At 55.1% G+C, this 56289-nt stretch carries 50 protein-coding genes, 2 tRNA genes and 1 riboswitch (1 of these 53 only partly in view); of the genes, 24 read left to right on the top strand and 28 right to left on the bottom strand.

Annotation, left to right across the window (positions count from 1 at the left end):
* The 4 genes from J7380_RS11365 to J7380_RS11350 all read right to left on the bottom strand — a co-directional run.
* Nucleotides 1-2075: matrixin family metalloprotease (locus J7380_RS11365; RefSeq protein ID WP_209195852.1), on the bottom strand; the 2075-nt coding region annotated here is incomplete at its 3' end.
* A 301-nt stretch (nucleotides 2076-2376) separates the two neighbouring features.
* Nucleotides 2377-5070 carry a glycosyltransferase family A protein gene (locus tag J7380_RS11360; protein WP_209195851.1) on the bottom strand — a complete coding sequence of 898 codons (2694 nt, stop codon included), beginning with the start codon at nucleotides 5068-5070 and terminating at the stop codon, nucleotides 2377-2379.
* 49 nt (nucleotides 5071-5119) lie between these two features.
* The gene (locus J7380_RS11355; RefSeq protein WP_209195850.1) at nucleotides 5120-6343 is read right to left on the bottom strand and encodes an FkbM family methyltransferase; all 1224 of its coding nucleotides are present in this window, start codon (nucleotides 6341-6343) and stop codon (nucleotides 5120-5122) included.
* 143 nt (nucleotides 6344-6486) lie between these two features.
* The gene (locus J7380_RS11350) at nucleotides 6487-8280 is read right to left on the bottom strand and encodes an ABC transporter ATP-binding protein (protein ID WP_209195849.1); all 1794 of its coding nucleotides are present in this window, start codon (nucleotides 8278-8280) and stop codon (nucleotides 6487-6489) included.
* Nucleotides 8281-8716: 436 nt separating this feature from the next.
* On the opposite strand from J7380_RS11350, the gene J7380_RS11345 reads away from it, so the two are divergent.
* Genes J7380_RS11345 through glf form a run of 3 tightly spaced genes read left to right on the top strand, consistent with a single transcriptional unit; the run spans nucleotide 8717 to nucleotide 11562 of the window.
* Nucleotides 8717-9517 carry a glycosyltransferase family 25 protein gene (locus J7380_RS11345; RefSeq protein WP_209195848.1) on the top strand — a complete coding sequence of 267 codons (801 nt, stop codon included), beginning with the start codon at nucleotides 8717-8719 and terminating at the stop codon, nucleotides 9515-9517.
* Entirely contained in the window at nucleotides 9514-10404 is an 891-nt protein-coding gene (locus tag J7380_RS11340) for a hypothetical protein (RefSeq protein WP_209195847.1), read from the top strand. The genes J7380_RS11345 and J7380_RS11340 overlap by 4 nt, the downstream gene beginning before the upstream one ends.
* Nucleotides 10405-11562 carry a UDP-galactopyranose mutase gene (gene glf / locus J7380_RS11335; RefSeq protein ID WP_209195846.1) on the top strand — a complete coding sequence of 386 codons (1158 nt, stop codon included), beginning with the start codon at nucleotides 10405-10407 and terminating at the stop codon, nucleotides 11560-11562. It begins immediately after the preceding gene.
* 2 nt (nucleotides 11563-11564) lie between these two features.
* Here glf and arsB read toward each other — a convergent pair whose 3' ends face one another.
* Genes arsB through J7380_RS11315 form a run of 4 tightly spaced genes read right to left on the bottom strand, consistent with a single transcriptional unit; the run spans nucleotide 11565 to nucleotide 15674 of the window.
* On the bottom strand, nucleotides 11565-12587 hold the full coding sequence (gene arsB, locus J7380_RS11330; RefSeq protein WP_209195845.1) for an ACR3 family arsenite efflux transporter: 1023 nt from the start codon (nucleotides 12585-12587) through the stop codon (nucleotides 11565-11567).
* Nucleotides 12584-13849, bottom strand: a complete 1266-nt coding sequence (gene arsJ, locus J7380_RS11325; protein ID WP_209195844.1) for an organoarsenical effux MFS transporter ArsJ — start codon at nucleotides 13847-13849, stop codon at nucleotides 12584-12586. The genes arsB and arsJ overlap by 4 nt, the downstream gene beginning before the upstream one ends.
* A complete protein-coding gene (locus J7380_RS11320) occupies nucleotides 13846-14844 on the bottom strand; it encodes an ArsJ-associated glyceraldehyde-3-phosphate dehydrogenase (protein ID WP_209195843.1) in 999 nt (332 codons plus the stop codon). The genes arsJ and J7380_RS11320 overlap by 4 nt, the downstream gene beginning before the upstream one ends.
* Nucleotides 14841-15674 carry a helix-turn-helix domain-containing protein gene (locus J7380_RS11315; RefSeq protein ID WP_209195842.1) on the bottom strand — a complete coding sequence of 278 codons (834 nt, stop codon included), beginning with the start codon at nucleotides 15672-15674 and terminating at the stop codon, nucleotides 14841-14843. Before J7380_RS11315 ends, J7380_RS11320 begins: the two co-directional genes overlap by 4 nt.
* A 164-nt stretch (nucleotides 15675-15838) precedes the next feature.
* On the opposite strand from J7380_RS11315, the gene J7380_RS11310 reads away from it, so the two are divergent.
* A tRNA-Thr gene (locus tag J7380_RS11310) sits at nucleotides 15839-15914 on the top strand.
* A 19-nt stretch (nucleotides 15915-15933) separates the two neighbouring features.
* Here the strand turns inward: J7380_RS11310 and dxs are convergent.
* The 6 genes from dxs to J7380_RS11280 form a co-directional block, all read right to left on the bottom strand.
* Complete coding sequence (gene dxs, locus J7380_RS11305) at nucleotides 15934-17862, bottom strand: 1-deoxy-D-xylulose-5-phosphate synthase (RefSeq protein WP_209195841.1); 1929 nt, start codon at nucleotides 17860-17862, stop codon at nucleotides 15934-15936.
* A gap of 16 nt (nucleotides 17863-17878) precedes the next feature.
* Nucleotides 17879-18745 carry a polyprenyl synthetase family protein gene (locus J7380_RS11300; protein ID WP_209195840.1) on the bottom strand — a complete coding sequence of 289 codons (867 nt, stop codon included), beginning with the start codon at nucleotides 18743-18745 and terminating at the stop codon, nucleotides 17879-17881.
* Nucleotides 18746-18988: an exodeoxyribonuclease VII small subunit gene (locus J7380_RS11295; protein ID WP_209195839.1), complete on the bottom strand. Its 243-nt coding sequence runs from the start codon at nucleotides 18986-18988 to the stop codon at nucleotides 18746-18748.
* A complete protein-coding gene (locus J7380_RS11290) occupies nucleotides 18985-19911 on the bottom strand; it encodes a histone deacetylase family protein (protein ID WP_209195838.1) in 927 nt (308 codons plus the stop codon). The genes J7380_RS11295 and J7380_RS11290 overlap by 4 nt, the downstream gene beginning before the upstream one ends.
* Before the next feature lie 69 nt (nucleotides 19912-19980).
* A complete protein-coding gene (locus J7380_RS11285) occupies nucleotides 19981-20682 on the bottom strand; it encodes a response regulator (RefSeq protein ID WP_209195837.1) in 702 nt (233 codons plus the stop codon).
* Nucleotides 20679-21191: a MarR family transcriptional regulator gene (locus tag J7380_RS11280; RefSeq protein WP_170755434.1), complete on the bottom strand. Its 513-nt coding sequence runs from the start codon at nucleotides 21189-21191 to the stop codon at nucleotides 20679-20681. The genes J7380_RS11285 and J7380_RS11280 overlap by 4 nt, the downstream gene beginning before the upstream one ends.
* A 160-nt stretch (nucleotides 21192-21351) precedes the next feature.
* Here J7380_RS11280 and J7380_RS11275 point away from each other — a divergent pair, with 160 nt between their 5' ends.
* From J7380_RS11275 to J7380_RS11260, 4 genes are all read left to right on the top strand, one after another.
* A complete protein-coding gene (locus J7380_RS11275; RefSeq protein ID WP_209195836.1) occupies nucleotides 21352-22218 on the top strand; it encodes a branched-chain amino acid aminotransferase in 867 nt (288 codons plus the stop codon).
* 126 nt (nucleotides 22219-22344) lie between these two features.
* Complete coding sequence (locus J7380_RS11270; RefSeq protein ID WP_209195835.1) at nucleotides 22345-23295, top strand: AraC family transcriptional regulator; 951 nt, start codon at nucleotides 22345-22347, stop codon at nucleotides 23293-23295.
* A gap of 107 nt (nucleotides 23296-23402) precedes the next feature.
* Entirely contained in the window at nucleotides 23403-23768 is a 366-nt protein-coding gene (locus J7380_RS11265; RefSeq protein WP_209195834.1) for a hypothetical protein, read from the top strand.
* 133 nt (nucleotides 23769-23901) lie between these two features.
* Complete coding sequence (locus tag J7380_RS11260) at nucleotides 23902-25470, top strand: alkaline phosphatase (RefSeq protein ID WP_209195833.1); 1569 nt, start codon at nucleotides 23902-23904, stop codon at nucleotides 25468-25470.
* A gap of 53 nt (nucleotides 25471-25523) precedes the next feature.
* Here the strand turns inward: J7380_RS11260 and cobO are convergent, their stop codons facing one another.
* The 5 genes from cobO to J7380_RS11235 form a co-directional block, all read right to left on the bottom strand.
* Nucleotides 25524-26123, bottom strand: coding sequence for a cob(I)yrinic acid a,c-diamide adenosyltransferase (cobO, locus tag J7380_RS11255; RefSeq protein ID WP_209195832.1), 600 nt, complete (start codon nucleotides 26121-26123; stop codon nucleotides 25524-25526).
* A 58-nt stretch (nucleotides 26124-26181) separates the two neighbouring features.
* On the bottom strand, nucleotides 26182-27117 hold the full coding sequence (locus tag J7380_RS11250; RefSeq protein ID WP_209195831.1) for a DMT family transporter: 936 nt from the start codon (nucleotides 27115-27117) through the stop codon (nucleotides 26182-26184).
* 32 nt (nucleotides 27118-27149) lie between these two features.
* Nucleotides 27150-27824, bottom strand: coding sequence for an HD domain-containing protein (locus J7380_RS11245; RefSeq protein ID WP_209195830.1), 675 nt, complete (start codon nucleotides 27822-27824; stop codon nucleotides 27150-27152).
* Nucleotides 27808-28908: a chorismate synthase gene (gene aroC, locus J7380_RS11240; RefSeq protein WP_209195829.1), complete on the bottom strand. Its 1101-nt coding sequence runs from the start codon at nucleotides 28906-28908 to the stop codon at nucleotides 27808-27810. The genes J7380_RS11245 and aroC overlap by 17 nt, the downstream gene beginning before the upstream one ends.
* A gap of 124 nt (nucleotides 28909-29032) precedes the next feature.
* On the bottom strand, nucleotides 29033-29473 hold the full coding sequence (locus J7380_RS11235; protein WP_209195828.1) for a 6,7-dimethyl-8-ribityllumazine synthase: 441 nt from the start codon (nucleotides 29471-29473) through the stop codon (nucleotides 29033-29035).
* Nucleotides 29474-29542: 69 nt separating this feature from the next.
* Nucleotides 29543-29743: riboswitch (FMN riboswitch) on the bottom strand.
* Nucleotides 29744-29798: 55 nt separating this feature from the next.
* Here J7380_RS11235 and J7380_RS11230 point away from each other — a divergent pair.
* Nucleotides 29799-30413 (top strand): FMN-binding negative transcriptional regulator, encoded by a 615-nt coding sequence (locus tag J7380_RS11230; RefSeq protein WP_209195827.1) that lies wholly within the window; start codon nucleotides 29799-29801, stop codon nucleotides 30411-30413.
* 2 nt (nucleotides 30414-30415) lie between these two features.
* Here J7380_RS11230 and J7380_RS11225 read toward each other — a convergent pair whose 3' ends face one another.
* Both J7380_RS11225 and J7380_RS11220 read right to left on the bottom strand, forming a co-directional pair.
* Complete coding sequence (locus tag J7380_RS11225; RefSeq protein ID WP_209195826.1) at nucleotides 30416-30859, bottom strand: cytochrome C; 444 nt, start codon at nucleotides 30857-30859, stop codon at nucleotides 30416-30418.
* 104 nt (nucleotides 30860-30963) lie between these two features.
* A complete protein-coding gene (locus J7380_RS11220; RefSeq protein ID WP_209195825.1) occupies nucleotides 30964-31200 on the bottom strand; it encodes a hypothetical protein in 237 nt (78 codons plus the stop codon).
* Nucleotides 31201-31349: 149 nt separating this feature from the next.
* Between J7380_RS11220 and petA the strand changes: the two genes are divergently transcribed.
* Genes petA through J7380_RS11205 form a run of 3 tightly spaced genes read left to right on the top strand, consistent with a single transcriptional unit; the run spans nucleotide 31350 to nucleotide 34080 of the window.
* Nucleotides 31350-31934, top strand: a complete 585-nt coding sequence (gene petA / locus J7380_RS11215; protein ID WP_170355724.1) for a ubiquinol-cytochrome c reductase iron-sulfur subunit — start codon at nucleotides 31350-31352, stop codon at nucleotides 31932-31934.
* Nucleotides 31935-31945: 11 nt separating this feature from the next.
* Complete coding sequence (gene petB, locus J7380_RS11210; protein ID WP_209195824.1) at nucleotides 31946-33277, top strand: cytochrome b; 1332 nt, start codon at nucleotides 31946-31948, stop codon at nucleotides 33275-33277.
* Between the two features lie 17 nt (nucleotides 33278-33294).
* Nucleotides 33295-34080 (top strand): cytochrome c1, encoded by a 786-nt coding sequence (locus J7380_RS11205; RefSeq protein ID WP_170355726.1) that lies wholly within the window; start codon nucleotides 33295-33297, stop codon nucleotides 34078-34080.
* Nucleotides 34081-34283: 203 nt separating this feature from the next.
* Here the strand turns inward: J7380_RS11205 and mtaB are convergent, their stop codons facing one another.
* Together mtaB and dapF are read right to left on the bottom strand one after the other, a co-directional pair.
* Complete coding sequence (mtaB, locus tag J7380_RS11200) at nucleotides 34284-35540, bottom strand: tRNA (N(6)-L-threonylcarbamoyladenosine(37)-C(2))-methylthiotransferase MtaB (RefSeq protein ID WP_209195823.1); 1257 nt, start codon at nucleotides 35538-35540, stop codon at nucleotides 34284-34286.
* Entirely contained in the window at nucleotides 35537-36379 is an 843-nt protein-coding gene (gene dapF, locus J7380_RS11195) for a diaminopimelate epimerase (protein ID WP_209195822.1), read from the bottom strand. The genes mtaB and dapF overlap by 4 nt, the downstream gene beginning before the upstream one ends.
* A gap of 211 nt (nucleotides 36380-36590) precedes the next feature.
* On the opposite strand from dapF, the gene J7380_RS11190 reads away from it, so the two are divergent.
* The 6 genes from J7380_RS11190 (at nucleotide 36591) to rfbC (ending at nucleotide 42971) form a co-directional block, all read left to right on the top strand.
* Nucleotides 36591-36666: transfer RNA gene (locus J7380_RS11190), tRNA-Lys, on the top strand.
* A 486-nt stretch (nucleotides 36667-37152) separates the two neighbouring features.
* A complete protein-coding gene (locus J7380_RS11185) occupies nucleotides 37153-38292 on the top strand; it encodes a hypothetical protein (protein WP_209195821.1) in 1140 nt (379 codons plus the stop codon).
* A 331-nt stretch (nucleotides 38293-38623) separates the two neighbouring features.
* Complete coding sequence (locus J7380_RS11180) at nucleotides 38624-39928, top strand: NAD(P)-dependent oxidoreductase (RefSeq protein ID WP_209195820.1); 1305 nt, start codon at nucleotides 38624-38626, stop codon at nucleotides 39926-39928.
* A gap of 19 nt (nucleotides 39929-39947) precedes the next feature.
* The gene (locus J7380_RS11175; protein ID WP_209195819.1) at nucleotides 39948-41057 is read left to right on the top strand and encodes an NAD-dependent epimerase/dehydratase family protein; all 1110 of its coding nucleotides are present in this window, start codon (nucleotides 39948-39950) and stop codon (nucleotides 41055-41057) included.
* Complete coding sequence (locus J7380_RS11170) at nucleotides 41057-42406, top strand: UDP-glucose/GDP-mannose dehydrogenase family protein (RefSeq protein WP_209195818.1); 1350 nt, start codon at nucleotides 41057-41059, stop codon at nucleotides 42404-42406. The genes J7380_RS11175 and J7380_RS11170 overlap by 1 nt, the downstream gene beginning before the upstream one ends.
* Before the next feature lie 31 nt (nucleotides 42407-42437).
* The gene (gene rfbC, locus J7380_RS11165) at nucleotides 42438-42971 is read left to right on the top strand and encodes a dTDP-4-dehydrorhamnose 3,5-epimerase (RefSeq protein ID WP_209195817.1); all 534 of its coding nucleotides are present in this window, start codon (nucleotides 42438-42440) and stop codon (nucleotides 42969-42971) included.
* A gap of 248 nt (nucleotides 42972-43219) precedes the next feature.
* Here rfbC and J7380_RS20585 read toward each other — a convergent pair whose 3' ends face one another.
* The 3 genes from J7380_RS20585 to J7380_RS11150 form a co-directional block, all read right to left on the bottom strand.
* On the bottom strand, nucleotides 43220-44389 hold the full coding sequence (locus tag J7380_RS20585; RefSeq protein WP_209195816.1) for a glycosyltransferase: 1170 nt from the start codon (nucleotides 44387-44389) through the stop codon (nucleotides 43220-43222).
* Nucleotides 44390-44498: 109 nt separating this feature from the next.
* The gene (rfbF, locus tag J7380_RS11155; protein WP_170355784.1) at nucleotides 44499-45413 is read right to left on the bottom strand and encodes a glucose-1-phosphate cytidylyltransferase; all 915 of its coding nucleotides are present in this window, start codon (nucleotides 45411-45413) and stop codon (nucleotides 44499-44501) included.
* Nucleotides 45414-45598: 185 nt separating this feature from the next.
* Nucleotides 45599-46750 (bottom strand): O-antigen ligase family protein, encoded by a 1152-nt coding sequence (locus tag J7380_RS11150; protein WP_348539097.1) that lies wholly within the window; start codon nucleotides 46748-46750, stop codon nucleotides 45599-45601.
* 445 nt (nucleotides 46751-47195) lie between these two features.
* On the opposite strand from J7380_RS11150, the gene J7380_RS11145 reads away from it, so the two are divergent.
* A complete protein-coding gene (locus tag J7380_RS11145) occupies nucleotides 47196-48623 on the top strand; it encodes an oligosaccharide flippase family protein (protein WP_209195814.1) in 1428 nt (475 codons plus the stop codon).
* 296 nt (nucleotides 48624-48919) lie between these two features.
* Here J7380_RS11145 and J7380_RS11140 read toward each other — a convergent pair whose 3' ends face one another.
* Nucleotides 48920-49270 carry a hypothetical protein gene (locus tag J7380_RS11140; RefSeq protein ID WP_209195813.1) on the bottom strand — a complete coding sequence of 117 codons (351 nt, stop codon included), beginning with the start codon at nucleotides 49268-49270 and terminating at the stop codon, nucleotides 48920-48922.
* Between the two features lie 259 nt (nucleotides 49271-49529).
* Between J7380_RS11140 and J7380_RS11135 the strand changes: the two genes are divergently transcribed.
* Both J7380_RS11135 and J7380_RS11130 read left to right on the top strand, forming a co-directional pair.
* Nucleotides 49530-50234, top strand: coding sequence for a sugar transferase (locus J7380_RS11135; protein ID WP_209195812.1), 705 nt, complete (start codon nucleotides 49530-49532; stop codon nucleotides 50232-50234).
* A 42-nt stretch (nucleotides 50235-50276) separates the two neighbouring features.
* Nucleotides 50277-51581 carry a polysaccharide biosynthesis/export family protein gene (locus J7380_RS11130; RefSeq protein WP_209195811.1) on the top strand — a complete coding sequence of 435 codons (1305 nt, stop codon included), beginning with the start codon at nucleotides 50277-50279 and terminating at the stop codon, nucleotides 51579-51581.
* A 120-nt stretch (nucleotides 51582-51701) separates the two neighbouring features.
* Here J7380_RS11130 and J7380_RS11125 read toward each other — a convergent pair whose 3' ends face one another.
* Nucleotides 51702-53936 (bottom strand): AAA family ATPase, encoded by a 2235-nt coding sequence (locus tag J7380_RS11125; RefSeq protein WP_209195810.1) that lies wholly within the window; start codon nucleotides 53934-53936, stop codon nucleotides 51702-51704.
* Between the two features lie 284 nt (nucleotides 53937-54220).
* On the opposite strand from J7380_RS11125, the gene J7380_RS11120 reads away from it, so the two are divergent.
* The 3 genes from J7380_RS11120 to J7380_RS11110 form a co-directional block, all read left to right on the top strand.
* Nucleotides 54221-55003 carry a WecB/TagA/CpsF family glycosyltransferase gene (locus tag J7380_RS11120; protein ID WP_209195809.1) on the top strand — a complete coding sequence of 261 codons (783 nt, stop codon included), beginning with the start codon at nucleotides 54221-54223 and terminating at the stop codon, nucleotides 55001-55003.
* Nucleotides 55004-55076: 73 nt separating this feature from the next.
* Nucleotides 55077-55958 (top strand): sulfotransferase, encoded by an 882-nt coding sequence (locus J7380_RS11115; RefSeq protein WP_209195808.1) that lies wholly within the window; start codon nucleotides 55077-55079, stop codon nucleotides 55956-55958.
* A 37-nt stretch (nucleotides 55959-55995) separates the two neighbouring features.
* Nucleotides 55996-56289 carry the start of a glycosyltransferase family 2 protein gene (locus J7380_RS11110; RefSeq protein WP_209195807.1) on the top strand. It continues 672 nt past the right edge of the window, so only the first 294 of its 966 coding nucleotides appear in the window; its start codon is at nucleotides 55996-55998; its stop codon lies beyond the right edge, outside the window.

Here is a 56289-nt window from a genome sequence, read left to right as displayed (position 1 = left end):
ATTTCGGTGCTGCCGTTGATCAGGTACATGCCTTGGGTCGAGGATGACAGAGTCGTCGATCCATCGTCTTCGATCAGGGTGGTGAAATGACCAGTGGTTCCGTCGTTGTTGATATCCGCTCCGTAGAATACTTCTACATCGATCACGTTGCCCACAACGCTTCCGCCGATAAGCGCGCCCTGACCGTTCAGGATCCACTCATAGTAGTCACCGTTCACGTTCTGCCACAGAACGTTGTACCCACCGTTTGCTGCTTCGGCCTGGATGGCGCTCCAGCCCGAGATTGAATTGGGGCCGACGGGTGCCCCGTTTTGCAGGATTTCGGTGCTGCCGTTGATCAGGTACATGCCTTGGGTCGAGGATGACAGAGTCGTCGATCCATCGTCTTCGATCAGGGTGACCTTGTGGCCGATTGTGCCGTCATTGTTGAGGTCTGTGCCGTAGAAAACTTCGACATCAACTACGTTTGTAATGTCGCGCCCGCTGACTCTCTGGCCCTGATCGTTTAGCGCCCATTCGTGATAGGCGCCTCCTGTGTTTTGCCAGAGAAGACCAAAGCCGCCAAATTCATTCGCCTGCGTTTGAATCGCGCTCCATCCAGCGATCGAAAACGCGCCTACAATCGCACCATTGTTGGTCACTGCGATATTGCTGCTGCTACCCCCAACCAGATAAATCCCGTGTGCCGCGTGCTGCAGGGTGGTGCCGGTCGTTTCGATGTCAAAGATTTGCGTCGCTGCCGAAATCTGCGGCAATGTATATTGCTGGGCGCCCCAAGCGAACTCGAATCCTTCGACGTCGTTCATGACCGTAAATGAAGCGCGGGTCACTACATTGAAGATAGTGTAGGAGCTGCCATTGTTCAGGAACAGGTAGGTGTTTACAGCGCTGGCAAACCGGACGGTGTCCCAGCCTTCTCCGCCCTCGAATGACCCAGTATTGTTGACTACGATTGCAACGTCGTTATCTTCATTGCCATAGACAGTGTCTGCGCCACTGCCATTGGCAAGGTGAATGATATCCTGTCCAAAGCCACCGCGGATTGTATTGTTGTTGGTGCCGTCTGACACCGAGTAGATTGTGTCGTTTCCGCCGTTTCCGTTCAGAACATTCTGAGCGGTGTTCCCAATGATGATGTCGTTGCCCGATCCACCCGAGGCGTTTTCAATCACGACTCCGGCTGCGATGGTGAAACCACCGTCTACGCCCTGGACATATGAAACGGCACCACCCCCCATATTATCGTAGCCCAGCGTCGCCGGACGCAGGTCGATTGTGGCTGCTGCGCTGCCGGTGTGTCGGATCGTATCAATTCCGCCGGTGTCCCAGATTGCCTGATAACCGACGCCAGATGAATTGAACGACGCCAGATTGTAGCTGTTCGTGCCCGAGTTATAGGAGGTATTCGCGCCATACATTGCCTGCAGTGCCGCGATATCAAGAGCGCCCAAGCCAGTCGACCCTCCCCAGGCTGAATTGGCTGGCAGTATTCCGTTTACCTGTGTCCAGCCGTCGTTATAGGACATGACGGTAAAGATACCTTGGTTCAGGTTACCTGTACCAAAGGAGTTAAACGGTGACGTTACGCCGGACATGACGGTCGTCCCCAAGCCACCGTCATGCGGATGGCCCAGCCCAAGCGCATGGCCCAGTTCGTGCAACAGGGTTGTAAAAAAGAACCCTCCTGGATCCCCGTTTCCGCCAGGACCAGCCGTCCAGAAATCTGTATTGAATGCTCCCTCAGAGGGGCCGTTGAACGGTGTTACATGGTAGCCAAGGATATTGGGCGAGTCGAAGAAATTCGGGTTTGAGGATGGGGATATGACTTCGTAAATATCCGCGTCTCGCCAGTCGTTGACCTCGACAAACTGGATGTTTGCAACGGATTCAAAAACCGCCAGTGCGGCCCGGAAGTCATCTTTGTACGCGCTGGTCCAAGCTTGCGACCCCGCGTATTGGTCAAAGTTGTATGTAATTGTCGTGACCGTATTTGGGTTGCCGTCTCCATACGCCACATTTCCTTGAATGGCGCTGAGAGGAGAAGAGATATTTGGGGTCGGAATGGATACGGTCATATCAGGCCTCAAGAGCTTGTCGTTCAATAGTTCAACAAATTCACGCCAAAGTTGTCATTTTCAAGGCGGCAATCTCCCTTTGATACAAAGTCTGCGGGTGATCAAATCAATTCTTGCCGGTTTGGTTTATTCCGCCCCAATGTCGTGTCGCAAAGGCCACGAAAGCCCAACTCAAGTGGGAAAACGCGGCACCTTTTTGAATAGAAAGCAGGCTCTGCCGGATAGGGTCATCTCGGGCAGATAATATGCAAGCCTTGCGATAGGTTGCAGTAGACCAAAGGGTGTTGAGCCCTTTGGAAATTTATCTCACGTCGCCGTACCCGGGCAAGGTTTTTGCTGCTTTGCCGGTTAGGTACGCCCAGTAGAGCTTACGGATATCGCCCTTGGCGTCTTTGCGCTTGCGCCGGAACCAAAAGAGCAATTTGAGGTTCGACCAAATCTGGTGCGGGCCAAACAAGTCAAGAGCTGCCCATCGGCGATAGTCGTCGATAAACTCAGGGTCGATTTTCTCCAAACCCCAAAGATGAGTGTTTAGCTGAACACGCAGGTAGTTAACGTAAGTCCCGCGCTCTGCGGAGTTCAGGGCTATGTTGCGAACAGTTTCCAACAAAGGGAAGTGGATGAAAAGGCGGTCATCACTGATCGCAACGTCCTGGCCTTCGCGTTCCTGTCGGTAATTTAGAATTACCTTTGGGACATATGGTACGTTAACTATTTCGCTTAGCGCGTGAAACTGAAACGGCAGATCGTCAAATCGTCGGGCCTTTACCTCAAATTCGATCTGATGCGCGTCCAGAAATGCTTTCTTATAGAGCCGCCGCCATATTGTTGGGCGACCAAGAATACCGTTGGCACTACTTCGATAGTCAATGCCACCCGGGCCGGGCCAGCGGCTGTTGGATTCCAATGGCAGTTCGTGTTCGAAACGGTTGTTGGGATAAGCAAAGCGCCAATCACCTTCAACAACATCAGCGTTTGATAAAACGGTCAGGCGATACAAATCGTCCAGAGCACTTTGCTCCATCCAGTCGTCCGAGTCGACAAAAGTGACGTATTCGCCCTTTGCCTCGACCATGCCCTGCATCCGGGAAGACGCACAGCCGCCATTTTCCTTGTTGATGACCCTGACGGTCGGGTCGCGCTTTGCCCAAGCATTACAAATCTCAGGGGACCTGTCGGTAGCCCCGTCATTGACCAGCAAAATCTCACGATTCTGCAGCGTTTGATTACTTAACGATTCAACACATTCGTCAAGATACTCTTCGACGTTATAGACTGGAACGACGACACTGACTTCTGGCATTTCAGGCGGCCTTGACCTACCCGAAACCAGCAAGCCGCTTTGACCGCTCATGCAAAATGCAGAGCTGAATGACTGCATTGCCCGGTGCAAATCGACAGGGTCAATGTCCAAGTCACTAAATGTCCCGCAGACATATTCGGGTGCGGGTAACGAGGTGCCGCTTGACGTATTGAACGTCTCCAAAAAAGAAAGATCGTCCAGCGATCTGACATACAGAAAATTAATCCTTTTCCATCTGCCCAACTCAGGCGCTGCGGATGCCACTTCGTCGAATATGATCAAGTTCGCCACATTCGCGGTCCGGGCCTTGGCGGCAAGTGCATCTCGCCGTTGTTCATTGCGACAAACGAGTATGACGCGAGACTTTGGCCGGTCTTTGGCGAAACGAAGGGCACCATCTGTTCCGTCGGCGTCGATGAAAACCGCTGTACCGTCAACAGGTGTTGTCGCCCAGCCTATGCCCCAATCCCAAAACGCGTGTTTTGAAAATGTGTCAGTTGCAAGTTCAGGCGCGTTGAAACCAACTGTTCGGTACTGCGTCCATGGCAGGCCATAACGTTTCCGGCGCAGGCTGAGAGGACGCGAAATCTTCCAAGCAAGGGGTAGGCCATCAAGCGCGGACTTTATCGATCCGTCACCAATAAGCCCTTTTGCGATCAACCGCGCGGTTACCTTGTCGGACAACGCCAGTTTCCGGACCCACTTCTTTGGAAACTTTCTGTGAAGACTGGGTTGGGCAGCTAAAAACTTGTGGCGCAGTTGAACCGCAATAGACTGCCGACACCAATTTATGATGCGCATGTAACCGGCAAGCAGGTTGCGACCGCACTCATCGTTCAGGTCTTGGATCGCAGGATGATCCAAAGCGTCCGAGACGTTGCTCAGGACGTCGAGCCGCCCTTCGCTTTTGCTTTGCGTAATCGCCCCTGAGCGTCCTTCGCGATAAAGCAGCCCGATTTCGTTGAGGATCCCCACGCGTCCGCCAATTGCCAGTGCTATAGAGTGGATGCCAACGTCTTCGAACAGACGTCCTTCTGGGAAACTAAGATCATGTTCCTCGACATACGCACGTTTCCAGATTCGTGCGCATGTCTTTGGTTCTGTGCGGAATACTCTTGGTTCAACCTGCGGGCAAAACTGTCTATGCTGCAGACCGCCCAGAATGCTGTCCCAGATTTCGCTGTCGTAAAAGGGACGAACAGCCAAAGTTGTGTCGGAAAACACAACCGAGCGGGAAAAGACCTGAGCACAATCAAATTTTTCCGCATAGCGAACCATTCGTTCGTAGGCTTTGGGGGCCATCAGATCGTCGCCGTCAAGATAGGCGATGTAGGGTGCGGTTGCTACTTCGCGGCCTGTGTTTCTAGCGGCGGACAGGCCCCCGTTTGGGCGATTCAGAACCATCCAACTTGTGTTGCATTCGGAAAGTATTGCACCTGCGATATCCGCGGTCTCATCTGAGCTGCCGTCATTGACGACAATCACTTCGATTGTCAGATTTCCTGCGGCAGCAAAAACTGAATGCAGCGTTTCTGGCAAAGTGGTCGCACAGTTATACGAGGGAATAATGACACTAAGTTCGGGGGTTGGACCGGACTTGTTTTTGAGAACTTCTGTTTTGAATTGGTTTCGGTCAGCGGCACTAATTCCGCTGATTTTCTTGTCCGAGCAACCAGTGATCGAGAATTCCATGTGGACACTTTTCTTGTAAGCAGGATTCTGTTTGTGGAATACGCGAATACTATGACAGCAATCCACGGAGGCGAGATTTGATTCGTGTAGACATTCCAATTTTAGCATGAATATCTATCCAACCGGTGTTTTCCGGATTCCGGGCCCTCAGATTGTCGATTTCGCGCTGAATACTATTTTCAGAAACCCATTCGCCAGGAGTTTCCTCTCCGAATGGTCCGCTCGACGGGCCAAGAAATGTGTACTTCACAGTCTTGCCCTCGCGCGCGGGCTCAAGCGCGGAGCTGCCGGAGACACTCATCTGATCGATCACCTTAAAGCTGCTATAGCCAGCTCGGGACAATGTCGCTACGCGATCCGACCAGTCGTCAAAACCGGATTCAAAGCTGACATATGTTGGTTTTTCCGTCAGGTCACCGATCGAGTCGATCACGGTGCCGTCGAATCCTTCGATGTCGATCTTGGCGTAATAGGGCACACCGAAACTTGGCCAGATATGTGCTGGATTCACGGTTTTGATCTCACATGACTCGACTGGCCCCAACCGCAAAGCCATGTCTTTGTCGAATGAACTCTGTTCCGAGTTCACCAACGACACGTGAAACAGCAACAATCCGTTTTCTTCAGCAACGCCCAAGTTTAGCAAGACGAGGCGTCCGTCGTTGATTTCCTCTGCAAACCGGGTTGCGTTGCGTTCGGCGATCTGGGGGTTGGCTTCGATTGCGACCACTCGGAACCCCTTGGCAAGATAGAATTCAGTATCGCTTCCCGAGTGCATCCCAAAATCGTAGATCAGATCATCCTGACGCTTTGTGAGATGGCCTTCGGGAAATTCAGCGACCTCGCGAATAACACGCTGCAAAGCTGTTGTGACCAGCTTTGACGTGGCTTCTTCGAAACTGAAATTCCAAATTTCTCCGGATCCGCAGACTTTACCAACCTTGGACAAATCGACAGGAATCTCAACTGAACCGTCGATATCGTCACCCGATAGCTTGAGGCCCTCTGAGGTGCGTTGCAATTGGATCGTAATACTGTCTTTGCCTTTAAGCTTGATCGAATTGATCAATTTCACCCAATTCCCGCCGTCTTGTTGCTGCGAAACAGAAAGCTTGCCGTTCTCAACTCTTATCGTGGCGGCGGCAGTTTCGTTTTTTCGCTGAAAAGTAATGAACGTGCCGTCGTTCTTCATGGAAAGAGAGAAAGTGGTGTTGAGTCGGATTTCTCCACTTGCCAGCCACAGTTCTCTCCAACCTGTAAAAGTGTTATTCATGCCAGAGTCCTAAATTCGAATTGTTCTTCTATGTATCCGCGAAACAGCGTTTGGTCTTGGGGGTATTGCAGCACAGCCAATCGGTCCACTGGATATTTGCGGGCACCGTCAAAAGCCTTCTCTCGTGTTGAAGCTCGTGTTTTTCAAGATTCTACTTCGTTTTTTTGTTTTTCGGTTTCGTGCGTTTTGAATTGTTGATCGAATAGGCTGCGGAAGCTGCCGTTCTTTTCCATCAACTGTTCAAGATTTCCTTGTTCGATCACCGCTCCATCCTGAACAACCATGATTTTGTCCGCCTCAAGAATCGTAGAGAGCCGGTGTGCGATCACAATAACGGTCACGTCTTCGGTCAGCGAATCCAAAGCGGCTTTAACCAATGATTCGGATTCTGCATCCAGTGCGCTTGTTGCTTCATCCAAAAGCAGAATCTCGGCTTTGCGCAGTATTGCGCGAGCAATCGCTATACGTTGTTTTTGCCCACCGGACAGGAATGTTCCGTTCTCGCCGACCTGTGTTTCATAACCATCGGTCAATTCAGTGATGAAATCATGCGCATGGGCAGCTCTTGCCGCGGCTATGACCTCTTCATCGGTTGCTTCGGGGGCCGAGCAGCGCAGATTTTCCATAACTGTTGTGGAAAACAGAAAGGTGTCCTGTCCTACATACGAAATCTTTCTTCTGAGCGATGCATAGCTGACATGACGCAGATCTTGTCCATCTATTTCTACGCTGCCGTCCTCGGGGTCATAGAACCGCATGATCAAGCCGAAAATAGTTGACTTGCCGCCGCCCGATTGCCCGACTAAAGCTGTGGTCTTTTTGGCTTCGAAGTTGACGTTCATCTCTTCAATAACCGGCATGGCGCCGTTGTAACCGAAGGTGACGTTGCGCAGAGAAATATCGCCAGGACCCTCTAAAAGGTCACGGGCGTCGGGGCTTTCTTTCATTGTATCTTCTTGATCCAGAAGACCAAAAAGCAAGCCAACACCAACCAGGCATGTCTCGATCTGAACGCGCATTTTGGACAACCTTTTCGCGGGCTCATACGCCATCAGAAGGGCTGTGATGAATGACATTAACTGGCCAGCAGTCGGTTGTTCACTGCCTGCAATGCCCATAGTGCTGACCACCAGAACACCGGCCACGGCAAGACCTGCAAGAAACTCCATCAGTGGGCTGGCGATAGATTGAAGTTTTGCGATGTCATTCGAACGGTTTTCGACTTTGCGGATCGCAGTGTCCATTCGGTTTATCATCCTGTCTTCCAACGAGAAAACCTTGATGACTTTGATGCCAGCGGACGTTTCTTGCAAAACTCGAATGATCTCGGCCAGAGACTTGAATTCTGCTTGCATGATCGATCGCACGCTTTTTAGCAGATATCTCACACCCAACAACGCAACCGGACCAACAATAAAGAACATGCCCGATAGTACAGGTTGCTGATAGACCATCACGATTATAAGGCCGATAAGAGTGAGGGTATCGCGCACAAAGCCGGTCACGATGACATCAATCAATTGCCTTGCCGCCTGCGCCCCGTGGGTTGTGCGCATCAAAAGGTCTGAGGATTCGTTTGACGCAAAAAACGAAATGCCATGAGTCAGCAGTTTTCGATACACCCGATCCTGCTGTGCAGCGACAATTCGATTTCCCGCGCGGGCTAGGTAGACGGCTTGTACATAAGACGCCACGGCCTTGACTAAAAACAACCCGATGACACCCAAGGCTATTATGTGGGCCCAGCTCCGCAATTCCGGGCTGGTCATAGCGTCAATGATAAATTCCATCATATAAGCTGACCCAGCGGTTGTTACCGCCACCGCGATCATCGCGACGATCGCGACTGCATACAGGCCACCCTGCGCATAGAAACTCTCGCTGAGGAGGCGGCCCATATAGCCAGATCGCCAATTGTCCCAGGCACGCTTAATCATTGCGTTCTCCAGATCGTGAAACCATGCGCTCGCTCAGATAACCTATATTCTGTCCTGTCAAAAGAGCGGACTGTAAGGCGTGACAACTTGATAGAGGGCAGGTGTGTCGAGAAAGCCGTCGCGTCATGGTAATGGTCTGGCTGATCGGCAGGTGAATGGCGGGAAATGTCCAATTTGGGCGTGATGTTGCGCAAAAAAAAACACGAGTTGATCGGGATCAGTTTAAAAGTGTTAATATTGTGATACAGTTATGTGTCAGTGAGCACAAACCGGTATTGAGGAGCGTTACTCGCAATTCGCGTAAAGAGTGTGGTGGTAGGCGGATATTTGCCAGAGGCTGGCTGCTCTGATCCTGCTGCTGAATCTGTTAATTTATGTAGTTGTTGTTGCAGCTTGCGGCCACTAATAAGGCCGCGTATTTGAGTGGAATAGAACCGTGTCTATAAGAGCTGTTGTTCTCAGTTTGCCGAAAGATGTTCAACGTAGACGATTCTGCGAAGCGGAGCTTGCGAAGTTTGGCGTCACGTTTGAGTTTTCGGATGCTATCCCTGGACATAAGCTCGATACGCCAAATCTGCATCAGATTTACGACACGAATGAAAATCGTACAAAATTTAAGCGCCCGCTCAGCCTGAACGAAGTTGCCTGTACGCTGGGCCACCGTCAGATCTGGCAAAAACTGGTGGATTCTGGCGACCCTGTTTGGCTGGTGCTCGAAGATGACGCGACATTTGTGCAAGATCCAAGATCGTTTCTGGATGCGATGCACGAATGTTCTGAGTGCTTCGAAAGCGTGATGATAAAACTGGACGGAGTTCCGGGGAAGAACGTGCAAGTCCTTAAGGAATTTGCGGACCAAGATCTGGTCCTATCAGATCACCTGCCACCTCGAACAACGGGGTATATCATCGGCCGCAAAGCCGCGGCGCAGCTGCTTGAAATTGATGCTCCGATTGCCCGGCCTGTTGATATCGATCTGAAGTTCTACTGGGAACACCGGGTACCGATACTTACGCTGGCCGCTCCGATGATCTCTGAGCGCGAAGCACTCGGTAGTTCGATCGACCATTGCCGTAAAAAAATGAAACCGGGATCGCCTCTGCTCAGGTTCGCGCGCAACCTCGTTTATCAGGCCAAATATACTCACGGCAGGCTAAGCCACCCTTTGAATCCTGACAGAATCGAAGGGTTAGGCCCATTGTTGCGCGCCGGGAACAAGGTCCGAAGCCACGTATGAAGAAAAGCCTCGTCGTTGTCCGTGCGGGCAGCAAGTCATTGCACCACCGATGGTGCGAAATCCCCTATGAAGATCGCGACTATGACCTGATCGTCAGCTTCTTTTCCGACGAAGCCTATAACAGCTTTGTCGCAGAGGACGGGGTTGAGGCGGTCCTGCTGAAAGGCGGCAAGTGGGACGGTTTGTACCAAACGCTTATTGACCGGAACCTTGAGGGTTACGACTATTTCTGGTTGCCTGATGACGATCTGGACATCAGTGCGCAGGACGTCAATGCCATGTTCGCGTCGATGCGGCATTATGGTCTTCGCATTGCTCAGCCATCGTTGAGTTCAGAAAGCTATTTTTCGCATTTCGTATTCAGCCAGTGCCCGGGCTTTGTTCTGAGATACACAAACTACATCGAGATTATGGCCCCTTGTATGCACCGCGATGTGCTGCAGAAGGCACTGCCCCTGTTTCAGAGCACCATGAGCGGCTACGGGCTGGACTATATCTGGTGTCGTTGGGCCGAGGCCGGTGCATTCAGGACAGCCATTCTGGACGAGATCGCAATGCATCACACCCGCCCCGTCGGGAAAAACCTGAAGGCGGCGATGGCGGCTTCTGGTAATCTCAGTTCAGAAGAGGAAGAGGCGGTTCTGAAAGAGATGTTCGATTTGTCACGACGCATTGTTCCGATCGTGTTTGCGGGTATCTTGCAGGGCGGACAACCCATCTCGGGGCGGTTGAAGTTGGGTTGGTGGATGTGCCGTGGCTGGATGTCCGTTTTGAACGCCTTTCGCAGCAAGGCCGAGGCACGGTCAGGCATATTCAAAATCGCTAGGCGACAGTTGATCAAGCCGCTCGACATGAGCACGATTTCACCGAAACACGAAGGTAAATAGATGAACAAAGGTCGATTTCTGATGGTAGGGGCCGGGCTTTCTGGCGCGGTGATTGGTCGTGAACTTGCCGAACAAGGGCATGAAATCACAATCATCGACAGTCGCGACCACATAGGGGGCAACTGCCACACCGAGCGCGATGCGGATACAGGCGTGATGGTACACGTCTACGGCCCGCACATCTTCCACACGGACGATGAAGAAGTGTGGAACTACGTCAACAGCTACGCCAATTTCCTGCCCTACAAGAACCGGGTCAAGACGACCTCGAAGGGTCAGGTGTTTTCGCTGCCGGTGAACCTGCATACGATCAACCAGTTCTTTGGCAAGACGATGCGCCCGGACGAAGCACATAAGTTCATCACCGAGGAGCAGGCGGACACTTCGATCACCGACCCTCAGAGCTTTGAAGAACAGGCGATGCGGTTTGTTGGCCAGGACCTTTATGAGGCGTTCTTCAAGGGCTACACCATCAAGCAGTGGGGATGTCATCCGTCCGAACTGCCCGCCTCGATCCTGAAACGCTTGCCTGTTCGCTTCAACTACGATGACAACTACTTTTTCCACAAGTTCCAGGGCATGCCGGAAAACGGATACACCGATATGATTGCGGGTATTCTGGATCACCCCTCGATCACTGTGAAGCTGGGCACGACATTCGACCGCAGTATGGGCGATGACTTTGACCACGTTTTCTATTCGGGGCCGCTGGACGGGTATTTCGACTATGAGCTGGGCCGGCTGGGGTATCGTACGCTGGATTTCGAACGCTTCACGTATGATGGTGACTACCAGGGGTGTGCTGTCATGAACTACGGTGAGGAAGAGGTTCCATATACCCGTATTACCGAGCACAAGCATTTCGCGCCGTGGGAAACGCATAACGGTTCCGTGTGTTACCGCGAATTCTCGCGAGCGGCCGAACCGGACGACATTCCTTATTACCCTATCCGTCAGGTCAAGGAAAAGGCGCTGCTGGGGGATTATGTCGAGCTGGCCAACAAGGCCGAAAATGTCACGTTTGTCGGCCGCCTTGGCACCTATCGCTATCTGGATATGGACGTCACTATCCGCGAGTCTCTGGACACAGCGAAATCGGCGCTGTCCGCGATTGCGGCAGGAGAGAAACTAAAGCCGTTCTTTGTGACGGTTCTCTGAGTTCAGGACGGTGTAGGTTCGGGGAACCGGGAGCGGGTTCTGTTCGCGAAGGCCACAAGCGACAGCATCACCGGAACCTCGACCAAAACGCCAACAACGGTCGCAAGCGCCGCCCCTGAGTTCAGACCAAACAGGCTGATGGCGACGGCGACGGCCAGTTCGAAGAAATTGGACGTGCCGATCATGGCGCACGGGGCGGCGATACGATGCGGAACCTTCAGCGCGTAAGCTGCGCCATAGGCCAGGGCGAAGATGCCATAGCTCTGGATCAGGATCGGTACTGCAATCAGGACAATCACAAGCGGCTTGGCCAGGATCGTCTGTCCTTGCAGGCCGAACAGGATGACGACCGTGGCAATCAACCCCAGGATGGACCACGGTTTAACGCGGGCCGAGAACGCCTCAATCGCTTGTTTAGAGCCTAGCTTGCGTCGTGTGATCAGCCCTGCGATCAAGGGCAAAACAACATAGAGCACCGTCGCCAGAACCAGTGTTTGCCAGGGAACCGCGATATCAGTGACCCCCAACAGAAACGCCACAATAGGGGCAAACACCACCACCATGATCAGGTCGTTGACCGAGACCTGCACCAGTGTATAGGTCGCGTCCCCCTTGGTCAGTTGCGACCAGACAAACACCATCGCCGTACAGGGCGCTGCACCCAGCAAGATCAGACCGGCGGTGTATTGTGCGGCGTCCTCGGGGTGTATCCACGGGGCGAAAACGTAGTCAAAAAACAGTACAGCCAAGAGGGCCATGGTGAAGGGTTTGATCAACCAGTTCACCACGAGCGTCACGATCAGTCCCTTGGGTTGGCGGGCAACACCGGCTACGGCTCCGAAATCGACTCCGACCATCATTGGGTAGACCATGGCCCAGATCAGCACCGCGACAACCAGATTGACGCTTGCCACCTCGGCCGAGGCGACCAGGCCCACCAGCCCGGGCGCGGCGAGTCCGATCAAGACGCCGCCGATCATCGCCAGCGCAACCCAGATGGTCAGGTATCTTTCAAAGACGCTCATGCATGTGCCTCGTGGGTTTGGTCGGTCAGCTTGCCGGATGTCAACGCGGCAAGCGCGACCATTGCCGCGGCTGTACCCAGGACCAAAGGTAAGCCTCCGACTTGGTAGGTAAGGCCGGATAGGACGGTGCCCACAAGGCGTCCTGTGGCATTGGCCATGTAGTAGAAACCGACGTCCATAGTGACCCGCTCGGATTTGGTGAAGGCCAATATCAAGTAGGAATGCAGGGACGAGTTCACTGCAAAGATCGCTCCGAAAGCCAAAAGACCCAAAACCAGTGTCACGGTTAGCCATGTTTGCGGCCCGTCCGAGATCAGTACCGCTACCGTCAGCGTCGCAGGAATGCAGAACAGTACAGCAGCCCAGGTGCGAGCGGCTTTTATCAAGTCGCTCTCGGTACGGTCCGCGGCCCTCAGGATTTTCGGCGCGCTGGCTTGGACCGCGCCGTACAGTATGACCCAGACGGCCATGAACGTACCGATCATGAAAAAGGCCGCGCGGTTGCCTTCTTCCGTGCCATCCGACAGGACGGCGTAAAAGTATATCGGTATGCCGACCACAAACCACACATCGCGTGCGCCAAACAGAAAAACCCGCGCCGCCGATAGCCAGTTGACGTTGGGCGATTTCGAGAAGACCTCGGAGAACTTGGCTCCTTTGCGCCCTTTGGGTAGGCCGGGCGGCATAAAACGAATGACGGCGAACAGGATCACGGCCAGAACAGCGGCCATGACAAAGATCGCTGTCATAAAGCCCATTGTGACCAGCATGATCGCGCCAAGCAAAAAGCCCACCCCTTTGACCGCGTTTTTGGACCCGGTGAGGATGGCAACCCAGCGAAACAACCCTCCGCCCGACGTGGGGGCCAGCAGTTTGACGGCGGATTTCGAAGACATTTTGGCCAGATCCTTGGCCACGCCGCTGGCACCCTGTACAGCCATCACGAAGGCGACCGAGGTGGCGACGCTCCAATGCGGGTCCAGAAACGTCATTGTCAGCAATGCTGCGATCTGTATCCCCAGACCTGCATAAAGCGTTGAGGTCAGCCCGAATCGCGCAGCGATCCAACCTGCTGACAGATTGGTCACCATCCCGGCGACTTCATACAGAACAAACAGATAAGCCAACTGAACCGGCGAGAACCCTATGGTATGAAAGTGCAGCAGCACCAACATCCGCAGGGCTCCGTCGGTCAGCATAAAGGCCCAATAGGCCGCCGTGACCGCGATATAGGCCGACAGTCCCTCGGGCCGCTCGGTCACAGCGCGTTCCCCACCATCAGCGCCACATCCACCAGACGGTGCGCATAGCCCATTTCATTGTCATACCACGCATAGATCTTTACCTGCGTCCCGTTCACCACCATGGTCGAGGGCGCATCGACAATCGAAGACCGTTCGTCATTGGTGTAATCGGTGGATACCAGCGGGCGCGTCTCATAGCCCAGAATACCTTTCAGCTCACCCTCGGCGGCGGCTTTGAAAAAGGCGTTGACCTCTTCGACGGTGGTTTCACGTTCCACCTCAAACACGCAATCGGTCAGCGAGGCGTTCAGCAAAGGCACCCGAACGGCGTGGCCGTTCAAACGACCCTTCAGTTCCGGGTAGATCAGCGTGATCGCCGTGGCCGAGCCAGTCGTGGTCGGGATCAGCGAGTTCAAGGCCGAGCGCGCACGCCGCAGGTCTTTGGCGGGGCGGTCCACGATGGTTTGGGTGTTGGTCACATCGTGGATCGTGGTCATCGAACCGTGGCGGATGCCCAGATTGTCATGGATAACTTTGACAACCGGGGCCAGACAATTGGTGGTGCAGGACGCCGCGGTGACGATGTGATGGGCTGTGGGGTCATAAGTGCTTTCATTCACGCCCATCACGATATTGGCCGTGGGGCCGTCCTTGACCGGGGCCGAGACGACAACCTTCTTTACCCCCGCCTCAAAATAGGGGGCCAGTTTGGCTTCGGTCTTGAAAACGCCGGTGCAGTCGATCACCACATCCACACCGTCCAGAGGCAGGTCGGACAAGTCTTTGGTGCCAATGAACGGCAAACGCGTTCCATCGATCGTCACGCTGTCGGCATCATGGGCGAATTCCGCATCCCAGCGGCCGTGAACCGTGTCGAATTCCAACAGATGCGCGTGCATCTCGGGGTCGCCAACACCGTCGTTGATCCAAGCGATCTTGGCGCCCTTTTCCAGCAAGGGCTTCAGAATCAGTTTTCCGATCCGGCCAAGGCCGTTTACCGCGTAAGTGGTCATTTCATATCCTCAACGGGGGTTCTGCCGATATCATCCACGGCGGTTTGCAAAGCGATCCGGTCCAGGCTTTCGACCGGCAGAGAGGTAAACGCCTCGATCCGGCGCTTCAGCGCGCCATAGGCGTTCTGGAAGGCCAGACTTTTCTCGGCGTCCGTGCCTGTGGCTTTGACCGGGTCGACCATGCCCCAATGGCCGCTGATCGGCTGGCCTTCCCAGGCGGGACACTCCTCGTTGGCGGCCTGATTGCAAACGGTGAAGACAAAATCCATCTCGGGCGCGCCATCGGCTGCAAATTCGGACATATGCTTGGACCGCAGCACTGAGGTGTCGTGCCCTTTGTCGCTCAGTACCTGAACGGCAAATGGGTTGAGCTGCGATGTGGGCTGCGTTCCGGCCGAATAGACGTTGAAGCGATCCCCTCCCAACGTGCGCAGAATGGATTCGGCAAAGATCGAGCGGGCGGAATTGCCCACGCATAAAAACAAAACGTTGTATTTGCGATCCGGCATAGTCTCGGGTCCTTGTGAAAACGGCATACAGATATCGGGCCGGCCCCTGCAGCAATCGTTCAGCAAGAAGTCCAGCATGTGCTGCACATTCGTCATCTCGATCGAATAGAGCAGCGACGTCCCTGACCGTTCCTGCCGCACCAGCCCCACGCGTTGCAGCGCGTTCAGGTAATTCGACAGGGTGCTGGGTTTGATATCCAGCTCGGACGCGAGCTCACCCGCTGGAACAGTGTCAGGATATCGTCGCATGAGCATGCGAAACACCATCAAGCGTTGCGGGTGACCCAGGGTGGCCAGTTTGTCAGTTGTCTCATTTATCATAATTCATGAAATATCGAAATAATAGAAAAACGGCAACCAGCGATCAGCAGTGTCGTAAAAATTTCACAAAACAGACCGGGGTTTTGGGCGCTGCAAGCACGGCTAAAAGCCCTGCCGAACAAGTCTTGCACGTCAGGGCGAGACGGTTTAAACGGTCCCCCGCTGCCTCAATAGCTCAGCTGGTAGAGCAGGTCCTTCGTAAGGACAAGGTCGGGGGTTCGAGTCCCTCTTGAGGCACCATTTTCCGCAAAAACAAAGATTAGGCGCGTTTTTCGCCGATTGTCGCCACGCCCAGAATCGAGAGCACTTTGGCCTCGATCTGCTCGGCATTCATCCCGGCCACTGCGTACATATCCGCCGGGCTGGCCTGATCGATGAAGATATCGGGCAATACCATTGAACGATATTTCAGGCCGTCATCAAACACGCCCTCGTCCGCCAGCAGCTGTGCCACATGGCTACCAAAACCGCCGATTGCGCCTTCTTCGATGGTGATCAGCGCCTCGTGATTGGCGGCCAGATCCAGAATCAGGTCCCGGTCCAAAGGCTTGGCGAAACGCGCATCGGCGATGGTCGGGGTGATGCCTTTGGCGGCAAGCGCCTCGGCCGCCTTTTGCACTTCGGCCAGACGAGTGCCGAAGGATAGCAGCGCGACGCGCGCGCCGGTTTGGATAATTCGGCCTTTGCCGATTTCCAGAACCTCGCCGCGTTCGGGCAGGTCTACACCGACGCCCTCACCACGCGGATAGCGGAAGGCGATGGGGCCGTCGTTATGCGCGGCGGCGGTGGCGACCATGTGCATCAGCTCCGCCTCATCCGAGGCGGCCATCACCACAATGCCCGGCAGGTTGGACAGATAAGCGACGTCGAACGATCCCGCATGTGTCGCGCCATCGGCCCCCACAAGCCCCGCGCGGTCGATAGCGAACCGGACCGGCAGGCGCTGAATGGCCACGTCATGCACCACCTGATCATAGCCGCGCTGCAGGAAAGTCGAATACATCGCACAGAAGGGCTTCATCCCGCCCGCAGCCAGCGCGGCGGCAAAGGTCACGCCGTGCTGTTCAGCAATCGCGACGTCGAAACAGCGCGACGGGTAGCGTTCCGCAAACAGGTTCAACCCGGTTCCATCCGGCATCGCAGCGGTCACAGCCACGATCTTGTCGTCGCGCCCGGCTTCCTCAACCAGCGTCTTGCCAAAGACCGAGGTATAGGACGGCGCGTTCGACGGTGCTTTGTGCTGTTTGCCGGTCACCACGTCGAATTTCGCGGTTGCATGCCCCTTGTCGCGGGCTTGCTCAGCTGGGGCATAGCCCTTGCCCTTTTTGGTCAGCACGTGGATCAGGATCGGCCCGGTCGCCCGCGCCTTGACCGTGCGCAGAACCGGCAGCAACTGCTCCATGTCATGCCCGTCGATGGGGCCGATATAGGAAAAGCCCAGTTCTTCGAAAAACGTGCCGCCCATGGCCATGCCCTTGAGCATCTCTTTGGCACGTTTCGCCCCTTCGCGGAAGGGTTCCGGCAATAGGGACACCGCGCCTTTGGCGGCGGCTTTCAGATCGTGGAACGGGGCTTCGGTATAAATCCGCGAGAGATAGCTGGACAGCGCACCAACCGGGGGCGCAATGCTCATCTCATTGTCGTTCAGGATCACGATCAGGCGTTTTTTCAGGTGGCCTGCGTTGTTCATCGCCTCGAATGCCATGCCTGCGGACATCGACCCATCGCCGATCACAGCAATCGCATCGCCCAACCCTTCGGGCGTGACACCGCCCAGATCGCGCGCGACGGAAAACCCAAGCGCGGCACTGATCGAGGTACTGGAATGGGCAGCCCCGAACGGGTCATAGGGGCTTTCGCTGCGCTTGGTGAACCCGCTCAGCCCGTCCTTCATGCGCAAGGTACGAATGCGGTCGCGCCGCTCGGTCAGGATTTTATGTGGATAGCACTGATGTCCCACATCCCAGATGATCTTATCGCGCGGCGTGTCAAAGACGGCATGCAGTGCCGTGGTCAGTTCGACCACACCCAGCCCAGCGCCCAGATGTCCCCCGGTGACAGACACGGCCGAGATGGTCTCGGCCCGCAGCTCATCCGCGACCTGTCGCAATTGCGTGTCCGAGAACTGCTTGAGGTCCGCAGGGCGGTTCACAAGGTCCAGCAGAGGCGTATTGGGGCGGTCAGACATTTGGCGCGTTCCTGGCTTAGCTGTCCCGGGCAATAACGAAGCGGGCGGCGTCCTTCAAGGTTTCAGCGGCAGGCCCATAGCCATCCAGCGCAGCACAGGCCTGATCCACCAGCTCCGCCGCGCGGGCCTTGGCGGCCTCCAACCCAAGCAGCGACACAAAGGTGGCCTTGCCCGCCTGTGCATCCTTCTGCAGGCGCTTCCCGGCCTTTTCGGCATCGCCCTCAACATCCAAGATGTCATCGGCAATCTGAAAGGCAAGGCCCAGAGCGCGGGCATATTGGCGCAGCGGGTCCGGGTCTGCCTGAGCCAGCCGTGCCCCCGCACAGGCCGACCATTCGATCAAAGCCCCGGTTTTGCCCGCCTGCAGCCGCGTGATCTGATCCAATTTCAGCGGGCTGGCCGCCGTTTCCGCCGCGATATCCAGTGCCTGCCCCAAAACCATCCCCTGCGCACCGCTGGCTTTGGCCAATGTTAGGGTCAAATCCGCGCGAATTGCGGCTTCACCCACCTCGGGACGCGCGCACAGCTCAAAGGCCAACGTCTGCAGAGCATCCCCGGCCAGAACGGCGGTGCCCTCATCCCATTTCACATGAACCGTCGGCCGCCCCCGGCGCAGGTCGTCATCATCCATGCAAGGCAGATCATCATGGACCAGCGAATACGCGTGCAGCGCCTCGATCGCCGCAGCTGGCCAAATCGCGCGATCGGCGTCGACCCCATGCAACCGCGCGCTTTCCAATACCAGAAATCCGCGCAGCCTTTTCCCACCCTCGGTGGCATAAGCCATCGCCCGGGTCACATTCAGATCGTCCAGCGCCCCCAGAACCGTATCGAAATGGCCCTGAATAAACGCCGCATCCTGCGCCAATCTGTCCCGAAACATTTACTGACCTTCGACAGGCGTAGTCCCGGTCGGCTGACCATTGGCGTCCAGCGTGATCGCGGCCACTTTTTCCTCGGCTCGTTTCAACTCATCCTCGCAGCGCTTCTTCAGCGCCGCCCCGCGTTCGTACAGCGCGATGGACTGGTCCAATGCAACATCGCCACGTTCCAGCTGGCCGACCACGGCCTCCAGCTCTTTCATGGCCTGTTCGAATGTCATCTGGTCGACGGGTGTCTCGGTCATTGGGCTGCCTTCATCAATTCTTCCACATGAGCACGGGTGGCTTCGGACAGGGCTCTCAGATCATACCCGCCCTCCAGAGTCGAGACGATACGACCGCCGCAAACTTCGCCTGCGATCTTACAGAGTTCGGAGGTGATCCATGCGAAATCATCTGTGGACCAGTTCAACTCTGCCAGCGGATCGTCCTGATGCGCGTCAAACCCGGCCGAGATGATTATCAGCTCAGGCCGAAACTCTCTGAGACGCGGAAAGGCCAGCGCGCGATAAGCTGCCCGCATCACCACCCCGCTTGATCCCGGAGGCAGGGGAATGTTCAAAACGGTATCAAATGTTCCGGTCTCATCAGGTCGGCCTGAACCCGGCCACAGGGGCATTTGTTGGCTGGTGATGACCAGAGCACGTTTTTCGTCCCACAACAGGTCCTGCGTGCCGTTACCGTGATGGACGTCGAAATCGAAAACGGCGACCCGTTTCAATCCGTGATGGTCCAGCGCATGTTTAGCGGCCAGCGCTGCATTACCGAAAACACAAAACCCCATTGCGGTGTCCGTTTCCGCGTGGTGGCCGGGCGGCCTAACCGCACAAAACGCATTTGGGGCCTCACCACCAAGCACCAAATCCACCGCACGAACAGCCGCGCCCGCCGCGCGGTAGGCGGCACTGACCGAGCCTGGGCACAGAAACGTATCGCCATCAACCTGACGGAACCCCTCGGTCGGAGCGGCACGGCGAATATCCTGAATATAGCTTTCGGGATGAATACGCAGCAAATCATCATCCGCAGCCAAGGGCGCAGTCTTGCGATCCAAATCCAATGGCTCCAAAGCGTGCAGAATATGCTCTAACCGCGCGACCCGTTCAGGATGGCCCTCGGGTGTTACATGTCCAAGGCAATCCGCATGAGTCAAAAGCGCAGTCTTCATCGGGATCCCATCTTCATCTGGCTACAAATATCCTCGCCGAAGGCATGAAATCGCCGCGCAGCGGCTCAATCAGTCCGGAGCCAACATGTAACCCGCGCCGCGTACAGTTTGCAAATACCGCGGCTGTTTGGGGTCTTGTTCGATTTTGCGCCGCAGCCGGGTGATCTGTACATCCACTGCGCGTTCCTGTGCCTGACCCTTGTCGCGGCCCAGATCTTCAACCAGTTTCGACCGGCTGATCGGCTCACCGGGCTGGGCCGAGAAAATCTTCATCAACTGGCTTTCCGTTGCGGTCAGGCGAACAGGTTCTTCGCCTTGCCACATCTCACCTTTTTCGACGTCGTACCGGATCGGACCCAGGGTCAGGATTTTGCTGACAGTCTCTTGTGCGGGCGTTTCGGGCATGCGCCGCAGAATGGCATTGATGCGAAGCAGCAGTTCCTTGGGCTCAAACGGCTTGGCCAGATAATCGTCTGCACCCGCCTCAAGCCCTGCAATGCGATGCTCGGTCTCGCCGCGGGCTGTCAACAACAGGATAGGCGTCGCATGGGTTTCGCGCAGCGCCTTTGTCAGGCTGACACCTTCTTCCCCTGGCATCATCACATCCAGCACGATCATGTCGAAATCCAACCCCGACAAAACCCGACGTGCATGGGCTGCATCCCGCGCCGCCGTAACCAAAAACCCGTTTCGCATCAAAAATTTCTTGAGCAGATCCCGAATACGTTCGTCATCGTCAACGATCAGCAGATGGGCGTCCATATCGCTCATGAGGTGGTATCCCGCAATTTCTTATATGCATGACGCATATCAGCATCCATCATGGCTTCAAGTACTTTACGAAACCCTGACACGGCCTCGGGGCCTGCATCTTTGTATGCGGCACGCATGCGCACGCGCTGGGCTTCTGATAGTTTCGCTTCCAGAGCTTCGCCTTCATGGGTTAGAAATAGGTGCCGTTCGCGTTTGTCCACTGTTCCAACGCGACTTTCGACCAAACCGTCCTCGATCAGCGTGCGCAAAACCCGGTTCAGAGACTGTTTTGTCACCCCCAATATGGCCAGCAGATTGTTAACCGTTGTCCCCGGCGCGCGGTTGATAAAGTGGATCGCGCGATGATGCGCGCGGCCATAGGCAAGGTCCGACAGAATGCGATCAGGATCCGCCGTGAACCCGCGATAGGCAAAAAACATCGCTTCGATCCCTTGCCGCAGTTGTTCATCCGTCAGAAACAACAGGCTTTCGCCGCCGAAAACCTGGGCGGGACGGGTGTCGGACATATCATGCCTCATGCGTTACTTCTGCCCGAGTTTATGTCAGCGTTATTGACATTCCAAGAGGAGACAGGTATCGAATCGCAGTTTTTGCGCAACTTTATGTCCGGTTCGGACTTAATTGACGCAATAATCGAAAATTTCGACCCGGTTCAGGAGGTTTCGCATGGCGGGGTATGATGATCGTGATGGTGTCATCTGGTTGGATGGCAAACTGGTTCCCTGGCGCGAGGCCAATGTCCATATCCTAACGCACGCAATGCATTATGCGTCCTCGGTCTTTGAAGGCGAACGCGCGTACAATGGCAAGATTTTCAAAAGCCGCGAACATTCCGAGCGCCTGATCGCCTCGGCTGAGGCGCTGGATATGCCGATGCCTTACACGTTGGACGAAATCGAAACCGCCAAGGAAGAGACTCTGAAAGCCAGCGGGCTGCAGGACGCTTATGTGCGTGTTCTTGTCTGGCGCGGCTCGGGTGAGGATATGGGTGTCGCGTCGGCTAAGAACCCTGTGCGGATGGCCGTGGCAGTCTGGCCCTGGGGTGCCTATTACGGCGACGCTAAGATGCAGGGTGCCAAGCTGGACATCGCGGAATGGAAACGCCCCAGCCCCGAAACCATCCCCGTCCACGCCAAGGCGGCGGGTCTTTACATGATATGCACCATCTCAAAGCATAAGGCCGAGGCCAAGGGCTGCTCGGATGCATTGTTCATGGATTACCGCGGTTATGTGGCCGAGGCGACCGGTGCGAACGTGTTTTTCGTCAAGGATGGTGAGGTTCACACCCCGCTGGCCGATTGTTTTCTGAACGGCATTACCCGCCAGACCGTGATTGGGATGCTGAAAGACAAGGGTCTGAATGTGATCGAACGTCACATCATGCCGGAAGAAATGGCCGAGTTCGAGCAATGCTGGCTGACCGGCACCGCAGCCGAGGTCACCCCGGTCGGGCAGATCGGCGACTACAGGTTCGAAGTGGGCGACATCACCCGCGAGATCGCTGCCGAGTACGAGGCGCTGGTCCGCGCCTGATCGCATCTGGTTCACAAGAAATCACACCCCCGCTTTGGCGGGGGTTTTTCTTTGCCCAGCGTTCAAGAGATTGTGCAGATCGTCCGGGCTGCTGGATGTTTTGGCAAACGGTTGTACGTTAGGTCTATGTTGGACCTTCTCAGCGATATCCTCACCCGCCTGTCTTTGCGCGGTACGTTTTATTTCCGCACCTCGTTCACGCCCCCTTTCGGGATCCAAGTCCCGGCCTTCGAAAATGTGGCACGGTTTCACTTTGTTCAGCGCGGTGAACTGAAGGTTTATGTCTCTAACACAGGCGAAATGTTGCGCCTGAAGCAAGGTGACCTGATCCTGATACCGCACGGCTCGCCCCATGCATTGCTGTGCAACGAGGTCAAGCCGCTGGACGCTCTGCCGCTAGAGCAGGTGCTTGAGGATGCCGGGTACAAGGGCGATGGAGTTTTGATCTATGGGGGTGAGGATAAAAGCCGCGATACACAACTGATCTGCGGGCATTTTTCGTTCTCAGGACCGCCGGGCCGTCAGGGCACCGGACATATGCTGATTGACCGGCTGCCCCCTTATATCCTGATCGAGAATTACGGCGAGGAAGCCGGGGCCTGGATCGAATCCACCCTGCGGATGATTGGGTCCGAGATTGGTGGAACGCGTATTGGCGGCGATTTAATCGCGCTGAAACTGTCCGAAGTTCTGTTTGCGCAGGCCATCCGCGCCCACCTGGAACATCAAAGCCCCAGCGAATCCGCGCTGGCCGGGTTTGCTGACCCGCGTGTGTCCCGCGCGCTGACGGCGTTTCATCAGGCGCCCGCGCAGGACTGGAGTGTTGAGAGCTTGGCGCGTGAGGCCGGAATGTCCCGCACCGCATTTGCGCAACTGTTTTCCGAGAAGATGGGGACAACTCCGATGCAATATCTGACCGATTGGCGGATGCAGATCGCTTGCCACGGTCTGACTGAAAACCGGTGGAATGTGGCGGATGCGGCGGCCGAAGTAGGATATGCATCCGAGGCAGCCTTTTCCCGCGTCTTCAAGAAACAGATCGGTCTGTCGCCGGCAGCATATCGGTCAATTCATTGATGTCCTGATTTCTGGACGATCTGCGGTTTTTTACGGACGATCCGGACTGAAACGTACAGGCTTTCCGACCTACCTTGGAGCCATACCAAGCAAGGAAAGGAAATATAATGTCTGTTCGTTTCGTTACGCGCAATATCCATGCCTATCTGGACTATCCCGTCGCTATCGCCCTGATGACGCTGCCTTTTCTTTTGGGGCTGGGTCAATCCAATCCGTTGGCGCTGTGGCTATCGGTCGTCACTGGCGCTGCCGCTTTTGTGCTGACCGTTCTGACCGACCATCACCTGGGGATCTGGCGCGTCTTACCCTATAAATTTCATCTGGCCGTGGATCTTCTGGTCGGAGTGACCTTTCTGGCTGCGCCCAGCCTGTTTGGGTTTTCGGGCCTGGATGCGGTATTCTACTGGTTAAACGGCGCTGCGGTGGTCGCCGTCATCTCGCTCAGCACGCCGGAAGAGAGTGTGACAGCGTGAATGCGTTATCCACAAGTGTCACAATATCATCGTGATACTTTCAAAAATCTGAGCCGCTTGTTTTACAAACAGGCGGCTCACTGCCGCTCACCAATCGCGTGGTCCCTAAGGGCCACCAGACAGGAGAGCCCAAATGACCCGAATCTTACGCCCCAACCGCCGAGCCTTTCTGGCTGGCAGCACCGCCTTCGCCGCATCATTGTCCATGCCAGCCATCAGCCGCGCATCCTCGCGCCCGGTTTTCACCCACGGCGTTCAGTCGGGTGATGTTGACACCACCTCTGGTATGATCTGGACCCGCACGGATCGTCCCGCCCGCGTGATGATGGAAGTTTCCACTACCGAGAGCTTTGCTGATGCGCGCAAATTGACTCCGATGGATGCAATCCCCAACAGTGATCTGGCCGTTAAGCGACTGGTCGATGGGCTGCCGTCGGATCAGGATATCTTTTACCGTTTTGTGGCCGCCGATTTGCACGACATCAACGCCGTATCAGAGCCTATTGTTGGCCAATTCCGCACTGCACCGACCTCACGCCGGAATATCCGTTTTGCCTGGTCGGGTGATACGGCCGGTCAAGGCTGGGGGATAGACGACGACGGAATGCGCACCTACGCCACCATGGCGCAGCACAAGCCAGATTTCTTCATCCACTCGGGCGACACGATTTATGCCGATGGTCCGATGCAGGATGAGGTCGTCAAGGATGATCAACTGATCTGGAAAAACACCACCCTGATTGACGAGAAACGTAAAGTGGCTGAAACGCTGGACGAATTCCGTGGTCAGTGGAAATACAACATGATGGACGAGCATGTGCGCGCCATGAACGCCGTCTGCCCGACCTTCTTTCAGTGGGATGACCATGAGGTCGTGAACAACTGGTCGGATGCGAAAGACCTGATCTCGGACGACCGCTATACCGAGAAGTCGGTGCACGTGCTGCAATCCCGTGCCGCCCGCGCCTTCCACGAGATGACACCGCTGCGCATCACCCCGGCCGAGCCAGGGCGGGTGTATCGCAAGATTTCGTATGGGCCGATGCTGGACGTGTTCTTTTTGGACCTGCGCAGCTATCGCGGGCCGAATGGTGCCTCGATGGAGGATGAGATCACCGATCAGTCCCGCATTTTGGGGGCCGAGCAACTGGCTTGGCTGAAACGTGAACTGGCCGCATCCGAGGCGACGTGGAAGGTTATCGCGTCCGACATGCCGATTGGGTTGATCGTCTGGGACAACTGGCGGGAGCAAGCTGGGGCCGAAGCCATCGCAAACGGTGATAGCGGCCCCGCCAAAGGGCGCGAACTGGAGATTGCCGATCTGTTGCGGTTTGTCAAAACCGCCGGGATCACCAATACGGTTTGGTTCACGGCTGACGTCCACTATACCGCTGCGCACTACTATGACCCTAACAAAGCGCAATTTCAGGATTTCGAGCCGTTCTGGGAATTCGTCTCGGGCCCGCTGCACGCCGGAACATTTGGGCCGAACGCGTTGGATGGAACCTTTGGTCCCGAAGTCAAATTCGTCAAAGCCCCGACTGAAGATCAGGGTGCCAACCTGCCGCCCAGCGCTGGCCTTCAATTCTTTGGATTGGTGGATATCGACGGTGCAACCGAACAGATGACGGTACGCCTGATGGACCGCGCCGATACCGAGCTTTGGTCGATCACGCTGGACCCGAAGTCTCGCGCAATTTGATAGGATCAGAGCGCCCCAGACTTATGATCGGGGGCGCTCTGTCATTCCAACACTTAAAAATCCACGCCGCGCTGGGCTTTGATACCAGCTTGGAACGGGTGTTTCTCTTCCGTCATTTCCGTGACCAGATCTGCATAGTCTCGCAGGGCTTGCGGCGCGTCGCGGCCCGTCAGGAACACGCCAGTCTTGACTGCCCGTTCGTTCAGACCGTCAATCACCTGATCCACCGTCAGATATTCATAGCGCAGGGCGATGTTGATCTCATCGAGCACCACAAGGTCGTATTCGCCACTGGCCATCAAGGCCCGCGCTTTGTCAAAGGCCGCGTTGGCGGCGGCGATGTCACGCTCTCGGTCTTGCGTGTCCCAGGTAAAGCCCTCGCCCATCGTGTGCCATGTGACCAGATCGCGTTCCTCAAAGAAACGACGCTCGCCCGTTTTCCACTTGCCCTTGATGAACTGCACCACGGCCACTTTCTGACCCCAGCCAAGCGCCCTGATCACCACACCAAACGCAGCCGAGGATTTGCCCTTGCCCTTGCCTGTGTTGATTAGGACCAGCCCGCGATCCGGGTCTACGGCCTCGGATACTTTCTTGCGGTGCTGGGCCTGCACCTTCTGCATCTTTTCCTTGTGATCCTGCGCGTCACTCATGAGAGGAACCTTTCATTCTGTTGCGCCCAACCTAAGTGAAGTTCGGCAAAGGTAAAGATCAGGTCTTGGGATCGGTTGCAGATTGGGCTTTATTGCGTTCCAAGCCCAGCTGACGTTCGCGTAGGATAACCACAACGTTGCCCGCAATTACCAAAGTGGCACCGATCAACATGACGAGTGTGGGCAGTTCGTCGAACCAAACGTAACCGATAACCACAGCAAACAGCATTGTTGAATAGTCGTAAGGCGCCAGCATGGACGCCTGCGCGAACTTGTAAGACGTCGTCACCAAAATCTGAGCAACACCGCCTGTTATTCCTATAACCGCCAGTATCAGAGTCTGTTCAAGGGTTGGTGTCGTCCAGCCCCATAAGGCCGTAAAGGACGATAAAAGGGTTGCTGTCAGTGAAAAGTAAAAGGCCACGGCGGCGGGGTGATCGACCTGCACCAATTGTCGGATGTGGATTTGTACAAATCCACGCGCCATCGTCGCAACCAAAACGCAAAGCGCTCCGATCGCCGCTGTGCTTTCCATGTTGTTGCCGCCCAGCCGGGGCCAGATCATGATCAATACGCCGAGCAGCCCAAGACTGACTGCACCGATGCGGATCATACGAATACGTTCGCCCAACATGAAGGCCGCTAGAATCAGGGTGAAGATCGGTGTGGCATACCCAATCGCCGTAACCTCAGGCAGGGGTAGTAAAGCCAGTCCGGTGAAGGTTAGTCCCATGGCTGACGTTCCCAGAACCCCTCGCCAGAAATGCCCCATGGGTTTTCTGGTGATTAGCCCTTGTGCCAGTTCTCCGCGCCAAAGCAGCCAGCCAACGACAACCGGTATCGCAAAAAGTGATCGGAAGAACACGATTTCGCCGGGTGGAAAGTCATCCGACACCGCCTTGACCACTGCAGCCATCGCCGTGAACAGGAACAAAGCGCCCAGCTTCAGACCCACCGCCAGGACGGGTCGATGCGATGTTAAGGATTTCGCCATGGGCCGGACCCTGCGCCTTTAGTCGGCAAAGATCAACGGGTGGCCTCGCCGTTTATCCATGTATTGGGTAAGTCACTGCCGATTTCTTCGGCGAAGTCTTCCAGAAACCGGATCATCCGCGCGGTACGGCGTTTTGCAATCTGCCGTCCGGATTCGGTGAGCATATCGTCGGACAAGTTCAGCAGTTTCACTTTCCAATGGTCCAGTGAAAAGTGCAGATCATCCAGCGTGCGATCAGCTGCAAAGGGATCAGCTGCATCATACAGAGTGCGCCCTAAAGCGCCCGAGACCGAGAAGTTCCGTGCAATCCCGATGGCGCCCAATGCGTCCAGCCTGTCGGCGTCGCGTAGAATGCGGGCCTCGGGCGTTTCGGGCGGAATATTTGCCGAAAAGCTATGCGCCTCAATGGCATGTTTGGTGGCGTCGATCTGGGCGCGGCTATAACCAAAATTCCCAAGAATAGGCTCTGATTCCAGCGCGGATTTACGTGAGGCTAAATGGCGATCCGGATCATCTTTGGGCAGGTTTACCAGATCGTGCAGATAGCTGGCTGCCAGCAGAACAGTCATATCTGTCCGGTCATCAGAAATGGCCTGTGCGTTCACCCAGACGCGGTCCAGATGGGCCAGATCATGGGCCGGGTCTGTTTCCATGCGCTGCGCGACGACGCCGCGCAAGCGGCCGCGCAGGTCAGCCGATATGTCCACGGTTTTCTCCGATCTGACCGCGATGCAGCAGCAGATGATCAAGGATCACACAGGCCATCATCGCCTCGCCCACCGGCACGGCGCGGATGCCGACGCAGGGATCGTGGCGGCCTTTGGTGATGATCTCGGTTTCCTCACCAGATTTGGTGATCGTCTTGCGCGTCGTCAGAATGGAGGAGGTCGGCTTGACCGCAAACCGCACAACGATGTCCTGTCCGGTCGAGATGCCGCCTAGAATACCGCCCGCGTGGTTCGAGCTGTATTGTGGGCCGTTCTGACCCATGAAAATCTCATCGGCGTTGGCCTCACCGGTCAGTTCTGCGGCGGCCATGCCTTCGCCGATTTCGACGCCTTTGACGGCGTTGATCGACATCATCGCTGCGGCCAGATCAGTGTCTAACTTGGCGTAAACCGGCGCGCCGATCCCTGCGGGGACGCCGCGCGCGACGACTTCGACCACAGCGCCAACCGAGTTGCCGGATTTGCGCAGATCATCCAGATAGGCGGCCCAGTCGTCAGCGGCTTGGGCGTCGGGAGTCCAGAACGGGTTCTGTTCGATCTGCGACCAGTCGAAATTGGCGCGGTCGACCTTGTGCGGCCCGATCTGGGTCATATAGCCGGTGATCTGCACATTGGGCGCGATCTGTTTGATCGCCTCGCGCGCCAACCCTCCGGCAGCGACGCGCGACGCGGTTTCACGGGCCGAGCTACGCCCGCCGCCGCGATAGTCGCGGATGCCGTATTTCTGCCAATAGGTGATATCAGCGTGGCCCGGACGGAACTTGTCTATGATATCGCCGTAGTCTTTCGAGCGTTGATCGGTGTTCTCGATCATCAACTGAACGGGCGTGCCGGTAGTTTGACCTTCGAACACACCGGACAGGATTTTCACCTGATCGGGCTCACGGCGCTGGGTCGTGAACTTGTTCTGACCGGGTTTGCGCTTGTCCAGCCAGTGCTGGATCATACCCTCGTCGATCGCAACGCCCGGAGGGCAGCCATCCACCGTCGCCCCCAAAGCGGGCCCGTGGCTTTCACCCCAGGTGGTGACGCGGAAGAGGTGTCCGAAACTGTTCATCGACATGGGGCGTGCTCCTTTGAGGGTTGTGATTAGCGGGGAGAGCCCTTGGCCTCAAGCGGATTTGCGGTTGGGGCGGGGTGCGCTGCCCGGTGGGCAGCGCGTTTGAGTATTTGTGAAAAGATGAAGATCAGGCCGCCTGCGCAACTTTTGCGCGGGTTTCGGTGATTTTGAGGGCGGCCTGCGCGGCCTCGCGTCCTTTTTCCACGAAATGCGCGCGGTAGATCGCATTGTGGTGGTCGGTTTCCTGATATTGGTGCGGCGTCAGCGAGACCGACAGGACCGGAACGCCCGTGTCCATTCCCGCGCGCATCAACCCGTCGACCACGGCCTGTGCCACGAAATCATGCCGATAGATACCGCCATCCACCACAAAAGCGGCACAGGCGATAGCCGCATAGCGCCCGGTTTGCGCCAGGTCGCGGGCCAGCAGGGGCATTTCAAACGCGCCGGGGACGTCAAACACGTCGATTTGGTCGGCGGGGATAAGTTGCTGGAACCCTTCCAGCGCCTGATCAACGATATCGGAATGCCAGTTGGCTTTGACGAAAGCATAGCGGGTGTGTGTCATCATGATCTCCTTAGCAAAACAGACACGTCACCCAAGGCGATCACGAGCAGCCGCGCCGAGGGGCACGCTGCACGTTCTCTTTCATCCGGACTGTAACCGTCGGCTCTGGCTTCTCACCAGATCTGCTTGTCATCCTTTGGTGGTTCCACAATTTATCCGAAAACCGGTTCCCACTTTTCGGATCGTGGACACTTCGGGACCGCTCGCGGGCTTACGGGTCAGCGCCCGCATACCGCCGGTGGGGAATTTCACCCCGCCCTGAGAACGACGCGGACCTTGCCAAGATCGCTGCGAATCTGCAAGGCGTTCCGTTAGGAGATTTGATATGCACCCAAACCCGGCTTTCCGCTCTCAAGATCAGGCCCTGAGTGTCGAATTTGCCCGAGCGCGGGCCTTTGGCCTATTGGCGCTGTCCACCGAATGCGCGCCGTTGATCAGTCATGTGCCTTTCCTGCTGAGCGAAGATGGCAGGGTCGCAGAATTGCATCTTGTGCGGTCGAATCCGATTGTCCGCGCGCTGACAGTCCCGCGCGCGGCGAAAATCGCCGTCACCGGGCCGGATGGCTATGTCTCACCCGATTGGTACGGGGTCGAAGATCAGGTGCCTACGTGGAACTATGTCGCCGTTCACTTGACGGGAAAGTTGGAACTGCGGCCGCATGATGAATTGCGGGACCTTCTGGACCGTCAGTCGGCTTTTTATGAGCAGCGGTTGTTGCCTAAACCACCTTGGACAACCGGCAAGATGACCCCTGATGCACTGGACCGGATGATGCGCATGATCGTGCCGTGCCGGATGCAGGTCAGCGATATTCAGGGCACATGGAAGCTGAACCAGAACAAACCCGAAGCCGTGCGCTTGGCTGCAGCGGATCAGGTGGCAGAGGGAATCGGTTCAGAGCTTTCGAGGCTGACCGCGCTGATGCGGGGTCAGCGCTAGGGTCAGTCGCTGAACGTCGCCAGGTAGGCCGCGATGTCCTCGGCCCCCTTTTTCAGCTTTACGCTCATGTTGGGACGGGCCGTTTCATCGTCGAGATAGTCTTTGATAAAGCGAATCGGATCTTTCGAATAAGCGGCGATGTTGTCCTCGGTCCAGACCAACCCTTGCTGACCGGCGAGGATCATGTCGTCGGTGAACATTCCGATCGGCAGCCGTTCACTGCCATTCAGGTAGTCGGTTTCGGTACCCGCTGTGCGACCGACAACACCAAAGAGATTCGGTCCGGTGATTCCTCCTTTGACCAAAACCTCACCATCCTTGATGATCGCGTGGCAAGAGGAACACCTGTTGTAAAGCGCCTCGCCCTTGGCTGGATCTCCGGCCGCGAGGGCCTGTGTCGATAGTGACAAAGCGAAAAGCAGCGTGATCCGAGAAGTCTGTGGCATGGGAAAAGTCCTGCTAAAAGTTGTCCTGACCCGCGCCTTCGTGCATTCGCGTGCCAAGTGCAATCAAATTCCGAGCGCATAGGGGCATTCTGAAATATCTATTTTTAATTCAATAATTTATACGCTCTGAATTTAGCTGAAGTTGAAGAAAATAAGGCAAGAATTGGGAATATTCTTGAAAGTTTGGCCTCTTCGATTTCTGCTTTGTAAAGCCTGACGGTTCGCGCGCGAACCTGCCCGTTATTGGCGCGAATCACCTGAGCAGAGACATGTCCCTGGTGCCCGAATCCTTTGGCTAAAATCAGCTCCAACCTTGAAAAAAGTACCTGACGTAGTGACATGAATGCCCAGATGCGGCGTAGTGCGCGCCTATGACCGCTGGACGAACCGATTTCTCCCGGCTAGATAGCCGCGATGAGACGCCGCTTTGATGCGGTGCTGATGCATGTTTGCCCGGTATCCTCCGGGCGCCGGAATCGGAGAAAACCTCGTGTCCCACGCAGAAGACAACGAAGGCACCCGCAGAGATTTCCTCTACTACGTCGCTGGCGGCGCAGGTGTCGTTGCGACGGGTGCAGCCGTATGGCCCCTGATCAACCAAATGAATCCCTCGGCAGACGTTCAGGCGCTGTCCTCGATCCGTGTGGACGTGAGCGGCGTTGAGCCGGGGACGCAGCTGACTGTGAAGTGGCTGGGTAAACCCGTCTTTATCCGTCACCGCACCGGTGCCGAGATCCAAGAGGCCAAAGAGCAGGACGCCGAAGGTCTGGATGCGCTGCCCGATCCGCTGGCGCGCAACTTCAACCAACCGGCTGATGCGCCCGCGACCGACGAAAACCGCGTGATGCCGTCGCCCGAGGGTGAAGCCCCCGGTGCCTGGCTGGTTCAGATGGGCGTATGTACGCACCTGGGCTGTGTGCCGCTGGGTGATGCCGGTGACTTTGGCGGCTGGTTCTGCCCCTGCCACGGTTCGCACTATGACCTTGCCGGTCGTATCCGTAAGGGTCCCGCGCCTGAAAACCTGCCCGTTCCGCCCGCTGAGTGGACGGACAACAGCACCATCAAACTCGGCTAAGGGAGACCCAGATGTCCGGAATTCCCCACGATCATTACGAGCCGAAGACAAACGGCGAGAAGTGGCTGAACAGCCGCCTGCCCATCGTCGGCCTGATTTACGACACCATCATGATCCCCACCCCCAAGAACCTGAACTGGTGGTGGATCTGGGGCATCGTCCTGGCGTTCTGCCTGGCGCTGCAAATCGTCACCGGTATCGTTCTGGTGATGCACTACACCCCGCATGTTGATCTGGCCTTTGCCAGCATCGAACACATCATGCGCAACGTGAATGGCGGCTATATGCTGCGCTATCTGCACATGAATGGCGCGTCGCTGTTCTTTGTTGCGGTTTACATCCACATCTTCCGTGGCCTGTTCTACGGCTCGTACAAAGCCCCGCGTGAAATCACGTGGATCATCGGTATGCTGATCTACCTGATGATGATGGGTACTGCCTTCATGGGCTATGTTCTGCCCTGGGGTCAGATGTCCTTCTGGGGTGCAACCGTGATCACCGGCCTGTTTGGTGCGATCCCCTTTGTTGGCGACGCGATCCAGACCTGGCTGCTGGGCGGACCTGCGGTGGATAACGCCACGCTGAACCGCTTTTTCTCGCTGCACTACCTGCTGCCGTTTGTCATTGCGGCGCTGGTCATCGTGCATATCTGGGCCTTCCACACCACCGGCAACAACAACCCCACAGGTGTTGAAGTTCGCCGCACGTCGAAAGCCGATGCCGAGAAAGACACGCTGCCCTTCTGGCCCTACTTTGTGATCAAGGACCTGTTTGCGCTGGCCGTGATCCTTGTCGTGTTCTGGGCGGTTGTGGGCTTCATGCCGAACTATCTGGGCCACCCCGACAACTACATCGAAGCCAACCCGCTGGTCACACCTGCTCACATCGTGCCCGAATGGTACTTCCTGCCGTTCTACGCGATCCTGCGTGCCTTCACCGGCGAGGTCTGGGTTGTGCAATTCGCCAGCTTCATCACCGGCGGCATCATCGACGCCAAGTTCTTTGGTGTGATCGCGATGTTCGGTGCGATCCTGGCGATGGCGCTTGCACCCTGGCTGGACACCTCGACCGTGCGTTCGGGCAAATACCGTCCGATGTTCAAATGGTGGTTCTACCTGCTGATCGTCGACTTCTTTGCCTTGATGTGGTTGGGTGCGATGCCCGCCGAGGAGCCCTATGCGACCTTCTCGCTGATCGCGTCCGCCTACTGGTTCGCCTATTTCTTCGTGATCCTGCCGATCCTTGGTGTGATCGAGAAACCTCTGGCCCAGCCCGAGACCATCGAAGAAGACTTCAACGCGCATTATGGCAAGGCTGACGCCGAAGCCACGCCGGCCGAGTAAGAAGAGGGACCGGAAACATGTTCAAGAAACTTGCAATCGGTGCCGCGTTTGCCCTTGCCCTCACCCCTGCTGCGTCCTTCGCGGCAGGTGGCGGCGAGCAGCATATCGAGGACTTCAGCTTTTCATTCGAGGGGCCGTTTGGCACCTGGGACAAGAACCAGCTTCAACGCGGTCTTCAGGTCTATACCGAAGTCTGTGCGGCTTGCCACGGTCTGCAATATGTACCTCTGCGTGATCTGGAAGCGTTGGGATATTCGGAAGAAGAAGTCATCGCCTATTCGGCAGAGAATTTCGAAGTATTCGATCCGGAACTGGATGATTTCCGCCCTGCGATCCCAACCGATCACTTCCCGGCCAACACTGGCGTTGGCGCACCGGACCTGAGCCTGATGGCCAAGGCCCGTGCCGGATTCCACGGCCCTTACGGTCTGGGGATCAACCAGTTCTTCAAAGGCATGGGTGGAGCTGAATACATCGCGTCCCTGCTGGATGGCTATACCGGTGAGGAAAAGGAAGAGGCAGGCACCGTTCTCTATGAGAACAAAGCCTTCCCCGGCGGCTGGATCTCGATGGCACCGCCGCTGTCCGAGGACCAGGTGGAGTTCGCTGACGGCCACTCGGCGTCAGTTGAGGCCATGTCCGAGGATATCGCTGCCTTCCTGATGTGGACGGCTGAACCGAAGATGATGGAGCGCAAGTATTCCGGCTTTGTCGGCGTGATCTTCCTGTCGGTTCTGTCGGTGCTGCTGTATCTGGTGAACAAACGCCTGTGGGCCGGTGTCAAAGGCAAGCGTCAGCACTAAGGCTTTTGCATCGCTGAAATTGAAAACCCCCGCGCCATCCGGTTGCGGGGGTTTCTTGTTTCTGGCGGGATAAAGGGGCCAGCCCCTTCTTGGCCTACGGCCAATTCCTGGGCTCCGCGCGTTCGCGGCTGAAATCGTCCACTGGACGATTTCTTTTTCACCGCTCACACCGCCGGGATATTTTTAGCCAAATGAAGGACGGATCAGGCTTTGAGTTGGCTGTCCGTGTGATCGGTGATCGTGGCGGTTACGATCTGACCTTCGGGTTGCGGCGTATCGAAGGTGACTTCGGTAAACTGTTCCGTGCGGCCCATATGTGGGTTTTCCGTCAGGATGTGATGGGCTTTGCCCAATTGTGCGGTCAGGTGTTTTGCGACCTGTGCGTCTCCGACCGCGCGCAGGCGCGCGGCGCGGGCTTTGATGATGGTGCCGTTGATCTGCTGCGGGATGCGCGCGGCCGGGGTGCCTTCGCGTTTGGAATAGGGAAAGACGTGCAACCAGGTCAGGTCGCACTCGGTCACCAGTTTTAGCGAGTTTTCGAAATGGGTGTCTGTTTCGGTGGGGAAGCCCGCGATGATATCCGCGCCAAAGGTCATGTCTGGGCGCAGTTTGCGGGCCTCTTCGGTGAAGCGGATGGCGTCGTCGCGCAGGTGGCGGCGTTTCATCCGTTTCAGGATCAGGTCATCGCCATGTTGCAGCGACAGGTGCAGGTGGGGCATAAGGCGCGGTTCGGTCGCGATGGCCTGCATCAGGTTTTCGTCCACCTCGATCGAGTCGATCGAACTGATCCGCAGGCGCGGCAGGTCCGGCACCAGTTTGAGGATGCGCATCACCAGATCGCCCAGCTTGGGCTGTGCGGGCAGATCAGCGCCCCATGAGGTCAGGTCGACACCCGTCAGCACTACCTCGTTATAGCCCCGGTCCACCAGCCGCTTGATCTGGTCCACCACCACGCCCGCAGGGACGCTGCGCGAGTTTCCACGGCCATAGGGGATGATGCAGAAGGTACAGCGGTGGTCACAGCCGTTTTGAACCTGCACATAAGCGCGGGATCGGGTGCCGAAGCCATCGATCAGATGGCCTGCGGTCTCGGTCACGGACATGATGTCATCGACCTGCACCGCCTCGGTTTGGCCGATGAAATCAGCGGCCATACCTTTCCAGGTGTCAGGCTGCATTTTCTCGGTATTGCCGATGACCGCGTCGACCTCGTCCATTTTGGCAAAGGTGTCGGGCTCGGTCTGGGCGGCGCAGCCAGTCACGATCAGACGCGCATCGGGGTTCTCGCGACGCAGCTTGCGGATTTCCTGCCGGGCTTTACGCACGGCCTCGGCCGTAACGGCGCAGGTGTTCACCACCACCGCGTTCGACAGGCCCGCCTGCTGCGACAGTTCCTTCATCGCCTCGGTTTCATAGGCGTTCAGGCGGCAGCCCAGAGTGGTGAATTTGGGTGCGCTCATCCCAGCGACCTCAGAAATTCGGGGGTCAGCGTGCCCGAGAAGACATGGGCCGTGGGGCCGGTCATCCAGACGCCATCCTCGCGCCAGTCGATCCAGATCGTGCCGCCATCCAGCTCAATCTGCACCTTGCGCCCGGTCAGGCCACGCCGGGCCGCCGCCACCGCTGTGGCACAGGAGGACGAGCCCGAGGCCAGTGTGATGCCTACGCCACGCTCCCACACGCGCATCCGGATGTGATCGGGGCCGATGATCTGCGCCACCTGAACGTTTGTACGTTCGGGACAAAGCGGGTGGTATTCGTAGCGCGATCCGAATTCCTCCAGCGGGATGGCCTCGGCATCGTCCACAAAGAATGTGCAGTGCGGATTGCCCATTCCAGTCGCCGAGGGTGCGCCTTCGATCGGCAGTTCCAGCGTATCAACTTCTTCAGCCAGTGGAATCTCATGCCACTCCAGCTGCGGCGGGCCCATGTTGACCGAGGTCAGCCCGTCCCCCGCATCGCGCGCAAAAAGCGTACCGCGTTCCGTTGTCAGGGTCAGTTCGGGCTTGCCGGATTCCTCCATCAGGAACCGCGCAATGCAGCGCGTGGCATTGCCACACGCGGCCGAGGTCGACCCGTCCGCGTTGTAAAACACCAGATGCGCGTCCGATTCACCGTTTTCGATCACGGCCAGCTGATCGAACCCGACTCCGAACTGACGGTGACCGATTCCCTTTGCCAGAGCGGGCGTCAGGTCAATGCTTTGCGCACGCGCATCCACAATGACAAAGTCATTGCCCAGCCCGTGCATCTTCATGAAGGGCAAACCCGAGGTCAGTATTCGTTGCATGGCGGGCATATAACCCTGCCTTTGAAATGAATCCACCCTATCGCGCAGATTCCTGAAAAAAGGGGTTGACCCCCCTGCGTCCCCTGCCTAATTAGGCCGCCTATCGGGTCGCCGGAGCGTAAGAAATTACAGGCGAAACGAGGCGTGAAATAAGGACTTGCACCCGATCGGGAAAATGCCTTAGAGAGCGCCACGGATCGAAAGATCCAGACAAAAGAGTGGGCCGTTAGCTCAGTTGGTAGAGCAACTGACTTTTAATCAGTGGGTCGCAGGTTCGAATCCTGCACGGCTCACCACTTTTTCGAATAAACACAAGCTGTTGATTGGTTGCATAAAGGTGACCATACATTCTTACTTGGTTTCCGAAAGCAATACGGAAGCATAGTGACACCGATTGAACTGTACCCAACGAACCACAGCGAGAACGCCGTAGCAAAGGGTCTAAATTTCGAACCCTTCACGGATCACTGCTTTGTCGGAAAAGCGATATCCTTTTGGGAAAGGACCTCAGACACGAGAGCGACGCAGCCCGGCAAAGACCGAAGTCAAGGGTATGGGTAGTCCATATCGCTTTCACTGGGCAGCGGGAGCTTGGAAACTATCGGGACTATGGGTAGGCGCCTAGATGGAATAACTCGATTTTCGTACCCGTCCTGCGGCAAACGACGGCCGAGTTGCGAGAGAACTGCAAATGTGCCAAGTTTTCCGAGTAAGGTTTTACCGACAAGGAAGCTACGTTCTTTAGCGGGAACGACAGACCAGCCAATGGTCAAAAGCTTTAGGTGTCTGTTAGCAAGCAAGACGGCAGTTTTGAAACTACGGTTTGTTACTCTGTTTTAGACTGGAATTCCATTGTGTTAAAAGAATTCGCCAAGCAAGTACTGCAGGTTTCTCCGAAGATACCGCTTTTTATCCTCGATCGGCTAATTAAAGAATCGCAGCCACCCGAGAAACGCGCAAAAGTCGTATTCTCGGTCCTGACAAAGGCTGGGCCACTCGCCAACGGAAAGGTTTCGGCGTTCGAGTTCCTTCCGACGTTCTGTGACACTTTGCGAAGGAATGGGTTCGCAACCGAATGGGCGTCAAATGTTGCCGAATTGGATGCGTCTCTGAACGATGAAGTGCCGGTTTTTCTGGTCCACCTATTTGGTGAAGACCATAGCGATATTTTCAGTGCGGAGGTGCTGGATCTCGAGAAGAAAGCCGTCGCGACATTCAATACCGCCGAGGCTGGCCAGTTGTTGGCGGACAAGTTGGCGTCGCACAAGGCATTTGTGGATGCTGGCATCCCGGTTCCGACGCTCAGGGAAACCGGGGGCTTCGTCAGAAGTCGTTTCGGGACGGCTTTACCGACCGAGATTCAAGAGGGAACCGAGGCATTACCTGCTGAGGATGAACGGCGCATATTCACTGACTTCGTGGACACGCGGATCGAGTACGACGGCCGACTGTTCTACACGACCGTCAGAATCGTTTGCATCGACGGCACGATCCTTCATTCATATCCAAGGGCCCGCGATGCGAAGGAAGAGAACCCTAGCGTGCATGCCAAAGATACCCCCCTTGAACCCGCTTTGGTCGAATACCTGAACGACGTTCTGGTCGTCCCAAATGCTGAGGCATTCGAAGGCATAGCGCGGAACCTACACCATGTTCTTGGCCACGGTTTTTTCGCGCATGATTTGGTAATCGATAATGTTTCAGGTGAAATCTTTGTTTGTGAAGGGGGGTTTAAGTTCGACGACCCTTCCTACTGGCGTCATATGAAGCGCATTTCCTCTGATTTACCCAGTCAAGCTGTCCTGTTTCCAATTCAAAACTTTGCAAAACATTCGTCGGAAACATTTTGTCGACGCTGCCTGTCTATTCTTGAAAAAACCCCGGTCAAAGCGGCGTCGGCAGCAGGCTTAGGGTCCAATTGACAGGGCAGACAGACGCGGAGCGCACCGAGCCATTGATCACGAGGCGAGTGACGCATGGTTCGGATGGTTTTGAGGAAGCACACCCCCGAACCCGGTGGTACTTTTGACTATTCTTTGGACACTCCTTTGGAATGCGCCGTGTTCAATCAGCCACTGAATACTCAGGTAAATCGAATCGTTTATGTGAATCACGATTCCAGTTTATCCTTTGATCAAGTGCTTGTGAGCAAAGCGCCTTGGTTTGCGCAAGGCCCAGTCTGACTAAAGTCTGCCACTTGCTATCCACTGGCGCAAAGATCGAACTGTTAGTTGTTTTATTGGTTGTATGTAAATGATCATTGTCGATACCCTTCTCAAGAACCGTGCTGCCGAGAATAACCCAGTCCGGATCGGTGTATTTGGCGCCGGGTTCATGGGGCGCGGTCTGGTCAATCAGGTTGTGCGATATACCCCCGGTATGCATGTCGGCGTCCTGTGTAACCGCACTGTTTCCGCCGCGCGGCAGGCATTGCTGGATGCCGGCGTTCCCCCCAGTGATATCGTCGAAGCTGAAACTGTCGCTGCCGCTGACATAGCTGTCGAACAGGGCAAGTCCGTGATCACCGCAGACCCTTTGGTGGCCTGTGCGATGTCACAGGTCGATGTATTGATCGAAGCAACTGGCCATGTGGAATACGGCGCTCGGGTCACGACAGCTGCGATTGAGAACAGCAAACACATGGTTCTGATGAATGCCGAGTTGGACAGCACGGTCGGACCTCTGCTTAAGCAAATGGCAGATCAGGCGGGCGTTATTCTGACCGGATGTGATGGCGATCAGCCGGGCGTTCAGATCAACCTGCTTCGATTTGTGGAAAGCATCGGTCTGATCCCTCGGGTTTGCGGCAACATCAAGGGCTTGCAGGATCGTTACCGCAATCCGACCACGCAGGAGGGTTTCGCCAAGCAATGGGGGCAAACCCCGCACATGGTCACCTCGTTCGCGGATGGCACCAAGATCAGCTTCGAGCAGGCAATCGTGGCCAATGCGACCGGGTTCAAAGTGGCGCAACGTGGCATGATCGGGATTGAGCACAAAGGTCATGTGGACGAGTTGACCGGGGCCTATGATCTTGACCAGATCCGCGCATTAGGCGGGATCGTTGAGTATGTGGTCGGTAGTCAGCCCAGCCCCGGCGTGTACGTCTTTGCCGAGGCGCAGGACGATATGCAGCGCCACTATCTGAACTATGGCAAACTGGGGCAGAACGACCTTTACAGCTTTTACGTGCCCTACCACCTGACGATTTTTGAGGTGCCGCTGTCCGCCGCGCGTGTGGCTTTGGCCCAGGATACCGTGATTGCGCCTATCGCCGGTCCGGTCGTGGATGTAATCACCTGCGCCAAGACCGACCTGAAAGCAGGGGCCAAACTGGATGGTCTGGGTGGATACATGACCTATGGCATGTGCGAAAACTATGACGTGGTGCGGTCGCAGAACCTGCTACCGATCGGTCTGGCCGAGAACGCAACGCTAAAGCGCGATATTTCGAAAGATGCCGTCCTGACATATGACGATGTCGATCTGCCAACCGATAGCCTCACGGTCAAACTGCGCCAGCAACAAGACGAAATGTTCCCTGTTACCAGTCCTTAACTTTAAAGAGAAAACTCTCGTGAAAACTGCTCAAGATGTTGTTTCTGCTGATTTAGACTATATCGCCCGCAAGATCGGACCCGAGTTTCAGGCCATGTCGGGTCAAAACCTTCTGATCCTCGGAGGCGCAGGGTTTCTGGGATTTTACCTTGTCCAATCCGTCCTGCATTGGAACAAGCTGTCCGGCCAAAAGCCGATCTCGTTGACCGTTTTCGACAACTATATCCGCGGCGTTCCCGATTGGCTGAAAGCGATCGAAGGTGATGCCAACCTGACCTTGGCCACGCATGACATCACGAACCCCCTGCCGGATGATATGGGCGATTATGACTTTATCATCCACGCGGCCTCGATCGCGTCACCGATCTACTATCGCCAACACCCGCTCGAGACGATGGACGCGAATGTTGGTGGCCTGAGGTATATGTTGGAATATGCTTTGAAACAGGCCCAAAAGGGCAAGCCGATCAAAGGGTTCCTGTTCTACTCGACCTCCGAGATTTACGGCGATCCGACTCCCGAAAACATACCCACACCCGAGACGTATCGGGGCAATGTGTCCTGCACCGGCCCGCGCGCCTGTTACGACGAATCCAAGCGGTATGGAGAAACGTTGTGCGTCGTGTTCGCGCAACAGCACGACCTGCCGATCACGATCGCGCGGCCCTTCAACAATTATGGGCCGGGGCTTAAGATCTCGGACCGGCGGGTTTTGCCGGATTTCGCCCGCGATATCTTTGCGGGACGCGATATCGTAATGCTCAGCGATGGCGCGCCAACCCGGACGTTTTGCTACGTCGCCGATGCGGTCTGTGGCTATTACAAGATCATGCTGAACGGAAAACCGGGTGAGGCCTATAATATCGGGATCGAAGAACCCGAGATTTCGATGGCCAATCTGGCCGAGCGTGTCACCGCGATTGCCAAGGATGAATTCGGGTATTCCGGCAAGGTCGTGTTTCAGGTCTCGGACGACAAGGATTATCTGGTCGACAACCCAAACCGCCGGTGTCCGGTGATCGCCAAGGCCCGCACCGAAATCGGATATGACCCCGAGATCGGCGTGGATGAGGGCCTGCGGCGTGCGCTGCTCTGGTACAGTGGCAATCAAGAGGCAGAGGATAAGTGATGCGCGTCTCGGTTATCGGAACAGGGTATGTCGGGCTGGTTTCAGGCGCTTGTCTTGCGGGCAAAGGGCACGATGTGGTTTGCGTGGACACGGTTCAGCAAAAAATCGACCAGATCAACGCCTGTACCCCGCCCATACACGAAGACGGACTGGCCGAGCTGTTGCGCGAAACTGTTGGCAAGACCCTGCGCGGAACAACAGACCTGCGCGAAGCGGTGCTCAACTCAGACATTTCACTGATCGCGGTTGGAACGCCGTTCGACGGCAGTGAAATTGATCTCAAATACATCCGCGACGTGTCCCGTCAGATTGGCGAGGTGTTAAAAGACAAAGACGCCTACCATGTCGTGGTGGTCAAAAGCACGGTGGTGCCCGGCACGACGGACACGGTGGTCACGCCCATTCTTGAGGAAGCCTCTGGCAAAAAAGCAGGCCAGGATTTCGGCACCGGTATGAACCCCGAGTTTCTGAAAGAGGGTGAAGCGATTGCCGATTTCATGCATCCCGACCGGATCGTGATCGGCGGCAATGACAGTCGCGCAATCGCCGTGATGGATGAGCTTTATTCTGTTTTCCCCGGCGTCGACATCGTGCGGACAAACCCGGCGACAGCGGAAATGATCAAATATACAGCCAACTCTTTGTTGGCGACGTTGATTTCCTTCTCGAATGAGATCGGAAATCTCTGTGCCAAGGTCGGTGTCGACGTTGTCGAAGCGATGGAGGGGATGCATCTGGACAAGCGGTTCACGCCGATCCTGCCGGAAAACGCGGAAAGGGTCTGGCCGGGGTTCATAACCTATCTGGCTGCGGGTTGCGGCTTTGGCGGAAGTTGCTTTCCAAAGGATGTAAAAGCGTTGATTGCCTATGGCGAAAATGCAGGTGCACCCATGCCTCTGCTGAATGCGGTGATCCAGACGAACACCAAACAGCCGCATCAGATGATGGACCGGCTCAGATCGCATATTCCGGCTTTGGCCGGGCGGCGCGTTACTGTTCTGGGCGTGGCCTTCAAGCCGGGTACGGATGATATCCGCGAAAGCCCTGCTTTGACCATTATCAGCGAGTTGTTGGCAGATGAGGCTGTTGTGACCGCTTATGATCCAATTGCCCGGCATGAGGCCGAAGCACTGTTCGGGGACAGGATTACCTATGAGGACGATCTGAAACAGGCTCTAAATGGGGCAGATGCAGTCATGATCGTCACGCGTTGGCCCGAGTTTTCCGAGCTTCCCATGCTGTTGAACGGTCAAGCGGTACAGCCTTTGGTGATCGACGGGCGCCGGATGATACCCAAGGACAGCGTTTCTCGGTACGAAGGTATCGGTCTGCAGACTGCGGTTTCCTAGCCAAAGGCAACGGAAGGAAAAGGGGACAACGATGATCTTTCAGGAAACACCTCTGTCCGGTGCCTATCTGATCGAGTTGGAGCGGCGCGGCGATGATCGCGGCTTCTTTGCCCGGACGTTCTGCGCGCAAGAGTTCGCAGCGCAGGATCTTGTTACCAATTTCGTGCAGGGGAACATGAGCCTCAGCCGTGATGCAGGGACTTTGCGCGGTCTGCATTTCCAACACGCCCCGGCGCAAGAGACCAAGCTGATCCGATGTGTTGCGGGCGCGTTGTTCGATGTAATTGTTGATATTCGCCCTAGTTCCAAGACCTATCTGCAGAGTTTCAGCGCTGAATTGAGCGCACAGAACGGACTTGCCATGTATGTGCCCAAGGGCTTTGCGCACGGCTTTCAAACGTTGCAACCAGACTCAGTCGCCAGTTACATGGTTGACGAGTATTACTCGCCGCACGATGAGGGCGGGTTTCGGTACGACGACCCAGCGCTTAGTATAATGTGGCCGCATGAAGTGACTGAGATTTCAGCCAAGGACACAAGCTGGCCGCTGATCGAAAACGACTGATACGCGGAGCGTGTTCTCAGGCGAAGGCGATTCCTGAAAGCGATCAATCGAATCGGTTTTCAAGCGATAGTTTCCAAAAAGTTAACAATCAGTTTCCATTCGAGGAGTGGACACAATTTTGCCACAATGTCATTCTTCTCGTGTGGGCGGCAAGTTTGATTTTAGCACGTTCTGGTTTTTTGACTGGTTTTGAGGGGGTACTGAGTGCGACCTGCCGCCCCACGACTTCACCACAGAAATAGGACGGATCAAGTGGCCGCCAAGGCATTCGGCCCAAGTGTCAGTTCCTGTTGCGTTGCACCTAGTTTCCCCGCGATATCTGAAAGGTGCTGACGACGTTTTAGCATACCGTCGGGCTCGGGCAGGTTAAGGTGGTCCAACACTTGCGCCCAACGATGCATCCAGTCGTGTTTTTGCAGGCCGTGCGCAAAATTGATCCTGCGAATCCGATCCTGTTCGGCGGGATCATCCCAAAGGGCCACGATCCTTTCCAAGGCTTCATCGGGGTCTTCGGGCAATCTGATGACCGAGTCGGGCCAGTCGAAGAACCGATGATAGTCCTCCATATCCGGGGCGTATCCGACCTGAATAGCACCGCCTGCAAAGCCCTCAATGTGTCGCGGGCCCCAGGCGATATTGCCTGCTTTTTGATCTGCATGGCCCAGCTTGGCGATATCCACCATGAACAGCTTTGAGTGCTGAATCAGATTCGCCAGCAAATCGCGATGCACCGTATGATCGCCGGTGATCGGGGGTTTGGTGATGGAATCGTAGATGTAAAAGCCCCGTCTCTGCTTGATCGCAGCAAGCAGGTTCTGGTGCAATTCGGCGCGGCGTCTGCCCATGGAATACATGTCGACCGGCCGATCGACGTTCAGCGAGTCGGGCGCGAACCGGACCATATCCGCGGCGGCGGGCATCTGGATGACGGGGGTGTCGGTCAGATCCTGAATCATGCCGCAGGTTTCGGCAAAGGCGCAGGCGATCAGGTCGAATTGCGAGAGGGACTTGATCAGCGGAGTGTATAGACCGATATCGCCACTCCAAACCTCTTCCAGTACACAGACTGCCGTGTCGCACTGGTCGCGCCAGTTCGGTACCGCATCCAGTACCAATAGCTCATCAGGTCTTTGCACATTGCAAAGAAAAAGATCGTAATCCTTGGTCAAGCGAGATTGCGGCACACCAGAGGGCCAGTGCTGGAAAAGGTCCGTCCGTTTGGACAGCCATCGCTTGGGATTCAACGGAATGCGAGGTTGTCTGGTACGGGTCGGTGTCAGAACATGCGCGTCCTCGATCTCGGCAACGACATCCTCAAACTCATAGCCCGAGCATCGAGAGATATTTGCGTTGAGTTTGCGTTGCGAGAATATCAATACCTCGCGTCGCACCGGTGCGGAAACTGCGGAACTGGTCACACTTTTACTCCTTACACACAACGCACGCCTGGACCTGATCCAAGCTTGACGCCTTGTCACAACGCCTTTCTGACAGACGGTCTATGCCCGGCCCGAATGGCGGTTTGTGTCACAGGGACTTGTATCGCACCCAGTCGCCGGGATTGCCGCCTCGGCCGATTCCGGGGCGGTGTTTTCCGTTGCCATCTTCTGTGGCCTGGGGTGCGTTACCGTTCGCGTTTTCCCAGGTCGCCCAGGGCCGGTTGCCGCTTTTCCACATATCTTCAAGGCGACGTTTGTCGGCAAGGTGATCCATGCAATACCAAAAGCCGGAATGGCGATAGGCCATCAGTTGGCCCAATTCCATTAGCTTGGGCAGAGGGCCTTCTTCCCACATGATTTCGTCGCCATTGACGTCTGCCACTGCGTCGAACACCTCGGGTTCCAGAACGAAAAACCCGCCATTGATCCAGTCAGCAGCGGTTTCGGGTTTTTCCATGAAGCCTTCGACCAAGCCATCTTCTCGGACCTGCAAATGGCCGAACGTCGTCAGGGGTCGTACCATGGTGATCGTGGCCAGTTTGCCATGTGACCTGTGAAAGGCCAGCAACGCATCAAGGTCGACGTTGGACACGCCGTCGCCATAGGTCAGCATGAAAGTTTCGTTGCCCAGATAAGGCTGCAGTCGGGCAAGGCGCCCGCCGGTCATGGTATTGGTCCCAGTATCAATAAGATCAACCGTCCAGGGCGGCATCTGCGCGTCCAGCACACTGTTGTGATACTCGGGCTCGCCGAACAATTCGCGTTTGGCAAAATCCACTCGGAGGTTTCCGTCGTGCTGGCACAGATCGGATATATACTGCTTGATCAGATCGCCCATATACCCAAGGGCCAAGACAAAATCGTGATGCCCATAGGTCGAGTAGTGCTGCATGATATGCCAAAGGATCGGCCGGTTGGCGATTTCAACCAGAGGCTTGGGGCGGATGCGGGTTTCTTCGATCAGGCGGGATCCTTTGCCACCTGCAAATATTGCTGTCTTCAATTGGGCCTCCCCAAAAGTTCCTAAGATTAGAAAAAGACTCGAATTTTCAATATTCAAAGTCGACAACACTTGGCGGGTTGATGTCAATCTTCCCGCAAGATCAAAGCGCGTTTGCGAAAGCAGTTTTTGGAAACATTGCGCAAAATATGCAGTATTATTTCCTTAACGGAAACACCTGAGCGAATTTATTGCTGGGTTGAAGCTTGACCAGTGCGCACTGTTTTAACGATCAAGTTCATCTTGGTCGCATAGGCCACGAAAAACATCCAAGTGGCGGAGAGCCTCTCCAGAATAAAACTTTCAGTTATGTTGCCAAAGACGAACATCATCCCAAGAATTAGGGTGAAGGCGATCGAGTCGCGGTTCTGGATGAACCACAGGCTGTAGAAAATCGCATAGAAGAACCGCATGAGCGCAAGAAAAAACAAAGCAACGCCGACAAATCCGACATTCAGGAAAGTTTCAATCAGGCCATTGTGGGAATAGAAAGGCTGAAACACCAGCTTTATGAAGTAAATGCGTAAGTGCGGTGCGTCTTCGTACCAATGCGCGACATAGCCGTATCCCAGCCAAAACCTGTCCATCGCGTAAGGCCACACGACTTCCCACAGCGGAATACGGTCCGAAAGCGTTGGCTTGCGCCCGATCAGCGCGAACAAAGGATCTGCGACAGGCGATGTCAGAACAAATGCAGTCACGCCCACCAAAAACAGCGAGATAAGTATGAAGCAGATGGCCCACATGATTTCGCGATTTGGGAAGAGGCCGCGTAAAAAAAGTGCAGACATCGTCACCACAGCCAGAATCTGAGAGGTTCTGGATTCTGATGCAATAAGCAGAAACAGGGACAGCAATGTTAGCAAAACAAACAGGGTTTTCAGTTTTCCCGTAAGCGTTTTCACTGCATAGGTACAAGACAACAAGGCAGCTGTGGCCGCTGCCCCAAGCCCATTTTTGTGCATATAGATCCCATTCCAAGTGTCCCCCCACGGCGGGATACCCCTTGCTTGCGGGAACACAATGATCGCCCCCATTGCAAGCACCATGGATAAGCCGAAAAATGTCGCAATGAATAAAAGCAACCCTCGCAGCGACATCATACTGCCCAGGGCCAGGCCGAATGCGGTTGTTACGATCAGCGGAATGCTGCGTTCCAGAGACTCGGCGGGGTAGGTGCTCCAAGTTACTGATGCTGCAGCAAGGATCACCATCAACACGATCTCGGGTGATGCGACGGCCCCGCGGAGCAGATGCCGATAGTAGAGGCACGTGATTGCAAGCATCGGCGCCAGAGATAGGATTTCGATTTTATTCGCCAGCGAGTTTTGCCACAGCACGATGGACAAAAGCCCAGTTCCCGTCAGAACGAACAGAACCTGGCACACCATTAACACAACCTGATGGAATGTGCTCCCATCCAGGGTCTGGCTCGAAATTGTGCGGTATGTTGCTTTCATAGGGTCAAGGCACGATTCAGGGTTCTGATTAAAAGAGCCTATAAGCTCCAATAGACGGCTCAGGCCCGGAAAGCGTACTAACCACCCTACGCCTTGTCTATCTTCGTGAACTCAATCGAAACGGGTCGGTCCCGAGAACGCTCGTGCAAGTCTGGGTCAGAGCCCACTTTGCCTGTCCGAGCCAGGCGGAAAGTTGACAGGTCAAAAGGAGGGCTCCATCCTTGCTGCAATTCCAGCGCAGTTGTTTATGAGTCGTGTAAGTGCCTGATCACGGCAGTTAGGTTCTAATGAGTTTCAAAGAGGCGACCACAGGGTGCCGGTCTCGATGACCTGGTTCTTTGTTCCCAGAATCCTGTCCGCAGTTTTTGTGGTGGCGATCCTAGTCGTAATTACCCGTGTTTTGGGGCCGGCAGATTTTGCCAGGTACAATCTGACAATGTTACTGGGGACTATCCTGTTCTCGTTTACGTTTCTCTGGCTGGTTATTGCGATCAGCCGATTTCACCATGCTAAGGAATTCAAAGGTACCACGATTGCAATGACCTTGGGCGCGGGCGCGATCTTGTCGGTCATGGTATTGGTCGTTTCCGTAATTGCTTCCTTGATTTTGCCCGGAGCATGGGTGGACGGGCTGTTTTACGCTGCGATCTTCAGCGTCAGTCTGGCAATGCACGAAGTGGGAACAACGTGCCTTCGGCTGTATCACGAAGGCCCGAAATTCGCTGCGGTGACACTGCTGCGTCATGCGCTTGGCGTGGCCTTCGCGATCGGGTTTGTGCTGAGTGGCGGGGGGTACAAAAGCGCGGTGATCGGGATGTCACTGGGGGCTGCGCTGACGGGTGCCTATGCGCTGGGTATCGCGTTAAAGAAGTCTGGTATCGCCTGGCCACAGCTCAGCGCAATAAAAACCTACCTGTGGTTCGGTTTTCCGCTGGCCGTGGTTGCGTCAAGCTCAACGTTTTTCGCGATGTCGTCGCAATCTCTTTTGGCTGCGTTGGCCGGGTTAGAGGTTGCCGGATATTTCGCCGCTGCGCAGGCACTGGCTACACGAACCTTGGGGCTACTGATGAGCACCATAATGCGCGTTGTCGCGCCCTCTGTCTTTGAAATGCAGGAAAAGCATGGCACCGCAAGCTCGAACGCTTATCTGGAGCGTTACTTTTCGTTCCTGATGCTGGTGTCGATTCCCCTTGCTGCGGCGCTGATCTGCGCTCCTGAGGTATTGGCCAGTCTTCTGTTCGAGGCTGATTTTGTCGATAATTCTTCAGAATACCTGCGGATATTGACGCTTGGTTCATTTATTTTCGGGCTTCAGGGTGCCTATATCAGCTTTTCCTTCACGCGGGCGAAACGGACGGGGTTGCAACTGACAATAACCTGCTGTGCCCTGATTGCGCATGTGATCCTGTCTTACTTAATTATCGAACTCTTGGGCGCGCGCGGCGCCGCTCTTGCCTTTGCACTTAGCGCCCTCCTGAGTTTTCTGGCCTATCAGTATTTCGGCCGCAAAATTGATCCGGTCACTGTGCCAGCGTCTGAAATCTACAAGGCTATTGCCGGGATCGCTGCCTTTGTTCCGCTGGGGCTATTGGCCAACTCGTCATCAGGCTTGCCGGTTCAACTTGGCTTGTTGACTCTTGCCGCAGTGGCGATGTTTGCCACTCTTGTGGCGGTAAAACAAACCGCCGCTCTTGTTGTCGTTGCAAAAATCAGGCGCGGGCTGAACTTCGGCGAATTTCCCTCTTTGAAATAGCGTATTATTAACAGCTTCTTAACGAATACCTGCAAAGCTCAATAATAATAGGTGGCACAATTTTGCCTAATGACGCTGCGTATTTTGGTTTTTCGTGCCGGATGAGTCGTTGTTCCAGAGATATGATGGTAATATGACACCAGCTTCAAAATTATGTGTCAAAGCATAACGAATGGATTCACTGACCTATATTGGTGAGTGGATGCCCCAAAAAACGCACATTTGAGGCGCATGATAGGCAGAGTAAAAATACGCGAAACACCAAGAGCAAGAGCTTAGAGAACAATGCTAGCAGTCTACTTACTGGCAGGTCCGTTGATCGCCGCAATGTGTTTTGTGGCATTTCTTATTTCCGGAACGACCATTGGATCAGCTGCGTTGACCAGCTTGTTCATCGGATGCTGTGCTCCGGTTCTAATCGCGGGTCTTAATTTTGCATTCAACGTAAAGTTGCGTGAAAAATTCACACGTAAAGTGCCGATGAAAACTGAAAACTCTTCTGGTCGCAATGCCTGACGGCGTGTTGTAAGATGAGTTAATCTTTCTCTTCGCGCAAAAAATTCTACATCGTCCTGCGAACAGTCAGCGCCTGGAATTTGCGGAAAATTCAGGCAGCTGAGCCTATCCGCTTTGTCAATTAATAACAAAAAAGTTGTTTCGCCCCGTCAGAAGTGCGATCATCCCTTGGGGCTACAATTCTGACCACGTTTTTTTAGTGAGTCGGGAGAATATAATGGGTGGGTAAACGCGCAACTGTGCGCGCAACCTCGGATCTATTGAGCGAAAATTAGGTTTGCTGGGACGTCGTGAGCCATTTGGGTTCTGGGCGTTTCTCGGGTGCATTTTGTTTGAAGAATGCTCCGTCGATGTGGCCATTGTCCGAAAGTGCTAGTTTTGGGGGTTACCATGAACCAACTTCGAGGTTCTTTCCAATTAGAAGACGCTGAAATTTATCAGAATAATCAAGCTTCTGTACAGCTTGAGAGTGACAAAGACAGTTTGAAGAGTTTTTATGCCGTAAAAGGGAAGCGCATTCTGGATGTTTTTCTGGTTGTGGTTGGTGCCCCATTTGTCCTTCCGCTGATGTGTTTAATTGCCCTTATGATCAAGCTTGAAGGGGGGTCTGTCATCTATCGGCAAAAGCGCATTGGATTGGGTGGTAGGGAATTCGACTTTTTGAAGTTTCGCTCGATGGTGCCTAACGCCGATCAGCTTCTTCAGAAACATTTAGACGATAATCCCAGCTTTGCGTCCGAATGGGAAACAAAGCAAAAGTTGGACGACGACCCAAGGGTGACGAAACTCGGGCGATTTATCCGCATGACCTCCTTGGATGAACTGCCTCAGCTATGGAATGTTTTGATTGGTGACATGAGCCTTGTTGGACCACGTCCCATGCTGCCTGAACAGCAGAAGATGTATCCTGGGAAAGAGTACAATCTGATGAAGCCGGGCATTACCGGACTCTGGCAGGTTTCCGAACGCAACGACGTTGGTTTCTCGCATCGCGCGATTTTTGACAGCGACTATTCGCGGAAGATCAGCCTTTGGTTTGACCTTAAGATACTGGTTCGAACCGTAGGGGCGGTTTGCAACGGTACCGGCTGCTGACTGCGGCGTGTCACGGTGTTTTTCGGTAAGAGATATTTTGAAATGAAACGCGACGAAAGAAACGGTGACTGCGGCGTGCAACGGGCGAAAGCCATTCGCTTGCTCTCCGGAGTGATATTGGGCTTGTCCCTGAGCCAGTTGGTGGCGACCACAGCAGCCGCAGATTTTGATCTTGAGCCGGGGGACGAAGTGACTGTCGCCTTCACCGGGCTCGAGGATCTGTCCTTTGACGCGACCATAGATGCGCATGGGGATGTCAATTTGAAATGGTTGGGACAGTTTCAAGCTCAGGGCCGGTCCACGGATGAACTTGAACAACTCGTCCGACTGGATGCGGCCGGAAAAATCGTCAAGCAATACGACCAGAACGGCGAGATCTACATTATCCAACTGGACGGCGATGAGATTGAAATCGTGCGCAACGGCTACCGGCCGATTATTGTCGGGGGCGATGTTGCGCAAACCGGTCAGATCGATTTTCGGGTGGCAATAACCGCGCGCGAGGCCGTGGCTTTGGCCGGTGGCGTCCGAAGCCGCCTGCTGACTGACGATATCACCATTGATCCTATTCAATTGCTGCGATGGCAAACCGCTTACGGACAAGCAGCACTAAAACACGCAGAGGGTATTGTTACGGCGTGGCGTGCCTCGTCCGAGATTGCTCAGGACATGGATTTGCTGCCTCCGGTGGAAACTGCGGTTTCGGTATCACCTAAAGTTCTGAGTGAATTGGTGGCCGAGCAAATCAGAATCCGGAAAATCAACCAGGAAAATGAGGCCGGTGAGCGGGAATTTTTCACGAATGCAAAAAAACAGGCTTCTGAAAGAATTCGGATTCTCGAAGAGCAAAAGACCGAATTGGCCAAGGCGCTAAAGGCCGACGAAGAGGAAGAAGCTCGAGTCGTGAGCCTGGTCGAAAAAGGTCTGGCTCCTGGGTCCCGCTTGGCTGATACGCGGCGTACGACCGTTCTTTCAGCGACCCGCCTTTTGGATGTCGAGGAAGACCTCGCGGGCACAAGTCTGATCATGACCCGGCTGATACGGGACCAAGAGCAATACGAACAAGAGCGATCGTTGCGGCTGCTTCAGGAACGAAGGGCAGCCACTTTGGACGTTCGCGACGCGCGGCATCAGATGGACACTATCTCGAAGTATCTTGCGGGCGCCTCGGATGAAATCGGCACTGAAAGCCTGATTATGGATATCGACTACACCGTTACCGTTTTTCGGATGGTAGATGGCCAGTTGCAATCCCGAGAGGTCGACAAGCTGACTCAGTTGCTGCCTGGAGATAGTCTTGAGATCTCGGTCCAGGAAATCGCGCCGGAACCACCGCTGACGGAGTGAACGCGTTCTCTTCCGGCCTTGTGCTGAACCGAAACTGGCTAAACTGTGTCTATCGGCAGGTCGCATTCAAACGCACGACGGCAGACATTCTGCACGCTTAAACCCACCGGCTAACCCGGCTTACGCCAATAGCGGATCGCCATATTTTTTAATTTGCTTCATATCCACGCGAGTTGCGACCAAGGCAGCCGGACGTACCCCTGCATTTTCCAGCTCACGCATTGCCTGCATAACATAGTTTCTGTCAGTCTTGTTCCAGCGCGTGAACAGAATGACACGCTGCGACACCTGAGAAAGATAGGCAGACTCGACGGCCTGCAAAAGTGGTGGCGTGTCCAACAGAATGACCTCGTATGAATCCGCCAACCCATGCAGCAGGTTCAGGAAAGTTTGAGAACACAGAAAATCCTCAACGGACTTGATCAGTTTGGTGTCCTTTTGCGTTCCGACAAGGGGAAGAACATCCAACCCGTCCTGTGGTGTACCAACTATGAAATCCTGCAGAGATAACGGATGGTTGGCAGCGTATTTCAGAGACTCTTCGGTGACTTGAGACAGGTCTCGATAAGTCGATGTTACTGTGTCGCAATCCACGATCAATGTTCGATACCCAGCCTGGGCACCGACAGCACCAAGCAGTAGAAGCGTGGAGGTCTTGCCTTCATCCGCCAGCGCGGTTGCGCCTGAAAAGATCATGCACCCGTTTTCCGGAGCACGATGGTTGCTTTTGATGTCCAGACTCTTCGAAAAAAACTCAGCTGCTTGAGACGTCGACAATTCCCCATCCTGGCGAAGTGTTCGTAAGCCAAAATCGGCGTTCGCCAAAAGCTTGCGCCCGTAGTGAAGAAGCTGGGAATCGATCTTACCGTTCTTTGTAAAAAATGTTTCGAACGGACGGTTCCGTTTTATTTCTGGCACAATCGCCGACAACTTGATGCCAGTGGCGTTTTCAAGCTCGTAAGTCGTTCTCAGGCGTTTTTGGAATATTTCGCGAAGAACAACATATGATAACCCTAGGAAAACAACCGCGAACATGACCATAAGCGCAGTAACCGAGCGCCGTGGTTCGGAAGGTTCAACGGGAACCCGCGCGGTTTCGATAATATGCGCGCCAGCGTCCAGGTACTCTCCTTGCTCTGCACGGCGGCCAAGCTGAGAAACAAAATCCCGATAGATTGCTTCAGCGACCAAAATTTCGTTCTCAATTCTCTTGGTGACTGAATCGTGCTGAACTTGACGGACCTGTTGTTTCTTGAAGTTTTCGATATTGAGATTCAGCGCCGCAAGTTGCCCTGTCAGAACGTCAGATCTGCGTTCTGCAGCATTTTGGGCATCTTCGAGCACCGCAACGCTTTCCTTAGAGTCGAGCGCCTTGCCCGGAACTTGGGACATCAGCCCGGTCTCTGTCGCGAACTCGACCGCCTCAATCAGTTGATCATTGCTTTTCAGGAAACGCAGGGTCTTTAACTTCCCGTCGATCTCGAACAGTTCATCACCAACCAGAGCTGCGCGTTTTTCGGCCTTAATTCTCTGCGCCTTGATTGTCGCGTATTCGTCCGGAGTGAAGGGGGTATCAATCGAGTGCGCCTCGAGATCCGAGCTGAGCGTGTTCAGGTCCTCGCGTATTTGACCGATCCGGGTGGCAAGCCATTGCTGCGATTGCACAAGGTCGTCGCGCTTCATTCTGGTCAAAAGCGTCATATACTCATTGGCCAAACTGTTTGCGATTAACGCCGCTTTTTGCGGAGATTCCGAGGTTACCCGAATTTCGTAAACCGCCGAAAGATCGCCAATCTGTTCGATACTTCTTGAGTCTTGCAGGTTTTTTATGGTGGTTTCTCGCGTCAGGTCCAGTTCTGGCTGACCTTCACCGCCGGTCGTCAGATTGTTGTCTTCTTCAACAAGGTAGGCGACCAGCTGGTCTTTCAGCCCTCGAGCCAGATCAATCGGAGACAACGAAGTAGCTTCGTCTTGCCCGGAAAACTCTGGGTCGTTCTGCAACTTCAACCGGTCAACGACAGTTTCTATCAAGTCAGTCGAGCGCAATAAGACCAGTTCGCTTTCAAGGGAAGTTAGCGACAACGGCAAACCGGATACTTGCGGTGTGAATTCAGTTTCCGTCTGAACGCGGGTTTCGATCATTACCTTGGCGTTCGACGTATATTTTGAAACCGACAGATACGTCAGGGCATAGGCCACAACTGCCGCCACAAAGCCTAAGCATAGTACCCAAAACAAAGAACGCCGGATTGCCCAGGCAATGTTTGACAGGACCCTAAGTTCCGGGTCGCCTGCCGAGGTCTGTCCCAGTCCTGATAGTTCCGCATCCAAACTTCTTCGGTACTGATCGGTCATAACTCACAAACAAACTAAATATCTATATTTAGAAACATAAGCCGAGAGGGGGGCATTCAACAGAAAAATCTGCAATTGCGCGAACAATAGGCTAAAATTTTAACTAATGATGCTAAAAGTCGGGATAACGTGATAAGAATAGTCTTAACTTAGGTTAATTCGCCCGCAATCCGGGATTCACCGCCAAATTTAATAGTAAGAATCACTACGCCTGCTAACCTTACGCCGTACCTAGTATCTACCTTTGTTTTTAGGGACGACTGATTATGAGTAAACATGCCGAAATGCGTTTGCCGCATATTTTGGTGGGTGGAATGCCTGTCGCAGTTGCAAGTGACGAAGAACTCACGTCAGCCATGGTTGAAGACGTGAAGCAACGCAGGTCAGGGCAGCTGGGCCGCGCGTTGACGGTATTTTCGTCCAATGCGCATGCAATTTCCGCGTATTCCACGGATGAACGGTTCACAAAGGTCATGAACTCTGCCGATATCGTTCATGCGGACGGCCAGATTATTGTCTGGGCCTCCAAGTTCATTAAGGGCCAACCCAGAATCCCCGAACGAACTGCGACCACTGACTTTATTCATTCGGCGGCAATAGTCGCCGTGAAGAATGATCTTAGTTTTTATTTGTTGGGCGGCGTCGAAGAAATAAACCGCGACTGTACTGAAAAACTCAAGGATTTGTATCCCGGTTTGAAAATTGCCGGACGGCGCAATGGGTACTTCGATGAAAGCGAAGAAGATGCCATTATCGAAGATATCAATGCGAGCGGCGCGGATATTCTTTGGGTTGGGTTGGGTAAGCCGAAAGAGCAATACTTCGCTGCGCGCATTGCTCCAAAGTTGGAAAACTGCGCTTGGATTGTGACCTGTGGCGGGTGTTATCACTACATAGTTGGTGATTACGCTCGGGCGCCTTTGTGGATGCAAAAGTCGGGGCTGGAATGGCTGCACCGAATTGCAACTGGTCCGCGATACCTGATCAAAAGGTATGTGCACACCATTCCGCACGCGCTGAGTATTGTGCTCAGAAAAGACATATCCCGGCGATTGCGACGGCAATAACACACACCGCCGGCGTATAACGTATTTCAAGTCGTCGGGCGGGTTCTGTTGATGAGTTGGAAGGTGTTTTAAAGTGGCGAAAGTCGGATTTATTGGCATTGGCGCGCAAAAAGCCGCGACAACATGGCTGCATCATGTCCTCGCGGAACACCCGGACGTGGTAACCAGCGAAACGAAAGAGCTGAACTTTTTCACCGCAAATTATGACCGAGGGTACACGTGGTACGAATCCTGTTTCGACGACAATTCTGAGGGCCGTATCAGGGGTGAGTGTTCGCCCACCTATTTTTTCAGTCGCGATGCAGCTCAGAGGGCACGTTCCTACAACAAAGATCTCAAACTGATCTGTATTTTGCGTGATCCGATCGAGCGGGCGTTTTCGAACCATATGCACGAAATACGCAAGGGCCACATTGATCCGGCAACTTCGTTCGAGACCGCATGGGCGCAAAACCCTGCCTATGCGCTTCAAAGTCACTACAAGGCCAATCTGGAAAGTTGGCTTGCCCATTTTGATCGAGATGCGCTGCTGTTGCTGTTCTCCGAGGATATTTCCGCCGATCCTCGTGGCACCTATGACAAAGTTTGCGACCACCTTGGCGTCGCGGCCGAGGCCAACCCCGTGTCCCTGGGAGCCCGCCACCACGAAAGCATCACGTATAGGATGCCCGGGGTGCAAAAAACACTTCGATATGGCGGCGATACAATCCGTTCGTTGGGCATGCCGGGTCTGGTAAGTTCCCTGAAGGAATTGCCGGGTTTGAAACAGGCGCTGTCGATGAACAGGCAGCACCTGAAAACCAAAGTGGCACCGCCGACGCCGGAAACACGGCAACGCCTGGCAAATCAGTTCACGCCGGACATGGAATATGTGGCCCAACAAGCTGGTCGGGATGCCTTGCCGTGGCCGACATGGCGGGACGTGTTTGCTGACTGTTCCGAATCCCAAGGGTGAGTCATGGGGTTCTTCCAACCAGTTGGGGCGATTGAAAATGCGCGCTGAGGTTCAGCAAGACCCCGTTCTGCATGTCGCGATTTGCATTGCGACTTATCGGCGACCGCACGGGCTGAAAATGCTGATCGAAAGCCTGAATGCGCAGGATCTGGAGGGTTGGAATGTCCGGATCACGCTGGTCATCGCGGACAACGCGCCCGATGAAACGGCACAATCCCAGGTGGGCGACATACAGGGGCTTAGCCCATGGCCGGTGATCTACGTGATCGAGCACGAGCGCGGCATTGTTTCGGCGCGCAACCGGACTCTGGCTGAGGCCCCATATGATGCA

The organism is Ruegeria sp. R8_1 (genome assembly GCF_017743815.1).
Classification (GTDB): domain Bacteria; phylum Pseudomonadota; class Alphaproteobacteria; order Rhodobacterales; family Rhodobacteraceae; genus Ruegeria; species Ruegeria lacuscaerulensis_A.
Note: the sequence above shows the minus strand (reverse complement) of the source record. Positions and strands in the feature narration are given on the sequence as shown.

Coding starts and splice junctions, on each gene's coding strand:
- J7380_RS11360 (WP_209195851.1), bottom strand. CDS start 5,070: ATGGAATTCTCGATCACTGGTTGCTCGGACAAGAAAATCAGCGGAATT.
- J7380_RS11355 (WP_209195850.1), bottom strand. CDS start 6,343: ATGAATAACACTTTTACAGGTTGGAGAGAACTGTGGCTGGCAAGTGGA.
- J7380_RS11350 (WP_209195849.1), bottom strand. CDS start 8,280: ATGATTAAGCGTGCCTGGGACAATTGGCGATCTGGCTATATGGGCCGC.
- J7380_RS11340 (WP_209195847.1), top strand. CDS start 9,514: ATGAAGAAAAGCCTCGTCGTTGTCCGTGCGGGCAGCAAGTCATTGCAC.
- glf (WP_209195846.1), top strand. CDS start 10,405: ATGAACAAAGGTCGATTTCTGATGGTAGGGGCCGGGCTTTCTGGCGCG.
- arsB (WP_209195845.1), bottom strand. CDS start 12,587: ATGAGCGTCTTTGAAAGATACCTGACCATCTGGGTTGCGCTGGCGATG.
- J7380_RS11320 (WP_209195843.1), bottom strand. CDS start 14,844: ATGACCACTTACGCGGTAAACGGCCTTGGCCGGATCGGAAAACTGATT.
- J7380_RS11315 (WP_209195842.1), bottom strand. CDS start 15,674: ATGATAAATGAGACAACTGACAAACTGGCCACCCTGGGTCACCCGCAA.
- dxs (WP_209195841.1), bottom strand. CDS start 17,862: ATGTCTGACCGCCCCAATACGCCTCTGCTGGACCTTGTGAACCGCCCT.
- J7380_RS11300 (WP_209195840.1), bottom strand. CDS start 18,745: ATGTTTCGGGACAGATTGGCGCAGGATGCGGCGTTTATTCAGGGCCAT.
- J7380_RS11295 (WP_209195839.1), bottom strand. CDS start 18,988: ATGACCGAGACACCCGTCGACCAGATGACATTCGAACAGGCCATGAAA.
- J7380_RS11290 (WP_209195838.1), bottom strand. CDS start 19,911: ATGAAGACTGCGCTTTTGACTCATGCGGATTGCCTTGGACATGTAACA.
- J7380_RS11285 (WP_209195837.1), bottom strand. CDS start 20,682: ATGAGCGATATGGACGCCCATCTGCTGATCGTTGACGATGACGAACGT.
- J7380_RS11280 (WP_170755434.1), bottom strand. CDS start 21,191: ATGTCCGACACCCGTCCCGCCCAGGTTTTCGGCGGCGAAAGCCTGTTG.
- J7380_RS11275 (WP_209195836.1), top strand. CDS start 21,352: ATGGCGGGGTATGATGATCGTGATGGTGTCATCTGGTTGGATGGCAAA.
- J7380_RS11270 (WP_209195835.1), top strand. CDS start 22,345: ATGTTGGACCTTCTCAGCGATATCCTCACCCGCCTGTCTTTGCGCGGT.
- J7380_RS11265 (WP_209195834.1), top strand. CDS start 23,403: ATGTCTGTTCGTTTCGTTACGCGCAATATCCATGCCTATCTGGACTAT.
- J7380_RS11260 (WP_209195833.1), top strand. CDS start 23,902: ATGACCCGAATCTTACGCCCCAACCGCCGAGCCTTTCTGGCTGGCAGC.
- cobO (WP_209195832.1), bottom strand. CDS start 26,123: ATGAGTGACGCGCAGGATCACAAGGAAAAGATGCAGAAGGTGCAGGCC.
- J7380_RS11250 (WP_209195831.1), bottom strand. CDS start 27,117: ATGGCGAAATCCTTAACATCGCATCGACCCGTCCTGGCGGTGGGTCTG.
- aroC (WP_209195829.1), bottom strand. CDS start 28,908: ATGTCGATGAACAGTTTCGGACACCTCTTCCGCGTCACCACCTGGGGT.
- J7380_RS11235 (WP_209195828.1), bottom strand. CDS start 29,473: ATGACACACACCCGCTATGCTTTCGTCAAAGCCAACTGGCATTCCGAT.
- J7380_RS11230 (WP_209195827.1), top strand. CDS start 29,799: ATGCACCCAAACCCGGCTTTCCGCTCTCAAGATCAGGCCCTGAGTGTC.
- J7380_RS11225 (WP_209195826.1), bottom strand. CDS start 30,859: ATGCCACAGACTTCTCGGATCACGCTGCTTTTCGCTTTGTCACTATCG.
- J7380_RS11220 (WP_209195825.1), bottom strand. CDS start 31,200: ATGTCACTACGTCAGGTACTTTTTTCAAGGTTGGAGCTGATTTTAGCC.
- petB (WP_209195824.1), top strand. CDS start 31,946: ATGTCCGGAATTCCCCACGATCATTACGAGCCGAAGACAAACGGCGAG.
- J7380_RS11205 (WP_170355726.1), top strand. CDS start 33,295: ATGTTCAAGAAACTTGCAATCGGTGCCGCGTTTGCCCTTGCCCTCACC.
- mtaB (WP_209195823.1), bottom strand. CDS start 35,540: ATGAGCGCACCCAAATTCACCACTCTGGGCTGCCGCCTGAACGCCTAT.
- dapF (WP_209195822.1), bottom strand. CDS start 36,379: ATGCCCGCCATGCAACGAATACTGACCTCGGGTTTGCCCTTCATGAAG.
- J7380_RS11180 (WP_209195820.1), top strand. CDS start 38,624: ATGATCATTGTCGATACCCTTCTCAAGAACCGTGCTGCCGAGAATAAC.
- J7380_RS11170 (WP_209195818.1), top strand. CDS start 41,057: ATGCGCGTCTCGGTTATCGGAACAGGGTATGTCGGGCTGGTTTCAGGC.
- rfbC (WP_209195817.1), top strand. CDS start 42,438: ATGATCTTTCAGGAAACACCTCTGTCCGGTGCCTATCTGATCGAGTTG.
- J7380_RS11145 (WP_209195814.1), top strand. CDS start 47,196: ATGACCTGGTTCTTTGTTCCCAGAATCCTGTCCGCAGTTTTTGTGGTG.
- J7380_RS11135 (WP_209195812.1), top strand. CDS start 49,530: ATGAACCAACTTCGAGGTTCTTTCCAATTAGAAGACGCTGAAATTTAT.
- J7380_RS11130 (WP_209195811.1), top strand. CDS start 50,277: ATGAAACGCGACGAAAGAAACGGTGACTGCGGCGTGCAACGGGCGAAA.
- J7380_RS11125 (WP_209195810.1), bottom strand. CDS start 53,936: ATGACCGATCAGTACCGAAGAAGTTTGGATGCGGAACTATCAGGACTG.
- J7380_RS11120 (WP_209195809.1), top strand. CDS start 54,221: ATGCGTTTGCCGCATATTTTGGTGGGTGGAATGCCTGTCGCAGTTGCA.